The organism is Pantoea sp. S62 (assembly GCF_016658625.1).
Taxonomy (GTDB): domain Bacteria; phylum Pseudomonadota; class Gammaproteobacteria; order Enterobacterales; family Enterobacteriaceae; genus Pantoea; species Pantoea vagans.
This window is the reverse complement of sequence record NZ_JACVVI010000016.1, coordinates 1-55,727: the sequence shown is the minus strand read 5'-3', so window position 1 is coordinate 55,727 and position 55,727 is coordinate 1. Positions and strand designations below refer to the sequence as shown.

Here is a 55,727-nt window from a genome sequence, read left to right as displayed (position 1 = left end):
GCTGCGGTCAAGCCGCGCCGTCGTGGTGGTGTCCATCCCGCGATGCGGAAAGCTTATCGCACCGCAGATATGCCCGGCGCGATAAGCCTCCGGCGCACGGGCATCGATCACCACTATTTCTGGTGCCTGACGGGCCAGATCTTCCGCCAGATCCCAGGCGTCGGTGTAATAAGCGAGTTTTGCCTGCAGATAGTCGAGGCTTTGCTGCGGCGTGGCGGCCGGAATCTGTAAAACCGATGACATAGCGATTCTCCTGTTGTGGTGAAGTCGCAGTTTACGGCAAAGTGGACTGCTTACTGATACCTATTATCCAGCAGGGTTAAGACCCATATGCCTTCACCACTGTTACAACTTTTCCAGCACCAGGCCAGTGGCGGCGTGCGTGAGCGGCTCTGCTCTACCCTGCGGCTGGCGATCAACCGGCACCATCTGCACGCCGGTCAGCAATTACCCTCCAGCCGGCAGCTGGCGCAGGATCTGCAGGTGTCTCGTGTGACGGTAGAAGCGGCCTACGGCCAGCTGGAGAGTGAGGGCTACCTGCGACGCGAAACCGGCCGAGGAACTTTTGTCGCTATCGTTATCCCTGCCAGTCCCCTATCCGCACCGGTACGGCCTCAGCCCGCCCGCTTTTCGGCGCGGGGCCAGCAGGTGCTGGCAACCGGCGGCTGTCAGGATCCCCCTTTTCCGCACGCATTCGCCGCCGGTTCACCGGAGTTACGCGCTTTTCCTCACGATACCTGGCGGCGCCTGAGCAACAGCGTGCAGCGTTCACTGGGCAGCGCGGCAATGGGATATGGCGATCCCTGCGGCTATCTGCCGTTGCGCAGCGCACTCGCTGATTATCTGGCGCTCTCACGAGGCGTAACGTGCCAGCCGGGGCAGGTCATCATTCTGACCAGTTCACAACAGGCGCTGCAGTTGCTGGCGATGATGTTCGTCGATCCTGGTGATGAGGTATGGATGGAGGAACCAGGCTATCCCGGAGCACGTAATGCCTTTATGGCCGCAGGTGCACAGGTGCACGGGATTGCGGTCGATGCCGAAGGTGCTATCCCTGCCAGCGGCAATCCGAAGCTGATGTATCTGACGCCCTCGCATCATTATCCAACCGGCGTCACGCTCAGCCTGCCCCGGCGTCTGGCATGGCTCGACTGGGCGCAGCGCAACCAGTGCTGGTTAATCGAAGATGACTACGACAGTGAGTTTCATTACGACGAACGGCCTGTTCCTGCGCTGCAGGGACTGGATCGCCAACAGCGGGTGATCACGCTGGGCACCTTCTCGAAGTCGCTTTTTCCCTCTCTGCGTCTGGCATGGATGGTGGTGCCGCCTGCGCTGATTACGCCCGTTGGTCAGGCACGCAGCGTGCTCGATGGGCATAGCGCCCTGCTGCCACAGGCCGTCACTGCCGCCTTCCTGCAGCAGGGACATTTCGCCAGCCATCTGCGGCTGATGCGTCAGCTCTATCGCAGCCGTCGCGATCGGTTACTTGAGCAGATTGAGCAGCGGCTCTCGCCATGGCTCACGCCGATAGCCAGCGGCGGTGGATTACAGCTGACGGTGAAATTGCAGAAGGATGAAGCGCGCTTAACCGCGCTGGCGGCACAAGAGGGTTTGCTGCTGCCGCGTCTCAGTCCGCTCTATGCCGGATCAGTGTCGCAGCAAGGCTGGATACTGGGCTTTGCCGCGCTGACGCCTGACGAGATTGTGGCAGGATGCGATACCTTGCTGCGGCTGCTGCTGCGGGAGGCTTAATACCGAGGGGTAAACGAGGTCACGCAGAGGAGCTGAAAAACAAAAAGGGCCGGCAAGCCGGCCCTTCAGCGTACTGACGTAATGATTATGCCTGATATTTACGCATGGTCAGGGTGGCGTTGGTGCCGCCGAAACCAAAGCTGTTAGACATCACGGTGGTCAGCTCTTTTTCCATCGGCGCAGTGACGATGTTCATACCGGTTGCAGCCGCGTCCAGCGAGGTGATGTTGATGCTTGGCGCAATAAAACCATGCTCCAGCATCAGCAGCGAGTAGATCGCTTCCTGCACACCAGCGGCACCCAGTGAGTGGCCGGTCATCGCTTTAGTCGCTGAAATGTAAGGCGTGTTATCGCCAAACACTTCACGAATCGCACCCAGCTCTTTCACATCACCTACCGGAGTAGAGGTTCCGTGGCTGTTCAGATAGTCGATTGGCGTATCGACACCGTTCATCGCCATCTTCATGCAGCGCACTGCGCCTTCACCTGATGGGGCAACCATATCTGCACCGTCTGACGTCGCACCGTAACCAACGATTTCGGCATAGATGTGCGCACCACGTGCCAGCGCATGCTCCAGCTCTTCAACCACCACCATGCCGCCGCCACCGGCGATAACAAAGCCGTCGCGCTCATTGTCATAAGTACGTGACGCTTTCTCTGGCGTGTCGTTGTAACGGGTAGAGAGCGCGCCCATGGCGTCGAACTCACAGGCCATTTCCCAGCACAGCTCTTCGCCGCCGCCCGCAAAAACGATATCCTGTTTGCCGAGCTGAATCTGCTCAACGGCATTACCGATACAGTGCGCAGAGGTGGCACAGGCGGAGCTAATCGAGTAGTTTACGCCATGAATTTTGAATGGCGTGGCGAGGCAGGCAGAAACGCCAGAGGCCATCGCTTTGGTGACCACATAGGGGCCAACCGCTTTCAGGCCGCGTGGGCTGCGCATCGCATCCGCGCCAAACACCTGGAAGCGTGGAGAACCGCCGCCTGAACCCGCAATCAGACCCACGCGTGGGTTGCTCTGATACATTTCAGTGGTGAGGCCGGAATCTTTAATCGCTTCTTCCATGGAAAGATAAGCATAGATGGACGCATCACTCATAAAACGCACAACTTTGCGATCGATGAGGCCGGTGGTATCTAATTTAACGTTACCCCAGACGTGACTACGCATGCCGGAATCTTTCATCTCTTCAGAAAAGGTGATGCCAGAGCGTCCTTCACGCAGAGATGACAGCACCTCTTGCTGGTTATTACCAATACTGGAAACGATCCCTAAGCCAGTAATCACAGCACGTTTCATTCAATCTTCCTCATCCACTTCTTCTTAATTGGCATGCACTCTAGCGTACACTTGTACGCCGAACAAGTCCGATCAGCTATTTCCTTTTGTAAATTTGCGTCATGTCACGTGGGTCGCTAGAATCGCGCCACTGCCTGAAAAACGAGCCTTTACCATGAAATTAACCCCGGTTGAACATGCACAGCTAAACTGGAATGAACAGGGTACACCTGTTTCCCGAGCGTTTGGTGACGTCTATTTCTCTAATGACAATGGTCTGGAAGAGACACGCTATGTCTTCCTTGGGGGCAACGGTTTTCCCGGGCGTTTTGCAGCGCATCCGCGCGATCTGCTGATCGTGGCGGAAAGCGGATTTGGCACCGGCCTCAACTTTCTGACGCTGTGGCAGGCGTTCGATGCGTTTCAGCGTGAACGGCCCGATGCCACGTTAAAACGTCTGCACTTCATCAGCTTTGAGAAGTTTCCGTTAACCCGTGAAGACCTGGCTGCTGCGCAGCAGCACTGGCCGGAACTGGCTCCCTGGGCCGAAGCGCTGCAGGCGCAGTGGCCTGCGGCCCTGCCCGGCTGTCAGCGCCTGCTGTTTGACGGCGGACGCATCACGCTCGACCTGTGGCTCGGCGATATTAACCAGCTGATGGGAGAGCTGGATGAGAGCCTGCATCGTCAGGTGGATGCCTGGTTCCTGGATGGCTTCGCGCCGTCGAAGAACCCGGATATGTGGACGCCGGAACTGTTCGGCATGATGGCAAAGCTGGCGCGTCCACAAGGGACCTTCGCAACCTTTACCGCCGCAGGCATCGTCCGGCGCGGCCTGCAGGAGGCAGGCTTTACCGTCATCCGCCGCAAGGGATTTGGCCCGAAGCGCGAAATGCTGTGCGGACCATTGCAGGATGCGCCTCCGTTACCCAGCCCGCAGCCCTGGTATCATCGTCAATCTGCGGAGCAGCGTGATATTGCCCTGATTGGCGGCGGCGTCGCCAGTGCCACTTTAGCGCTGGCGCTGCTACGTCGCGGCTGGCGGGTCACCCTTTACTGTGCCGACGAAGCCCCCGCGCTGGGCGCGTCCGGTAATCGTCAGGGCGCGCTCTATCCGCTGCTCAACCAGCACGACCCGGCGCTCGCCACCTTTTTCCCGGCGGCCTTCAGCTTCGCCCGGCGGCTCTACGATCAGTTGACCGTCACCTATGAGCATCACTGGAGCGGCGTGCTTCAACTGGGCTGGGATGAGAAAAGCCGTAAGAAGATTGATCAGATGCTGGCGATGGGTTTGCCCGAATCCATCGCTCGTGGCGTGGATGTCGCAGAGGCGGAGAAACTGGCAAATGTTGACCATGGCTGTAGCGGCATTTTCTACCCTGAAGGTGGCTGGCTCTCACCGGCCGAGCTGACCAGCGCGATGCTGGCTTATGGCGAAACCCAGGGCTTACGCATTCACTGGTTGCACAGGGTGAGCAGCCTTTCACGGGATGATGATCACTGGACGCTGACGTTCAGCGATCGCCCGGCGGTCCGTCATCCGACGGTGGTGCTGGCTAACGGACATGCGATGGCCGACGTTGCGCAGAGCGCCCCGCTGCCGACCTATCCGGTGGCCGGTCAGGTGAGCCATGTTCCGTCAACCCCGGGCCTCGACGCGCTGCAGACCGTGCTCTGTTACGACGGCTATCTGACGCCCGTCAGCCCGCAGTTCGGCACCCACTGTATTGGTGCCAGCTATCATCGTGGCGAAACCGCAATGGATTACCGGGAAGAGGATCAGCAGGAGAACCGCAGCCGACTGCTGGATTGCCTGCCTGACCGTCGCTGGGCAGAGAGCGTGGATGTCAGTAGCGGCGAGGCGAGAATGGGTGTGCGCTGCGCCACGCGGGATCACCTGCCGATGGTGGGCGGCGTGCCGGATTATGACGCTACGCTTCTGCAGTACGCTGATTTACCGGCTCAGCTGGCCGCAAGTCACGATATCGCTGATGCGCCCGATCTGGCGGGCCTGTATCTGTTTGGTGCGCTGGGATCGCGCGGCCTGTGCAGTGCGCCGCTGGCAGCCGAAGTGCTGGCAGCCCAGCTGACGGGCGAGCCGCAGCCGCTGGACGCGAGTACGCTGGCAGCGCTTAATCCGAATCGTTACTGGGTGAGGAAATTACTGAAGGGAAAAGCAGTTTAGCCGATGCTGAGGGCGGCACGCCGCCCTGCAACGTTATGCGGAGAGCTGGCGTGCCTGAACAAACAAATTGTCCCACATTCCGACCACTAATGCCTCGTCGCGCGGTGAAAGTTCTCCGGCAGCAATGGCATTTTGCAGGCTGCGGGAGACCTGAATCTGCAGCGCTTCTGGCGTATGTTCGCCCAGTTGCTCCACTTCGGCCACAGCCAGTGTCAGATGCCCGCGCAGATAACCGCTGGCGAACAGCTCATCGTCACTGGCATGCTCGACCATGTCGTCAATCAGGGCCAGAATACGCGCTTCAAATTCTGCGATCATCTCAATTCCTCTATTAATAATGCCTTCCTGCATCACAGATCGTCCGGCCAGGGAAACTGCGACGCGGTGAGTGAAGGCCTGCCATAAAATTCCGCCAGAGCGGTAATAAAACGCGCGGGACGGTCGGGAATGCCCGACGTCAGATAGCTCATGACCTGAGCATGCACTTTACGCTGGAACGCAATGCGATCCGGCTCACAATCTCCGTCGAGATTGTCACAACTCACGTTGAAGGGAAAGCCTGCCGCCATACAAAACATCCACTCCAGTGCCTGCGGCTTCACTTCAACCGCTTCAAACTGACTCTGGGTCAGCGCATCGCGGCCATCCGGGCAGTACCAGTAGCCAAAATCGACCAGTTTGCGGCGTGCTTCACCGGCAATGCACCAGTGAGAGATCTCATGCAGGGCGCTGGCGTAAAAGCCGTGGGCAAAGACCACACGGTTCCACGGCGACTCCGCATCAGCAGGAAGATAGATCGGTTCATCGTCGCCTTTAATCAGGCGGGTCTGAAATTCATCGCTGAAGCAGCGATCAAACAGCGTGATCAGCTGTTCATAATGATGGGTCGGGTTCATGACGGTATCGCGTTTCAGGTTACGAATGCAGCGTGGCAAGCCAGGCCATAACTTCGCTGCCGTGGCTATCCCACAATAATTTAATGCTCATGACGGCAGAAACAATCACCACCATCGGGCGGATCAGTTTCTGTCCGCGGCTCAGCACCAGCCGTGCGCCCAGACGCGCACCACAGAAGGCACCGAGCATCATGATCAGACCGGTTCCCCACACCACTTTGCCGCCGAACATAAAGAACAGCAGGCTGCCCATGTTTGAGGTGAAGTTGAGTACCTTGGCATGCGCGGTCGCTTTGGCCAGGTTGTAGCCGCAGAGGGTAACGAAAGCCAGCGCATAAAACGAGCCTGCGCCCGGCCCGAAAAATCCGTCATAAAATCCTACTGCCCCGCCGCCCACCAGCGCATAAGGCAGGCCATGAAGGCGGCGCGCCTGATCGACTTCGCCCAGTTTTGGCATCAGCAGGAACCACAGGCCAATCGCGATCAAAAACAGCGGCAGCATCTGGCGCAGGAAGTCAGCCTGCAGGCGCTGAATCAGTATCGCGCCCAGAATGGACCCCAGCAGCGTCATGGCGATGTTCAGCCACTGCTCATTCAGATTGACCGCACCGCGCCGCACAAAGTAGAGGCTTGCGGAAAACGAGCCGCCGACCGATTGCAGTTTATTGGTCGCCAGCGCCTGCGCCGGAGAGAGGCCCGCTGCCAGCAGTGAAGGTACCGTCAGTAACCCCCCGCCACCGGCGATGGAGTCAATAAAACCAGCCAGCATGGCGATTAAAAACAGCAGCCCGACCAGTAGCGGGCTGACAACAAACCACTCCATGGAATCCCTTACAGTAGATGTTTATCCAGCAGAGCCTGACAGGCAGGCGGTAATGGCGGCGGCTCACGTTTCACCGGTGCGCCTGACCCAGGCTGTTTCGGCAGGAACCAGCTCTGCAACTCGGCGCCACAACCATCGCCAGCCGGCGGTGCGGGCTGATCTTCACAGCCGATACTGCCCGCCGGGCAGCGCAACCGAACATGCATGTGGGCACGATGCGCGAACCACGGGCGCACTTTCCGCAGCCAGTCGCGATCGTTACCCGCGTCTGCACAAAGCTGCTTTTTAATCGCCGGATTGACGAAGATACGCGTAACATCGTCGTCTTTTGCGGCCAGTTTAATCAGGCTGTCGATTTCCGGCTGCCAGTGACGCGCAATCACATTCTTATCGCCCGGCCCGACCAGATCCAGCGGCTGCGGCTTCAGCAGCTGCTGCGCGCTCCAGCGTGTTTTTGGCAGTTGCAGCCAGATATCGACATCCAGCCCGGTCTGATGACTGGCGTGACCGCTGCTGAAGCGCCCACCTGCGGCCATGCCCATATCGCCAATCAGCACGTTACCCAGTTGCAGATTATGCACCTGGGTGCTGAGCCGCTGAATAAACTGAATCAGATCGGGATGGCCAAAGAAGCGCCGCTGATCCTGACGCATCACCTGATAGTGCGGTGAATTCAGCGGCAGTGCCTGCGCGCCGACAATACAGCCGTTGGCAAAGCCACCAATTGACTGCGGTGCGCCGCTGATCGGCTGCTGAATCTGTTGCCACGGCGTTGCGGCCAGGCTGGAGGCGCTGATCAGCAGCGCACTCAGCGTAAGCAAAATAGCCTTCATGCCATCACCAGCGCGGTACAGAGCTGTTGACGTCACCGTTCTGCGCCCGCTGGCGCAGCAGATGATCCATCAGGACGATCGCCATCATCGCTTCGGCGATCGGCACAGCGCGGATCCCGACGCAGGGATCGTGGCGACCTTTGGTGATCATCTCCACCTCTTCGCCGTCGCGGGTAATGGTTTTACCTGGCACGGTGATGCTGGAGGTCGGTTTCATCGCCAGATTAGCGCTGATGGTCTGCCCGCTGCTGATGCCGCCCAGAATGCCGCCGGCGTGGTTGCTCTGGAAACCATCGTGGCGGATCTCGTCACGGTGCTGACTGCCGCGCTGGTTAACCACCGCAAAGCCGTCGCCAATTTCGACGCCTTTCACCGCATTGATACTCATCAGCGCGTGCGCCAGATCGGCATCCAGTCGGTCAAAGACCGGCTCGCCCAGGCCTGGCGGCACGTTGTCTGCCATAACCGTGACTTTGGCACCGATGGAGTCGCCCTCTTTTTTCAGGCCGCGCATCAGTTCATCCAGCGCCTCGAGCTTGTCGGCATCCGGGCAGAAGAACGGGTTCTCTTCCACGATGCTCCAGTCTTTTAGCTCACAGGCGACATCACCAATCTGTGACAGATAGCCACGTACCACGACACCGTGTTTCATCTGCAGATATTTCTTGGCAATCGCACCAGCCGCCACGCGCATCGCGGTTTCACGCGCCGATGAGCGACCACCGCCACGATAGTCGCGCTGACCATATTTCTGCTCGTAGGTGTAATCAGCATGGCCCGGACGGAAGAGATCTTTGATGGCACCGTAATCCTGCGAGCGCTGATCGGTGTTCTCAATCAGCAGGCCGATCGAGGTGCCGGTGGTCACACCCTCAAAGACACCGGACAAAATTTTCACCTGATCCGGCTCACGGCGCTGCGTGGTATAGCGCGACGTGCCCGGACGGCGGCGATCGAGGTCATGCTGAATATCTGCTTCAGTCAGCGGGATGCCTGGCGGCACACCGTCAACGATACAGCCCAGTGCCAGACCGTGGGACTCGCCAAAGGTCGTTACTCGAAAAAATTGCCCGATGCTGTTTCCGGCCATGCTGTTTCCTTGTCAGAGTTCGGCGGGCGAGGCTTCGCCCCACTTTTAGTCTTTGTAAAAAGAGAAATGGTGTTGTGCGTCGACAATCTGCTGGCGCGTCAGCGTGAAAACGCCGTCGCCGCCGTTGTCGAATTCCAGCCAGGTAAAGGGCACATCGGGATACTGCTCGATCATGTGCACCATGCTGTTGCCCACTTCGCAGACCAGTACGCCCTGCTCGCTAAGATAGTCGGGCGCGCAGGCCAGAATGCGGCGCACCAGCTTCAGGCCGTCGCTGCCCGCCGCCAGACCCAGCTCCGGTTCGTGGCGATATTCGTTCGGCAGATCGTCCATATCTTCCGCATCAACGTACGGCGGATTGGTGACGATCAGATCATATTTCAGCTGTGGCAGTTCGCGGAACAGGTCAGCACGAATCGGCGTCACCTGGTGGATGAGTCCATGCTCTTCAATGTTCTGTTCGGCTACCGCCAGCGCACCGGTGGAGATATCCACGGCGTCCACTTCGGCTTCCGGGAAGGCATAAGCGCAGGCAATCGCGATACAGCCGCTACCGGTACACATATCCAGAATATGACGCGGTGGTGTGCTGACCAGACCGGCAAAGCGGTTCTCAATCAGCTCGCCAATCGGTGAACGCGGTACCAGCACGCGCTCATCGACAAAGAATTCGTGCCCGCAGAACCAGGCTTTATTGGTCAGATAGGCGACAGGAATACGCTCGTTAACGCGACGGATGACACGCTCAACAATCAGCAGACGTTCGCTGGCGGTGAGACGCGCACTGCGCATATCTTCAGGAATATCCAGCGGCAGCCAGAGTGACGGCAGGACCAGTTGAACGGCTTCGTCCCAGGGATTGTCTGTGCCATGTCCGTACCAGATTCCGGCAGCGGAAAAGCGGCTTACCGCCCAGCGCAGCATGTCCTGAATGGTGTGCAGTTCGTTCACTGCCTCATCGACGAAAATTTTGTCCACGTAGCCCTCCGCAGGCCTTTTGCTAAATCGGCCAGTAGTGTGCCATGAAGCCGGGGAGAATTCAGCGCAGCAAGGTGAAAAAGCTGACATTTAATGACATTAATCGGTAAGGTATCGCCTATGCTGTGTAGCAGACTTTTCTTAGATAACTGACCCGTCATGAGTAAAAAAACACCCTTAAGCCCGGATGACCAGGCGCTGTTCCGACAGTTAATGACTGGCACACGTCAGTTGAAACAAGATACTTTCGTGCACAAATTACCGGTTAAAACCCGCGAACTGCCGGTAAAACGTCTGCTTTCAGAGCAGGCGGACAACAGCCATTACTTTTCGGATGAGTTTCAGCCGCTGCTCTCCACCGAAGGGGCCACCCGTTATGTGCGCGCCGATGTCAGCCACTTTGAGCTGAAAAAACTGCGTCGTGGCGACTATACGCCGGAGATTTTCCTCGATCTGCATGGCTTAACGCAGCAGCAGGCCAAGCAGGAATTGGGCGCACTGATCGCCGCCTGCCGCCGTGAACATCTGTTCTGCGCCAGCGTCATGACCGGTCATGGAAAGCATATTCTGAAGCAGCAGACGCCGCTGTGGCTGGCCCAGCACCCGTGGGTGATGGCTTTTCACCAGGCACCGAAGCTGTTTGGCGGTGATGCTGCACTGCTGGTTTTGATTGAGATTGAGGAGTGGCAACCGCCTGAGTTGCCCTGAAAGGGGCCGGAGGATCGGCCCACAGACGTCAGATCGCTTTCGCCAGCTTTTTGGGACTGACCTGCCACAGGAGTTTACCGGCATGCTGTGCCGGATCGAATTCCACGCAGGCAATAGCGGAAGTGGCAAACATAGGGGGGGCTTCCTGCGGGCACAGTTCAGAGACTAAATACCCCACCAGCGGTAAGTGAGAGATCACCAGCGCCGATTTCACGCCTTCATTTGCCAGGGTCTGCAGATAGCACCCGACCATTTCCGGATCGCCGCCCGGCGTTAACTCCGGCAGAACATCCTGGTTTTCCGGCAGTGGAAAAGCTTCACGCACGGTCGCGAGGGTTTGCTGCGCGCGTAAATAGGGACTCACCAGGACACGCTCTATGTCCGGCGTCTGGCTGTTGAGCCAGTTGGCCATCTGGCGTGATTCATTGCAGCCACATAAGGTTAAAGGCCTGACTGAATCACTGGCTGCTTCCAGAGCCGCATCGCCGTGACGCATGATAAAAACTTGCATAAAGCACCGCTGTTGTTTGTCGACATCGCCCGACGCCTGGCGCCTGACTCTTCACTCTGCGAATGAACGCTGTGTTTTACCCTAATGGCTTCAGTATAGTCAACCGGTTGTTTATTAAATAAGCGCTTCTCAGAATCATGCTGCGCCGCACACTCTGGCGGCGCTTTTCTAACCCGCTGAATCGGATTGGTTATTTCATTTACAGCAGAAATGTAAAATTTCGTCTACTTTCTGGTCGCTTCAATCAGCGCTTCGCAGGGCGTAAATCGCTCGCCATGCTGCTGCGTGAGGCGGGTTAATCGGTTGACCACCTCCGCCGCACCCAGTTTGTCCATATAGTGGAACGGCCCCCCCAGGAAAGGCGGAAAGCCGATACCAAACACTGCACCGATATCGCCATCGCGGGCACAGCGAATGACCTGCTCATCAAGGCAGCGGGCCGCCTCATTCAGCATCATCATCATGCAGCGTTCCGCAATCTGCGCTTCGCTCTGTCTGGCCTGCGGCGTGACCTTCAGCAACGTATACAGTGAGGTGTCCGGCTTTTTACGCTGCCAGCGCGGCTGGTCATAGCGATAGAAGCCTTTGCTATTTTTACGACCCTTGCGGCCATCTTTCAGCACTGCATCAAAAGCAGCGGGCGCGGCAAAGCGTTCACCATAAGCCTGATGCAGGATGGGACTAATTTTGCTGCCGACGTCGATGCCTACCTCATCCAGCAGCTGAATCGGACCGACCGGAAAACCAGCCTTCATCAGCGCCCGATCGATATGGTCAATCGGCTCGCCCTCCAGCAGGCAACGCATCGCTTCATTTATATAAGGTGTCAGGATGCGGTTAACATAGAAGCCAGGCTTGTCCGCCACCACTATCGGCGTTTTGCCCTGGCTGCGTGCCAGCGCCACAATCGTTACTACCGTTGCGGCGGAGGTGTTCAGATGGGGAATCACTTCCACCAGTGGCATTTTATCGACCGGGCTGAAGTAGTGCAGCCCGATGACGTTCTGCGGACGCTGTGCTTTGGCGGCAATCTCTTCAATCGGCAGCGAAGAGGTGTTAGAAGCAAACAGCGTATGCGGCTGACAGTGGGCTTCCACTTCACTGACCATCTGCTGCTTGAGTGCTAAATCTTCGAACACGGCTTCGATCACCACATCGCGCTGTGAGAAACCCTGATAATCGATGCCGCCCGTGATCCGGGCCATCTGCTGCTGACGCTGTGCCGGAGTGAGCTGGCGCCGCTTGACTTTTTTGCTCAGCAGTTCCCAGCTGGTTTTCAGCGCATGGTTAACCCCTTGCAGGCTGATATCTTTGATGCGCACCGGCAACCCGGCATTGATTGCGGTGACGCTGGCGATGCCACCGCCCATCAGACCGCCGCCGAGAATTGCGACACGCTTCACCGCAGCGGGTTCCGCCTCACCACCCCGCTCCTTCTTCATGGCGGTGGTCGCGAAAAAGATCCCGCGCAAAGCAACAGATTCCGGCGTCATCGCCAGTTCACCGAAGGCACGCGCTTCAGCATCATGTCCGGCCCGGCTGCCCTGCTCCAGCCCGATGCGCACCACCTCAATAATGCGGTTTGCTGCCGGATAGTTACCCTGAGTTTTGGCTGCAGTCTGCCGGGTCGCAAGCGCAAACAGCGCCTGACGGCCCACCGGACCGTGCAGCAGACGGTCGCGCAGCGGCAGCGTTCGACCGCTGACTTTGCCCTTTTTCACCCGTGCGATAGCCGTCTCCAGCAAAATCGCCTGAGGTACCGCGTCATCGACCACTCCCAGCTTACGAGCCTGTTTCGCCCGCAGCGTTTTGCCGGTCAGAATCAGCGGCAGCGCCTGCTGCACGCCAATTAACCGCGGCAGTCGCTGAGTGCCACCGGAGCCGGGCAGTAAGCCGAGTTGCACTTCCGGTAATCCGAGACGGGTTTTATCATCAAGCGAGCAGATGCGCGCATCGCAAGCCAGCGCCAGTTCCAGCCCGCCGCCCAGACAGGCACCATGGATTGCGGCCACTACCGGGAATGGCAGCGCATCAAGCGCAGCCATCACTTCCTGCCCCTGTTTTGCCAGCGCTTCGGCTTCCTGCGCGCTCTGACAACGATCAATCATGCTGATGTCGGCGCCCGCGATAAAGTTGTCCGCTTTGCCAGAAATCAGCACCAGTCCTGCCAGCTGAGGATCGCGTCGCGCCTCCGCAATGATGGCGGTAATCTGCCCGGCAAATTCTGCTTTCAGGGTGTTCATCTTCTCGCCAGGGACATCGATTGTAATGATGCCAACGTGATCCAGTCGCATCTTCAGGTGAAACGCATTCTGCTCCATTATTCGGCCTCCAGAACCATTGCCGCACCCAGACCGCCCGCCGCACACGCTATGACCAGTCCTAACCCGCCACCGCGACGGCGTAATTCATTCAGCGTCTGGGTGATCATACGCGCGCCCGTGGCAGCAAAAGGATGACCATAGGCGATTGAACCACCCAGCACGTTAAAGCGCTCTTCATTCACTTCGCCCAGCGCATGCGGACGATTGAGCACCTCACGGGCAAAGCGCTCGTCGCGAAACAGTTGCAGATTGCTCAGCGTCTGGGCCGCAAACGCTTCGTGCATATCGATTAGCGTCAGATCGGACAGCGTAATCCCGGCGCGATCCAGCGCCAGCGGGGAGGAGTACGCCGGGCCCAGCAGCATATCCTGCTGTACACCAATCGCGGTAAACGCGTAGCTGCGCAGATAGCCCAGCGGCGTGACACCGAGTTCACGGGCGCGGCCTTCGCGCATCAGAATCACGGCGGCCGCACCGTCGGTGAGTGGCGTGCTGTTGGCCGCCGTGACGCTGCCGTGCTGACGATCAAACGCCGGGCGTAAGCGGGCATAATCCTCTGCTCTGGCGTTCATGCGGACGTTATTGTCCTGGTCGATAGCGGTTTTCCACGGCGGCACAAAGGCTGCCATCACTTCCTGATTGAGTACCCCGGATTGCCAGGCGCGGGCGGCATGCTGATGAGATCGCAGCGCCAGCGCATCCTGTGCCTCACGGGTGATGCCATGACTCTTTGCCATCTGCTCGGCGGTGTCACCCATGCGCAGGCCGGTTGAATACTCGGCCACCGCGGGCGGCACCGGCAGCAGATCGCGCGGACGCAGACGTTTAAGGATGTGCAGTTTTTGCCCAAGGCTGCGGGCTTTATTGAGATCCACCAGCGCGCGGGCCAGTGTTTTACTGACGCCGATTGGCAGCACTGACGAGGAGTCGGCGCCTCCTGCAATGCCCGCAGAAATCGTGCCAGCCAGCAGACTTTCTGCCACATTCGCCACTGCCTGGAAACTGGTGGCGCAGGCACGGCTGACGCTATAGGCATCGGTGTGCACATCAAGGCCGCTGCTCAGTACAATCTCACGCGCAATGTTCGGCGCTTCCGGCATCTGCACCACCTGACCAAAGACCAGTTGCTCGATCACCTCAGCCGGCAGTTCACTGCGCGCCATTAATTCGCTGACCACCATCCGCCCCAGCTCAATGGCGGGAATGCCATGAAAGCCGGTCGCCTGGCGCAAAAAAGGGGTGCGTAACCCGTGGGTTATTGCGATGCGTTCACCATCACGCGTCAGCAGCGGCTGCGCTTTGCTCATTGTTCTCACCTGTGGCTGGGACTGGGGCATCATTGCCTGAAGAGGTCTGACCTGATCAGTGTTAACCACAAGCGGGTGAGCCGCCAATACCGGAAAGGAAAAATTGCGAAGGGAAACACGAAAATGAAAAACGCCGCATTAACGCGGCGTTATGAGACTTAACGCAAACCGAGCTGAAAAATCATCGTTTCAGCCTGGCAGCTGAAAGTAAAATCGATATCCAGCTGCACACCCTGATCCACTTCACTGAAGCGCGACTCAATCACACAGGGTTCCGATTCAACTTCACGTGCACGTTCGGTGAGGAGCGCTAATTTGGCTTCCGCATCGGCACGCTGAGCAAACCACTCCGACCAGCTGGCGGTGCAATCGGTATTATCCATTACCGTGCCCACATCAACACAACAGCAGGCTGCTGTTTCGGTCGCACTGCATTTTTTAATGGCATCAGTCATTTCATTCTCCTGACCAGCGATCTGGTGGGTTGAGCGATTTTATGACCGAAATTTTACCTGCTCGCGTAAAGATGCGCCATGTACACGGCGCTAAGTGACGAATATCACAATAAAAATTGATCCAGAACAAACTGGAATCGGTATGCTGTGCAGAATCAGGGCAGTTTTGTTATGCAGATCGAATTTTAAGCGATCAACCCTGAAATATTTTAAAAACAATATTGCAACATGCACACAGGTCGGACCTATACTCTCCGCACTGGTCTGATATGTGCGTTTTACATCAGTCCCTACAATCCGCCGTCCTTTGTTACGCGACGTTATAGCGTTAAATAATAATTCACATGAGGTTGTGGTCATGAACCATAAAAACCTGTTTGCAAAGTCAGCCGTGGCGGCTGCAGTGGCGCTTGTCTCTTCACACGTTTACGCAGCTGGATTTCAGTTAAATGAGTTTTCTACGATTGGTTTAGGTCGCGCATATTCAGGCGAAGGGGCAATGGGTGATACGGCGGCATCAGCCAGCCGTAACCCGGCGACGATGGCGTTGATGGATCGTCCGGAATTTTCTATCGGTGCGGTTTATATTGCGCCAGACGTCAATATCAGTGGTCGCAGTCCCAGCGGACGCAGCCTGGATGCTAATAATATTGCACCGAATCAGTGGGTCCCCAATATTCATTATGTTCAGCCCATCAACGATCAGTGGTGGATCGGCGCGTCTGCAACCTCTAACTATGGCTTAGCAACAGAGTTTAATAATGGTTACACCGCGGGGGGTTACGGCGGTAAAACCGATCTGGTAACCGGCAATTTTAATCTCAGCACCGCGTACCGCTTAAATGAACATTTTAGTTTTGGCGTCGGTTTTGATGCGGTTTATGCGAAAGCTAAAATTGAACGCTATGCCGGTGAGTCAGGCGCAAGACTGGGCGTTCCGGCTGATACGCAGGTTGCCCATCTGAAAGGCGATGAGTGGGGATATGGCTGGAACGCCGGTATTCTTTATGAAGTAGATGAGAATAACCGCTTCGGCTTTACCTATCGTTCCGAAGTGAAAGTCGACTTTGATGGCGATTACAAGAGCAGCCTTTCATCCCGGCTGAATGCGGTGAATAACCCGGAAGTATCAGGCGTGCCGTTTGGCACCAACGGCACCACCGTTCCAGGTGCATTAACCCTGAATCTGCCAGAGATGTGGGAAGTATCGGGCTGGCATAAAGTGGCTCCGCAGTGGGCGGTTCACTACAGCATGGCGTATACCAGTTGGAGCCAGTTCCAGGAGCTGAAAGCCACGGGTTCAAATGGCCAGACGCTATTCTATAAAGATGAAAGCTTCCGCGATGCTTATCGCATTGCCCTGGGCACCACCTATTCCTACGACAAGAACTGGACTTTCCGCACCGGTATAGCGTTTGATGATAGCCCGGTACCGGCTGACAAGCGTTCTATCTCTATTCCGGACCAGGATCGTTTATGGCTGAGTGCCGGTACATCCTATGCCTTTAACGATGATGCCTCGGTCGATTTGGGCATCTCTTATATGCATGGCCAGAAAGTGACGGTGAAAGAAGGTCCTTATACCTTTACCTCTGAAGGTAAGGCCTGGCTTTACGGCGCGAACTTTAACTACAAGTTCTGATTGTCGGGCGGGATCAAAAAGGGCGACTATGATAAGTCGCCCTTTTTGTCACTGCGGATCGCTTACTGCGAATCGATATCCTTCAGGTCATCCTGAATCGCGGCTGCGTTAGGATTGTCTTCCGGCTTGAGCTTACCGCCACGCGCCAGGAAGTCGTGACGCTGGAAGTAGGCGTTACGGATAAAGGCGTATGGATCGCTCTGCTGTTTCAGGATGGCATCAGAATCCAGCAACTGAGCGCGGGTCTCGATACCTTCCAGCGTCCATTTACCAATCGACATTGGCCAGGTCAGCCAGCCGAGGAGCGGATAGAGCGTATCAACATAGTCGCCGCCATCCTGACGAACCGTGAAGCTGCCGTAAGCAGGCAGTTCAACATAAGGCCCGTAGCCGACGCCATAGTGACCCAGCGTGGTACCGAAACGATGCGGCTCTTCACGCGCCAGTTCCGGGTTGGCTTTACCGGCAACGTCGATGAAACCGCCCAGTCCCAGCACGCTGTTCAGGAAGAAACGGGTAAAGTGAATGCCCGCATCACGTCCGTTACCGACCAGAATGGCGTTGACCATACTGGCTGGCTCTTCCAGGTTGCCGAGGAAATTGCTCAGGCCGGTACGTGCCGGGACCGGCACATAATCACGCCATGCGACAGCGACCGGACGAAGCACGTACGGATCCAGCACGTTGTAGTTAAAGTTAAACATCGTGCGGTTAAAGCCTTCGAATGGATCGCTGCGCTGCGCAGGATCGCTATTCGCCGGCTTTGAACTGGCACAACCCACCAGAAGGACGCTGGCCATAGCCAGGCTGGTCAGGCGATAATTCATTCCAATCTCCCTGTGCGGATGAAAAAGGTCAGCCCATCGTTCAGGTCACAGCCCTGTCGTATCGGCTTATCCGATGAGCATAGCTGACTTTGTGCCAGAGGCAGCAGGCAATGGCATGCATCATTTTAACGTTATCAATTTTGACGTTCAGGGTAGCTGCTTATTGATCTCCACCGCGATCGGCTGATGGCCATCCCAGGGCGTCACCGCGCTCAGACCCAGCCAGTCACCCGGCTGCGGATTGGCGCTGCCATCGCGGGAAATCCGCACCCGAACCTCAACCTGATGCTGCGCCGAAAGCAGGCGATCCGGCATCATGGCATTGCTGTCATCCAGCGTCAGCGACAGCGGGAAGTGGCTGAGCGGTATACGCTTAACCGCCACCGGTACCGGTGAATCCCCGTCAGAAACCGAAATATACAACACTCCGTCCTGAGGTAACATTTTTTCTGCCTCTGGCGTCAGCGTCACTGTCAGCGCCAGCTGACGACTCTGCTGCCCCGCATCACTTCGGGCCTTTTCAATGCTGCGGGCGATCATCGCGTGTCGCGAATCACCGGCAGGCAACAGACCCAGCAGGGTCTGCCATGCGTTGATAGCCTGATCGTAGTGCTGCTGTCCGTAAGCGTTATACGCCAGCAGGCTCAGCGTCCGCAGGTTTTGCGGATCCACTTTAAGCAATGACTGCAGCAACAGTGATGCCTGACGGTTATCCTGCGGATCGGAGGATCTTGTCAGCACCTCTGCATAATCCTGCTTCAGCGCCAGATCGTTGGGCGACAGCTGAAGTGCACGCTCAAAGGCCTGGCTGGCGATCTCCGCATTATTCAGGACCATGCCGAGCCGTCCCAGCATCGTCCAGTCGGCCAGATTATCCGGTTCGGTTTGCAACGCGGTACGCAATCCGAGCTGTAAACGCGCCAGCTCCTCCATACTCAGCGGTTTTGCGCCGGGATCCATCAGGCGGGCACGTAGCTCAGGATACGCCTGCTGCACCTGCATCCAGCCGGTGAATTGTGCCAGGCCGCCGGTTTTCAGATAAGTGCCCAGCGAAACCGCAACCAGCACAATCAGGCCTGGCAGCAGAATCCAGCGGCGGCTGCTGTGTGACTGCAGCGTCTGTGCCGGCGGGATATCTGCCAGCAGCGTCTGCTGTAGTTCCCGTTCCATCAGCGGACGCTCAGCAACGACGCCCTGCGCTTCATCCTGCGCCAGCTCATCTATCCGCTGATGGTAGAAACGCTGATTAAGGCGATCGCGATCGCCTGCGCTGGCCTGACGCTGCCGCCAGCCCGCCGCTAGGAACAGCGTGCAGGCCGCCAGCAGTAACAGAAAAAGGGTGATCCAGAATGCACTCATTACGGCTTCCTGTCTGAATTCAGTAGCGCATTAAGACGCTGTTGCTCATCTTCATCCAGCTCACTGCGGGTTTTGCGCTGACGGCTACGCAGGATGATCACCACGCCACCCAGCAGCGCAAACAGCGCCGGACCCGCCCACAGAATAAGGGTTGAAGGCGTGACCGGTGGCGAATAGCTGACGAAGTTGCCGTAGCGCGCCACCATATAGTCGATAATCTGCTGGCGACTCTGGCCCTGCTTCATCAGTTGATAGACTTTCAGCCGCATATCGGCGGCAATCATCGCATTTGAATCGGCAATGCTGTTGTTCTGGCATTTCGGACAACGCAGTGACGCGGTCAGGTCGCGGTATTGCTCTTCCTGGGCCTCCGAGTCAAATTGCAGCGTGTCGATGCTTGCCCACAGGTTAATGCTGATCAGCAGGCCGCAGAGCAGTAACAGCATTCTCATGATCCCGCCTCCGCACTGTATTTCATCCACAAGGGTTTCACTTCCTGCTCCCAGACGCGCGCATTCAGATCGCCCGCATGGCGATAACGGATGATTCCTTTACCGTCGATCAGGAAGGTTTCCGGCGCGCCATAAACGCCGAGATCCAGTCCCAGCATGCCGTTGCCATCGTAGAGACTCAGCGCATACGGATTACCCAGCGTATTCAGCCAGTTAACCGCCTTTTGACGATCGTCTTTGTAGTTCAGCCCGACGACACGAATGCCCTGCTCTGCCAGCGTATTCAGATAGTGATGCTCAGCGCGGCAGGTCGGACACCAGGTCGCCCAGACGTTGAGCAATATCGGTTTGCCATCGGTCAGCACGCGCTGATCATAAGTTTTGCCCGGCTGATCCAGTGCTTCCAGCCGGAACAGCGGCACCGGTTTGCCAATCAGGGCCGATTCGAGGCGGGTCGGATCGTCGCCATCGGCATTGCGCGTCAGCTGCCACAGCAGCGCCGCCGCCAGCAGCAGAAACAGCATCAGGGGAATAAACAGAATTTTCTTGTTCATGTCCGCACCTCCGTTTCTGCTTTTTTGCGCGAACGGTAACGGGGATCAAACAGGCAGAACAGCCCGCCCACCGCCATCAGCGCGCCACCGAACCAGATCCAGCGGACAAAGGGTTTGTAGTAGATGCGCACGGCCCAGCCGCCATCCTCCAGCTCTTCGCCCAGCGCCGCGTAGAGATCGCGGCTGAAACCGCCATCGATCGCCGCTTCGGTCATCATGGTACGGGCGGCGGTATAAAAGCGTTTTTCCGCCTGCAGCGTCGCTTCATGTTTGCCATTGCGCGTGACATCAATGATACCCATGCCGCCGCTGTAGTTTGGCCCCTGCAGATTCTGCACGCCACGGAAGACAAAGTGATAATGATGAATATCGACGCTATCGCCCGCCTTCATCCGTACATCGCGTTCCACGCTGTACTGCGTGCTGAACGCAATGCCAATCACCGTGACACCGACACCCAGATGGCCCAGCACCATGCCCCAGTGGCTGCGTGACAGATGACGTAAACCCGCAAAAAACGGATGACGATGGGTGGCGCGCTCATGCAGTTCCAGCAGCGTCAGCACGATAATCCAGAGTGACATCAGCAGACCAACCACCGTCATCGCTTCAATACGATCCTGCAGCCACCACGGAACGATCACGGAACAGGCCAGTGTCACCATCAGCGCCAGCGCCAGCCGTTTAGCCAGCTTCTGCGGTTCATCGCGACGCCAGCGCACCAGCGGCCCGATCCCCATCAGCAACGCAAACGGTGCCATCAGCCAGCTGAACATGGTGTTGAAGAAGGGTTCACCGACCGAAATGCTGCCCAGCTCCAGCTGCTTGTGTACCAGCGGCAATAGCGTGCCGAGCAGCACCACCAGCATCGCGGCAATCAGCAGCACGTTATTACCCAGCAGGAACGATTCCCGCGACCAGGTTTCATTCTGAACCCGGCCACGCACCTGCCCGCCTTTAATGGCGTAGAGCAGCAGTGAACTGCCGATGACAATCACCAGAAATGCGAGGATAAACATGCCGCGCGCCGGATCGGAGGCGAAGGAGTGCACCGACACCAGCACGCCGGATCGCACCAGGAACGTCCCGAGCAGGCTCAGCGAAAACGCCGTAATCGCCAGCAGCACGGTCCAGGCCTTAAAGGTGCCACGCTTTTCGGTGACCGCCAGCGAGTGCATCAGGGCGGTACCCGCCAGCCATGGCATAAACGACGCATTTTCAACCGGGTCCCAGAACCACCAGCCGCCCCAGCCCAGTTCGTAATAGGCCCAGGCAGATCCAAGGACAATCCCGATGGTCAGAAAGACCCAGGCCGCCGTCGTCCAGGGACGCGACCAGCGGGCCCAGGCGGTATCGAGCCGTCCGGCCATTAATGAGGCGATGGCGAAGGCAAACGCCACCGAAAAGCCGACATAGCCCATATAGAGCAGCGGCGGATGGAAAATCAGGCCGATATCCTGCAGCATCGGATTCAGGTCGTGCCCGTCTATCGGGAAGTCCGGCAGCGTGCGGCCAAACGGATTGGAGGTCAGCAGGATAAACAGCAGGAAGCCGAGGTTGATCATTCCCATGACGGCCAGCACGCGGGCCAGCGCATCCTGCGGCATCCCGCGGCTGAAGATCGCTACCGCCAGTGTCCATGTGCTGAGCAGCAGCACCCACAGCAGCAGTGAACCTTCGTGTGCGCCCCAGGTGGCAGCGATGCGATAGTAGACCGGCAGCAGACTGTTGGAGTTCGTGACGACATAAGCAACGGTAAAGTCGTTGCTGATAAAAGCCCAGACCAGCAGCGCAAACGCCGCCGCGATGCAGACAAATAAGCCGCAGGCCAGCGGACGCGCCATCGCCATCAGACGGGCATCCTGACGTACTGCGCCCCACAGCGGATAACTGCTCAGCAACAGGGAAAGCCCTAGCGCCAGGCAGAGCAGAAAGGTACCGATTTCGGGCATCATGATGATTTATTTCCCGCCTGATAGAGCGACTGCGGGCCGGTGTGATTACTCTTCATCGCGTCTTCAATCTCCGGCGGCGTGTATTTCTCATCATGTTTCGCCAGCACTTCTTTGGCGATAACCTGGTTGCCCGTCGTCAGCACGCCCTGCGCGACAACGCCCTGCCCTTCCCGGAACAGATCCGGCAGGATGCCTTCAAAACTGACGCTGACCACGCCGCGTGCATCATAAAGTTTGAACGATACCGCCAGCGTATTGGGATCGCGCCGGACGCTGCCGGGCATCACCATGCCACCGACGCGCAGTCGCTGGCCCGCCTCAGGCTTCTCGTGCGCCTCGCCTTTGCCGTAGAGGATTTCACCCGGGGTATAGAACAGATCGATGTTTGAGCGCAGCGCATACATCACCAGCGCAGTCGCCAGGCCAAGGCCGAGCAGGATCGCCACTGCCGCATAGAGGCGGTTGCGTCGACGGATATTCACAGTGTCTCTCCTGCCGCTTCAGCCGCGGCTTTTTTCGTTTTCGCCGCCCGGATGCGACGTTCCCGTGCATCACGCTGGCGGATCTCAGCCAGCAGGCGTCGGCGCAGCAACAGGGTATGCAGCGTCAGACCGATAAGCGGAAGCAGCGTGCAGGCAACCGCCAGCCAGACGTAAAAGGCGTAACCGCCCATCGCAAAGAAGGCGTGCCAGGAGGTAAATGCCGGGGTCATGCCTGCTCTCCCTGCTTCGCCACATCTATCGCCCAGGGACGATGACGTTCAGTTAACAGGATCAGGTTGCGCAGCCGCATCAGGGTCAGCGTAATAAACAGCAGCAGATAACCGAGGATCGACCAGCGTAGCGGCGTGCGCATGACCGGCGCAATCGCCTGCTGAAGAATGCCTGACGAACCCTGATGGAGGGTATTCCACCACTGCACCGAGAAGTGAATGATGGGCAGATTGACCACACCAACCAGAATCAGAATACCGGCGGCCCGGCCTGCGGTGCGGCGGTCATCAAAAGCGTGATAAAGCGCGATCACGCCCATATAGAGGAACAGCAGCACCAGTTCCGATGTCAGACGCGCATCCCAGATCCACCAGGTGCCCCACATCGGCTTGCCCCATGCGGAACCGGTGACCAGCGCAATAAAGGTAAAAACCGCGCCCACCGGAGCCATCGCAGCGGAAACCAGATCGGCCATCTTCATCTGCCACACCAGACCAGTAAAGGCGGCGATAGCCATGGAGGCATAGATGCCCATCGACCACATCGCGGCGGGTACATGGATATACATGATGCGAAAACTGTCGCCCTGCTGGTAATCAGCAGGGGCAAATCCGAATCCCCAGACCCAGCCCAGCAGCAACGACGCCAGCCCTGCAACGGCAAACCAAGGCACCAGTCGCCCCGAAAATTGATAAAGCCGTTCGGGCCTGGCCAGCTGATGTAACGCTTTCCACATATCAGATGCTCACATTAACGATAAAAGAGTATTGCCGCGTCTTTTACGCGCGGTGGATACAAGCCGGTTACTGCAAAGTAATGCGTAGCGCCGCTGCCGTGGCAAAGGGCGCGAGCGTGGCGCTGCCCAGCAGCATCGCGCCGAGAATCGCCAGATAGCCACCAATCGGCAATCCCTGACTGGCCGCCTCCATCGCCGCACTGGCGAAGATCAATACCGGAATCGCCAGCGGCAGCACCAGCAGGCTCAGCAGCACACCACCGCGTCGCAACCCCACCGTCAGACCCACGCCAATCGCACCAAGGAAACTCAGCGTTGGCGTGCCGAGCAGCAGCGTCAGGGCCATCGCCCGCCAGCCATTAAAATCCAGCGACAGCAGTAGCGCGGCCAGTGGCGACAGAATGATCAATGGCACGCCGGTGACCAGCCAGTGCGCCACCACTTTTCCTATGACCGTTACCGGTAGTGGCGTCGGCAACAGAACCAGCTGCTCCAGCGAGCCATCACTGAAGTCATCGCGAAACAGCCGCTCAAGCGCCAGCAGCGACGCCAGCAGCGCAGCAACCCAGGCCACGCCCGGCGCAATGCTCGCCAGCTGTTGCGGGTCCGGTCCGATTCCCAATGGAAACAGAGTGATGACAATCAGGAAAAACCAGAGCGGATTAACCACATCCGCACCGCCGCGAAAGGCAATGCGCAATTCACGCTGGATGAGGCGAAACAGCATCACTCTGTCTCCACGTCGCCAAGGCGAATTTTACGCACCCGCGCCGCATCCGCAGGTAAATCCTGATGAGTTGTCAGGATCACTGCACCGCCGTTATCGGCATGACGGGCGAATTGCGCCATTAATTTTTCAATTCCCGCTTTGTCGATGGCGGTCAGTGGCTCGTCGAGAATCCAGATGCGGGCCTGACTGAGCCACAGCCGCGCCAGCGCCACCCGACGCTGCTGACCTGCCGACAAGCGGCTGACTGGTACCTCTTCATCGCCCGTGAGATCGACACTTTCGAGTGCTGCAAAGATCTGCGCATCAGTGCAATCGGGATGGTAGAAGCGCAGATTTTCCAGCGGCGTGAGCACGCCTTTGATACCGGGACAGTGGCCCAGATAGAGCATCGCCTGATGCCAGGTTTCACGCTGTCGCAGGATCGGCTGCTGCTGCCAGCGTATTTCACCCTCTTCCGGACGGCTCAGACCCGCCAGCAGACGCAATAACGAGGTCTTTCCGGCACCGTTGGGGCCTTCAATCTGCACAATGTCACCAGCAGAGACGCGAAAAGAGAGCCGCCGAAATAGCGATCGTTCGTCGTATGCACAAGTAAGCGTAATGATTTCCAGCATCGAGGGGGGAATCGCACCAGCTAAAAGTGGCCGGGATATTACCACAATGTTGCTGTGGGCCGAAGTGTGAGCCAACGCTCAGTTTCGCTGTCAGTAGCTTATTCGTGCGGTATCGACGGAAGTCTGAATAAAAATGCAGTTCCGAAAAACGTTGTTACGCTTATTCGCACTGGTCGTTACATTATCAGCAAATAAAAAACGGCTACGCTTATTACGCTACAGCACTATCACCAGGAGAAAATATGAAGCCTTCATCAGGTAATGAACAGGGTCCTAACGACGTAGAGAGCGAAGAGAAGGACAAGGGCACTGACATCGAAGTCGATGAGGAGGCATTACCCTCACGCGCTGCGGCGATCCATGAAGAGATTCGTCAGGATGGTGAAAAGGAGCTGGAGCGCGACGGGATGGCGCTGCTCTGGTCAGCCATTGCGGCGGGCCTGTCCATGGGTGCGTCGCTGATGGCTAAGGGAATATTCCAGGTGCATCTTGATGGCGTACCGGGGGCGTTTCTGCTGGAAAACCTCGGTTATACCTTTGGTTTTGTTATCGTCATTATGGCGCGCCAGCAGCTCTTTACCGAAAACACCGTTACCGCCGTCTTACCGGTGATGCACAAACCAACCTGGAGTAATGCGGGTCTGCTGTTACGTCTGTGGGGCATTGTGTTGCTGGGTAACCTGATCGGTACCGCGCTGGGTGCGCTGGCGTTTAATGAGATGCCGATATTTGATGATGCCACCCGTCAGGCCTTTACCCATATCAGTATGAAGGTGATGGAACATACCCCTGGCGAGATGTTTGCCAATGCGGTGATTTCCGGCTGGATTATCGCCACCATGGTCTGGATGTTCCCGTCTGCGGGCGGCGCTAAACTGCTGGTCATTGTGATGATGACCTGGCTGGTTGCGCTGGGCGATCTGGCGCATATCGTGGTGGGCTCGGTCGAAGTGCTCTATCTGGTGTTTAACGGCAGTATCAGCTGGCATGAATTTTTGTGGCCGTTTGCCCTGCCGACGCTGCTCGGCAACATTACCGGCGGCACCCTGATTTTTGCATTGATCAGCCATGCGCAGATTCGCAATGACATGAGTGAAGCGGCGGTAGCGAAAGCGAAAGCTGAAAAGCGCAAGCAGGAGAAACGCCGCCAGCGCGAAGAGCAGGAAGGCACGGAGTAGATGGCAAGGCAGATAATTAACTCTGTCTGCCTTTCAGGTCTGTTGGCTAAAGGCAATATGCTATGCGGGCGGCTGAAAAACGTTTACCGGAGTGTCTGCTGTAACCGGAAGTGAAGATTCAGAGCCGGGGTGCCGCTTCAGTCTGGGTGACATCCTGGACTTCAGAACAGCTGCTTTCCGCTTTCTGTACGTAATGTTCGCGCGTGCAGAAAGCCGGATTGCTGACGGAATGAGCAAACAGACGGCGATGTAGTGAATCTCATAGCCTGTTTGCGCTATACTGCGCGCCGCAGTCCTCTTAGTTAAATGGATATAACGAGCCCCTCCTAAGGGCTAGTTGCAGGTTCGATTCCTGCAGGGGACACCAAATATTAGTCTCTCAAAGTCTGCTTTATCTATTACATCCAGTCATTTAACTTAGTTTCATAACTCACCTGAGTCTCCAGCAGGCTCACAAAATCCATAGCGTCATGCTGGTACAATTGTTGGTATGTTTGGTTCGATAATGCAGGGATATTTACATATATACTTCTGTAAAATTGATACAGACGTTACCATGCCATAACATGGAGAAAAGCACACTATAGCTAAATTCAAATTCACTAAAAATCATGGTAACTGGAAAGTGTCACCTTAATTAAGTCCAATAATTAACACGCTAAGTTTTCATCGAAATTTCAAAGTTCATACTTTGAGCTCAAGTATTAGCGTAAGGGAAGCATTTCTAAAAAATAAAAAAACAAGGCGCCTTTCATAGGCCTGTCCGGTTTGTATAGGGCTGAGGTAATGAGTTACAATCAGTCTATCTTAAGACAAATGAATGACGCTTATTATGAACAAAATGCAAATCGAAGAAATGCTTGTAAAAGAGGGATTTACACCAAAAGAAGTCTCTGTGATACGTCAGCATGCTGAGAAAGACGGTTATCCTTATCCCTGGCTCCTTTCACAGTTAAAGAAAAGATTCATAGTTGCAATGATATTAGTAGCAATCCTTCTCGCAGGACTCATCTATACCATTCGCAGTGGTACACAAGAAAACCTTGTTTCGTATTCAATCACGCTTGTAGCAGGTTTCGTTATTTTATATATATTTGTACCTTTGAAACCTGCATTTAAAGCTTACAGATTCATGAAAAAACATGGTCACTCTTTGTAAGTATCAGAGATTGATTTAATGGCTGAAGCGTCATTATAGACTTCTATGAATAGCTCTTTTCTGCTCATTTCCTTAATACCGCGAACGTAGTCGGTATTAAGAAAATAGTAGAGCCGCCAGGCCTCAGGTTTTTGTACCAGACGCACGATGCCATAGAGAGACAGTGCCAGGTCCATTGAACTGTATGCTAACTGCCCAACCCTCTGATCGAACCCCAAAAACTCAGCTGTTGCTACATAACCCTGTTTGAGTAACCCAACACTATCAGTTTTGCCATACACCAGGTTCTCAACAGACTCCTGAAAGCCGTTGAGTCCATGCAGAACCAACATTCCTCCAAAGGCAGAACCTATGATTGTCCCTGACGCAAGGGAAGCACCGATCACTGATACACCGGCTATTACCTGCATACCGCTCAGCACTACCCCAACGCCATTAATCACATAGCCCCAAAAATCTCCATTCCTGACCAACTGTACCGAAGCGTGAACCGCAGCTGTCCCTGCTCTGAGCATTCTGTCCTGAATCGTAAGGTACTCGTTTTCCTTTTTGAGATTTTGGATGCACTCCTGGCACTGATCATCAGTTGAGTCAGAACGTATGACGTTAAGCTGAGCGTTAACAAAAGCTTTAACGTTATCCTGGAACTGTAACCTATTAAATCCGTCTTTAAGGTAGATGTGAGAAAGGTGATTAGCATTGCTTAGCAGCTGATTAGCCTCAGCATTAGCCATAGTCAGAAAGTAATCCTTGAATCGGTCTGGTTTCCAGTAGTCCATGACTGTGCCTTTATGTCATTATAAGTATCATTAAGTTTATTTAATCAGATTACCCTTCTCAGGGAAAGCAAAAGGACCAGCTATGAGTACAGATCTCTTCTTAAAAATCGATGGCATTACAGGCGAATCACAGGACAGCAACCATAAAGGCTGGATTGCTATTGAATCTTTCACGTGGGGTGCAAACCAGCCAGGGAACATGTCGGTTGGGGGTGGTGGCGGTGCAGGAAAGGTTCAGTATCGCGACCTATCAGTTCAGGCACTCATTGACAAAGCTACTCCAGCAATTATGCGCTATGTATCCAACGGCAAGCATGTAGGCAAGGTTGAGCTTTCGGTATGTAAAGCCGGAGGAAGCCAAATTGAGTACTGTCGCATTACGCTTGAAGACGTCCTCATCACCAATGTGGTTTTCAATGGCACTACAAATCGTGATCTGATCGGAGTCTCATATCAGTTCCAGGCATCAAAAGTCAGGACACAGTATTGGGAACAGTCAGCGAGTGGCGGCAAAGGCGCTGAAACTCAGTCAGGGTGGGATATTAAAGGTAACAAAGAACTGTAATATCTCAGGAACGCTGGGTATTTTAGCTCATGCTAAATCTTGTTATTTATTTAAGGTGTCATTAAAAAAATGGCACCTTCGTATTTTATCAGGCAGTAATTACGTCTCTAAAATTATAATTATTAATACGATAAGACAGTCTTAAAGAAATTTATTAATAATTATAAAAGTTAAAAATAACATATTAAGACAAAGTTAGAATAAATTTTTATGCTCTGAAAAAGTCATTGAAAAATGGTTCAATGTTAATTCAAAAATCAGATAGTTTATTCGGCTTAATATCAGTATTTATAACGGCAAGTTCAGAAATTTCATCGACTCCCTCGCCGACATGCCGAAGCCGTCATGCCATAAACCTGCCGAAAACGATGGCTGAAATGCGCAGAAGAGTGAAAACCACACTGAAGCGCTATCTCAGTTAGCGTCAGGTCGGGCCGAGCAAGCAATGTTCGCGCACGATCCATACGACGACGCATCACAAACTGGTGCGGCGCTTCGCCAGTGGTATGACGGAACATACGGGCAAAATGAAACTCACTCAGCGCCGCTTCCTGCGCCAGCACAGACAGGGTTAATGGCTGGTCGAGATGGGTTTCAATAAATTCCAGAACACGCCGTAACACCACGGGAGCCAGTCCGCCCCGCATCTGTGGTAGTTGCCATTTAACCTCACTGTAGTGCTGCAACAGATGGGTCAGAAGCAGGGTTGATGCGCTGCTCAGCGTCAGCTGACTGGCAGGCTGTTGCCAGTCGCTGCTCAGCAGAAAGTGCCGATAAAGCTGGGTAATTCGGTCATCAGCGGAAAAGACTTTCTCATGCAGATTTAACTGCGCCGGGCTGCGGTCCCAGACCTGTTCGGCCAGATGCCGCAGCTGATCCTCGCTGCAATAGAGATGAACAAAAGCGAGGTCGGCACGCAAATCCCAGGTTGATTCCGTGCCTGCGGGCATCAGACAGAAGCGATCCGGTGCGCCACCGTTACGCCAGCCGTGCACTGTTTTATGCCAGGTATCGTAGCCGCCCGCCACATAAAGACTCAGCGTGTGATGATCGCTCAGGTTGGTAACGCGATCGCCACTATTAAACCAGGCGGCCAGCTGAATGCCATTATTGAGTTGTACCTGATCGCGCAGTTGTGCTTTGTGGCTTTGCAGCATTTCAAAGGTCTGATAGGTACGCATCGGATATATCAGTTCAGATAAACAGAGGGCCAGTTTACGGATTGTGGGGGACAGAAAACAGGTCACATCGGGACGGAGGATAAAAATGCGCAAGATTTTGCAAACCCGGCGCAATCCGCAGCAAGACCCATGCGCGTTACCAGTGCAGACTCGGCGTTTTGTGGTGGAGAACCTGGCAATGAACCTGTTTTTGTATCTCTCTGTCGTGCTCATCTGGGGCACAACCTGGATTGCGATCTATGCACAACAGACTGCTGGCATGGGGGCCGTGACTGTTGCCGTGTTCTGGCGATTTTTACTGGCTTCACTGGTCATGTTATTGCTGCTTAAGCTGATAAAACGACTGCACAGGCTGACGCTGCGCGATCATCTTTTCTGCATGCTGCAAGGCTGCTGCGTCTTTGGCTTCAATTTTGTCTGTTTCTATTACGCTTCAGGCTATATCAGCAGCGGGCTGGAGTCGGTCATTTTCTCTATGGCGGTGATGTACAATGCGATAAACAGCTGGATCTTTTTCCATCAGCGCCCTTCCCCGCGTCTGATTCCGGCGATCGTGCTGGGCATGGCAGGCATCGTTGCGCTGTTCTGGCACGATCTGCGCAGCACGCAGGCCTCTGCCGGGCTGATGTGGGGCATTGGTTTAAGTGCGCTGGGCACGCTGGGATTTTCATTTGGCAATATGATCAGTCAGCGGCATCAGCGTCTGCAACGCGACGTACTGACAACCAACAGCTACGGCATGTTGTATGGCGCGCTGATAATGGGATTGGTCTCACTGCTACAGGGTGTTTCACTACAACCAATATGGAATGCCCAATGGATTGGCGCATTAACCTATCTGGCTATCGTTGGATCGGTGATGGGTTTCGGTGCCTACTTTACGCTGGTGGGACGTATCGGCGCCAGTCGGGCTGCCTATACAACGGTTCTGTTTCCACTGGTTGCGCTGGCACTCTCGACCCGTTTTGAGGGGTATGAGTGGCATGTCAGCGCCATCCCTGGCCTTGTCATGATTCTGCTGGGCAATATCGTCATGTTTGCCCGCTTGCCGGCAAGCCGTCGCCGGATAATCATCTGACGCGGAGGCGGGCTCCGGCCCGCGTCCGAACAGGCATTATGCCCACTGCTGCTGAAGAAGTTTTTGTGGTTGATTGATCGCTTTACGCGCAATCCAGTAGAGCAGAACACGCTCATCGTCACTATCACGATCGGCCATCGACAGCAGTTTTAATGCCAGCGTCGATTTGGTCACAGGCTGTTGTTCTGTACTGAGTTCAATCACCGCCTGACCGATGATGCAGCAAACTTCGTCCTCACTGGTGGTGGATTCATATGTCCGGTCTTTCATATTTCCTCCTGATAAGTGAACTATCAGCCTGGCAAAAGATCCGGAAGGCTGCTCACATAACCGGCTCGCTGAAACATTCTATTACGGGTGGTTACGCTTATTTATTAAGCTGCCGCTTTGGTTACTTTTAACGCAACGCTGCGTTATCGCTGCAGACCTGCGTTGTGTCATTCATACCGCCTGAATGGCATTTCATTCCCTGAGACGTTCCGTTCATACCTTTGTTGCTCACGCGCGCGAACCACTGCTTTATTCTGACCGCAGTTTCCAGATTCCCGGACGGGAGAGATAAATTATGAACCAGACTCAACAGGCGTCTTACCAGCGTTCCCGCTGGCTTACATTGTTCGGAACGGTAATCACTCAGTTTGCGCTGGGGTCAGTTTATACATGGAGTTTGTTCAACGGCCAGCTGTCACAGAAGCTGGATGCACCGATCAGTCAGGTCGCATTTTCCTTTGGCCTGCTGAGTTTAGGTCTGGCTATCGCCTCTTCACTGGCCGGAAAATTACAGGAACGTTTTGGCGTACGCCGCGTCACTATTGGTGCGGGTGTACTGATGGCTTTGGGCTTCTGGCTCACCGCGCACGCAAATAACCTGATGATGCTCTACTTCAGTGCCGGACTGCTGGTCGGTCTGGCCGATGGTGCCGGTTACCTGATGACACTGTCAAACTGCGTGAAATGGTTCCCTGAGCGTAAGGGGATGATCTCAGCCTGTGCGATTGGCGCTTACGGCCTTGGCAGTCTGGGATTCAAGTTTATCTGCGGAGCACTGCTGGCAACGGTCGGTCTGGAGCAGACCTTTATGATCTGGGGCGTGCTGGCCATGTCGATGATTATTCTCGGTGCGCTGCTGATGCGTGAAGCGCCACTGCAGCAGACCGGGACCACCGCCCAAGGTCAGCAACATGCGCGGGATTACACGCTGGCACAGTCAGTGCGTCTGCAGCAGTACTGGATGCTGGCGCTGATGTTCCTGACCGCCTGTATGAGCGGCCTCTATGTGATAGGGGTTGCCAAAGATATCGGCGAAGGTCTGGTGCATCTCTCCACGCAGACTGCTGCCAGCGCGGTAACGGTGATTGCGATTGCCAATCTGAGTGGTCGTCTGGTGCTGGGTGTGCTCTCCGACAAAATGCTGCGTATCCGGGTCATTTCGCTGGCGCAAATTGTGTCGCTGATCGGGATGAGTGTGCTGCTGTTTACCCGGATGAATGAGGTCACCTTCTTCCTGTCACTCGCCTGTGTGGCCTTTAGCTTTGGCGGGACCATCACGGTGTTCCCATCACTGGTCAGTGACTTTTTCGGCCTCAACAACCTGACAAAAAACTATGGCCTGCTCTACCTGGGCTTTGGTATCGGCAGCGTGCTGGGTTCGCTGGTCGCCTCACTGTTTGGTGGTTTCACTGTCACCTTCAGCCTGATTATGACATTGCTGGTCATCTCCCTGTTCCTGTCGCTCACCATCCGACTGCCACAGAGTTCCGTCACAGCAGAGCCGGTGTTGCAGCGCCACTAACTTCATGGACAACGACCACGGGCCGCCATTGCGCGGCCCGTTAACATTCAGCCGCGGAATAGCGGCTCTGCTATTCCCGCCACCGCGACGTCCACGGCAAAGATATCGCCTGACTGCGGATAGCGTGCCAGTTCCTCTTCCGTGCGATCTTCCCGTGAACTGGTGATAAACAACGTTTTAAGATCGGCACCGCCAAAGGCCACCATGGTTGGCCACTTCACCGGCAGCAGGATCTCATCAACGATTTCGCTGCTCTGCGGATCGATACGTACCACGCGTCCGCCATCAAACTGTGCTGACCAGTAAAAACCTTCGCTATCCACCGCGGCACCATCCGGTAAACCCCCTTTCGCGTCAAAACGACGGAACAGCGTGCGCTCACCCGGTTCGCCCTGCTCGCTTAACGGATAACGATAGAGCGCCTCATTCGGCGTATCGCTGTGATACATCCATTGCCGGTCCGGAGAGAATGCCAGTCCGTTGGAAATTTTAATGTCCTGCGCCTTCACTTCCAGCTTCAGGTCAGGCGTCACGCGGCATAACAGACCGCCATTTTTATCCTGCGGTTCCCACAGACTGCCGCACCAGAAGTTACCCCACGGATCCACACGGCCATCATTAAAGCGACTTTGCGCGGCTACACCGGGATTTTCTGCGACCTTTTTCTCTGGTTTACCCTGCGCATCCAGCAGCCAGACACCATTGCGCAATGCGGCTATCAGCCCGCCCTGCTCACGCAGACCGATGCACCCTACCTCTTCCGCCTGCGGGAAGGTCTGCAATTCACCGCTGACCGGATCAAAACGGTGAATGGCCGGAGCCAGAATATCGACGCAATAGAGCACCTGTTCTTCTGATGACCAGAGCGGGCATTCCCCCAGTTCAGCCTGTAACGCCAGAATATTTTTTACGTTATGCGCCATGTTTCTCTCCCATTGAAATGACATGCTAATAATGTAGTGGTAAAAACTTTCAAATGAGAATTATTTTCTCTTGATTTTAAGACTATTCTCTTTGATAGTATTTATTATTCAGCTCATTCCGATTTTCTTATTTCCTGCCGCAGAAAAATACAGCGCGCTGAAATATTCCGTCATATCTTCTTAAATAACTCTACAAAGCCTGCATCTTCACTCCACTTTTCCAGCGTAATGTCGTAGTCATTGAAAAAGAGGAGAGGCTTCCGATGAAGAGATTAATTAAAGTCGCTTCGGTGGTTGCGCTGATGACATTACTAAGCGGTTGTATCATCAGCCCCAGACACGACAATGGCTGGCACCGCGGGGGTGGCGGCGGATATCATGGAGGCTACTATGGAGGTTATCACGGTGGGTATCATGGCGGTCACCATCGCCACTAATGGGCAAAGATGTCACACAGCATAAAATAAAAGCAGTAAACTTTAAGGGCGGGATAATTATCCCGCCCGTTTCATTTAGCTTTTCAGCGCATAATTACACTGGAACCAGACTTTCTTCAGCCCCGGAATATGACTTTCCTGGGCAGGCAGCGCCTCAACTTTATCAAATCCTTTATTACTGCAGTAATTCGCCAGATCGATATCCATTGCATCCCGATTGACCTTTGCCGGGTCAAAACGGTACTGCACGGTATTCGAGCTGGGATCTTCATCAACGCGTTCAAATGCCCCGGGTTTGCTGGCAGTACATCCACTCAGCAGAATCAGCGCCAGTGCGCCGGTAATTAATTTTTTCATTTAGTTATCCTCACGTTGCCGCGCAGTGTATGACGCAGCATGCCACGCATCCATAGGATTAATGCGCGAAAAAACAAAACTTGAGAAGCTTTTACCAATTAATGTAATACGATTAAACGGCTATCACTATCATGTAGGAAGTGACAGGATGTAATCAGACTAAACGAAGACTGCACCACACCAGGAAATGCCAAAAATAAAAATCTGTTCCTCTCTCTTCCCTGCCCGCGCTTAGCGGGCTTTTTTTCGCCCGCTAAACAGGAGTTTACTGACCGGTCAGTGCCACCATTCTACGTAACAGGTTAGCGGCGCGCTTGTCAGGTAATGCCAGAATGGCACTGTAGAGATCTATCGACATGGCACACAGCGAAGAGCGATCCACCGCCGTGTCGGCAGGCATATTCAGCTGCTGTAGTTTGTCGCCCCACTTCAGATAAAGCCGGCCGACAATCTTTTGCAGATCATCCTGCGCCTGCGTCTTATCAAGGGGCTGTTCGGGCGGCGGGCTATTGAGCAGCAGCAGCTCCATAGCATCGGCCTCTTTCTGATTCAGCGACGCTGGGAGTGTGGTCTGCAAATTGATGCCACCACTCACCTGCGGATAGAGATAACGGAAGCAGAGGCCAGGGTCGATGTGGTTCAGCGCCCGCATCTCTTCCACCGAGACGCTGATATAGTTAACGACCGCCGCATCGGTTCCGCGCATCAGTCGCTGATTGATCACCTCAATCAGCCAGCCACGCAGTTCACCTGTCGCCCTGTCAGGCTGCTCGCCCGCACGGATCCGCCGGGTCAGCTCCTGAGTCAGCAACAGCCATAACGCCGGTTCCTGCGTCTGCAATACCCGATAGCCAGGCATCTTTGCCAGCTGATTCACCGCCTGCTCATGCTGAGCAGTCTGCTGCTGCTGCGGCGCGACCCAGCTGAACCAGAGCAGATTTGCCAGTATCAGTGGCAGCAGAAAGAGGATCAGCCCCTGCCACAAACGCAGCCGCGTGGTTTTGATCAGCACAATGACGATCAGCGCCAGCAGCGCAAACGCGGCCAGTGTAATAAAAAGCAGAGAGTTCATGCTGCGGGATCAATCCTTACGCACATCGATCAGCACAGGGCAGTGAGCACGCTCAATAACTGATGCGCTAACCGAGCCTTTTAATAGCCGATTAAAAGAGGAGAGATGGCGACGTCCCATGATAATCATACTGGCCTTAAGCTGTTGCGACTGGGCAACGATGGTGTCTGCTGCGTCCCCCGCCAGGATCATGCCACGCGCATTAATGCCCGCACGCAATAACGGTGCCAGCGCATGGCGCACCACCATTTCCGCCGTATTCTGCTCATCCTGCGCCGCCACAAAATCGGCCGGATCTTCACCCGCATCGATTTCCATCGGCTGATTACACGAGGAGTAGGCAGGATCCACGCAGCACAGCACCACTACATCAGCGCGATGCGCCAGCGCTTCTTCAATAGTTAAGGCAACCACTTTCTCCGCCACCGGAGAGTGATCAATGGCCATCAGCAGGGTTTTCATCAGATGCTTATCCTTCTATCGCGGCGACTTTGCCGATTTCACGCACCAGCGCCTCTTTGCACTTCAGCATCTCGTCACGAAAACGGGCTTCGTGACGCAGAAAACGTGCAGAGGGCACCAGCAAAGAGACAGAAAAGCGACCAAACAGCGTATCCAGCGCAAACGCCATGGTAGAGATACCTTCCAGCGTTTCACCGCGATCCACAGCGATACCGGTTTCGCGCACTTCCCTGATAAGTTGCAGCAACTGCGGCAGGGTTTTCACCGTCATATCGGTTAACTCCTGCCAGGCGTCTCCGACGATCGTCCGCACATCTTTTTCACACTCCAGCGCCAGCAGTGCCCGTCCACCTGAGGTGCTGTAGAGCGGCAAATTGAGTCCCATATGTGGAACGACCCGCAGCTCCCGCGACGCCACCACGTGGTGAATAATCGCCAGCTGGCTGCCGCTGGCGCGCGCCAGTGAAACCGTCTCATTGGTGTCGGAAGAGAGTTTTTCCAGCAGCGGACTGACCAGATCGACCACATCGGTATGCACGCTGGAAATCAGTTTTAACAGTGCCGGCCCCAGGCGCAGTCCGCCTGCCCCGCTGCTGCGCACCAGCTCGGCGCTGTCGAGCGCGGCAACGATGCGCTGCACCGTTGAACGGGGCAGTTCTACTGCCTGAGCTATCTCGCCGAGGCTCATGCCGCCCGGCTGTTCGCCCAGCGCGTTAAGAATTTTTGCCGCACGGGCGATGACCTGAATGCCGCCCGTTTTTTCATCCTCACGGCTGGAGGGTTGATGTGCCATAGCGTCGTCCTGTTTGAGCTGCCTTACTGTAGCGCGAAAGCCGCACTTTTTACAGTCTGTACCACATTGCAATACAGCATACCGGGATGTAATATTACGCCCTGTATCACATCGCAGTACACTGCATCATAATAACGAGATCGCCTGCAATGAACGCTAAGCCTGCCGCCGCGCCGGCCCCTCATCCTTTTACACTGCGACTGGCGCTTGGGCTGGTCGGCGTGCTCATTGCTGCCCTGACCTCCGGGCTGAACGATCGCGTCAGTGATATCGCGCTGGCAGATATCCGGGCTGCTATCGGCATCGGTTACGATCAGGGTAGCTGGATTATTTCCGGTTATCAGGCGGCAGAAGTCGCTGCCATGATGATCGCGCCCTGGTTTGCCGTCACTCTGTCGCTGCGGCGCTTTACACTGGGCGTATCGGCAGGATTTATGCTGACCGGCATTCTGTTGCCGCTGGTGCCGGATCCGACGCTTTTTATCAGCCTGCGCGTGCTGCAGGGGCTGTTCGGTGGCGCACTGCCGCCAATGCTGATGACCGTCGCCCTGCGCTTTCTGCCGCCGCCTTTTAAGCTGTTTGGCCTGGCGGGCTATGCCCTGACCGCGACGTTTGGCCCCAATATGGCGGCCTCGCTGGCGTCGTTATGGACCGACCACGTCAGCTGGATGATGGTGTTCTGGCAGGTCGTGCCATTCATGCTCATTGCTATGGTGCTGATTAGCTGGGGGATACCGCAGGACCCGCTGCGTCCGGAACGCTTTCAGCAGATCGATCTGTTTGGCATGGTGACCGGCAGCAGCGCGGTTGCGCTGCTGGTTCTGGTGCTGACTCAGGGTGAGCGTCTCGACTGGCTGAACTCGCCATTGATCGCCGGTATGCTGCTGACCGCGCTGCCGCTGCTGCTGGTTTTCCTGATTAATGAGTGGTTTCACCCGCTGCCCCTGTTTAAATTGCAGATGCTGCGGCGGCCCAATCTGGCGCACGGCTTGCTGGGACTGGCCTGCGTGCTCATCCTTGGTCTGTCAGGCTCCGCCCTGCCGTCGGCCTATTTTGCTCAGGTCAGCGGCTTTCGCACCCTGGAGTTTGCCCCACTGGCGCTGACGGTCGGCCTGCCGCAACTGCTGATCGCACCGCTGATTGCGGCCCTGCTGAATATTCGCTGGATTGACTGCCGCTGGATGCTGACGGCGGGCGTCGGCCTGCTGGTAACGTCCTGTCTGCTGGGCTCGCAAATCACCAGTGAGTGGGCGCGCCAGAACTTCTGGCTGCTGCAGATTCTTCAGGCGTTCGGGCAACCGATGATTATTCTGCCGATACTGATGAGCGCCACCAGCGTGGTGGCCCCGCCAGAAGGCCCGTTTGCCTCGGCGATGTTTAATACGGTGCGCGGCTTCTCCAGCATTACCGCCTCCACGCTGGTTGAGGTTTTCCTCTCCCATCGTGAGCAGTTTCACTCCAGTGTTCTGATTGATCAGGCCGCCAGCCGCAGCTGGCTGATGACCGCGCCAGAGGCCGATCAGGCCAGTCGCAGCCTGCCGCTGTTGCCGGATGGCAGCATCAGCGCCAGCGATAATCTCAGCGGATTTGCCACGCTGGTTCGTCATCAGGCTACGGTTCTGAGTCTGAGCGACAGCTGGCTGATGCTGACCGGTTTTGCCGCCTGCCTGTTATTGCTTACCGCCATCCTGCCAAAACGGGTCTGGCCGCCTCAAACTTTGCTTCAAAACCCCTCCCGGAATAACTGAATATGCGTGCTTTCGAAATGAAAAGAACTCTGGTGCTCACACTGCTGCTGCTGGTGTTACTGGCCATCGCTTTTGCAGTCTGGTCACTGATGAGCGGCAACGATCACCGCACCAACGACGCTTACGTCAATGCGGATTACACTCTGGTCGCGCCAAAAGTCTCCGGCTACATCAGCAATGTGCAGGTGCAGGATAATCAGCAGGTCAAAGCCGGTCAGCTGCTGGCAACGCTGGACGACCGTGACTATCGTGTGGCACTGGAGAGTGCCGAGGCTGACCTGCAGGTGAGTCAGGCGAAACTGCTGAGCAGCCAGGCCCAGCTGGAACAGCAGCAGTCGGTGATTGATCAGCAGAAAGCCAGCGTCGCGGCCAGCCAGGCGTCCGCGCAGTATGCCGGTCAGAGCGCCGATCGCTACAACCGACTTTATAAAAGCGGCACCGTAGCCGCCGACGATCAGCAGAAATCCAGCGCTAACCAGCGCTCGGCGCTGGCAGCGGTGCATCAGAGTCAGGCTGCGCTGGCGTCGGCAGTGAAACAGGTCGGCGTATTACAGGCTGCGGTACGTTCAGCGGAAGCGGATGTCGCAGCGGCTAAAGCCAGCGTCGATCAGGCCAGGCTGAACCTCTCCTACACGCGAATCACGGCGCCCGTTGACGGCATGGTCGGTCAGCGCTCAGTGCGGATCGGCGCTTATGTGTCAGCCGGAACCCGCCTGCTGGCGGTGGTGCCGCTGCAGCAGACCTACATTACGGCTAACTACCTTGAGACGCAGTTAAGCGATGTGCGCCCGGGTCAGCGGGTGCAAATCCGTGTCGATGCCCTGCCAGGCAAGACCTTTACCGGCCATGTGGACAGTATCGCACCGGCCACCGGCGCAACTTTTTCCGCGATTGCTCCCGATAACGCCACCGGCAACTACACTAAAGTCGTTCAACGTTTGCCGGTTAAAATTGTGCTGGATAGTGACCAACAGCATCTGGCTCAGTTACGTGTCGGCATGTCGGCGATCCCGGAAATTCAGGTGCCGTAAAATTGTGAGCAATATCTCAGAACGGACCTATTTCATTTAGGCAGGATTACGCGTAAATTAGCGCCTGATCCTGTTCTGAGTTATTCAGATCGACCCGGAAATGAGCAGACCATTACTGAAATGGCGATCTCTTTTCCACAGCTGTTCGCGTTGCACTGGTTTGGGATCGCCATCATCGTAACCGCTCAGAGGAGTTGCTTTGTGAAATATGCCTTGATGGGAATATCTTTTTTCGCGTTACTTTGGTTCGGAACCTTTGTTCTGCTGCTGAAGTAATGGCGTGACAGTGCCGCTAAGGGGCGACCATTGCGTCGCCCCTGCTGGCTGTCAGTGCTCTTCTTCTGTTTTCATGCTGCCTGGCAAAACGCCATCGGCACGAAACATCGCTTTAATTCCCCGTACTGCCTGACGAATGCGATCGCTGTTTTCAATCAGTGCAAAACGCACGTGCGTATCACCATAGTCGCCAAACCCGATACCGGGCGAAACACATACTTTCGCCTCCTGCAGCATATGTTTGGCAAACTCCAGCGACCCCAGATGCGCATAGTGGTCCGGAATTTTTGCCCAGACGTACATCGAGGCTTTGGGGTTATCCACCATCCAGCCCGCTTCATGCAATCCCTTGACCAGCACATCACGACGTCGTTTGTACTGCTCTGCAATGTCGCGAACACACTGTTGATCCCCTTCCAGCGCGGCAATAGCTGCCACCTGCAGCGGCGTAAAGGTGCCATAGTCATGGTAACTTTTGATCCGTGCCAGCGCGGCGACCAGCTCTTTGTTGCCCACCATAAAACCGATGCGCCAGCCCGCCATGTTGTAGCTTTTTGACAGGGTAAAGAACTCGACAGCAACATCACGCGCACCTGGCACCTGCATAATCGACGGCGCTTTCCAGCCATCGTAGACGATGTCGGCATAGGCCAGATCGTGGATCACCAGCACGTTGTATTGTTTTGCCAGCGCAATCACCCGCTTGAAAAAGTCGAGTTCCACACACTGTGCGGTGGGATTGGACGGGAAGCCAAGGATCATCATTTTTGGCTTGGGGTAGCTCTCACGAATGGCGCGTTCCAGCTCATTGAAGAAGTCGACACCTGCCACCAGCGGCACCGAGCGTACCTGCGCTCCGGCAATCACCGCACCGTAGATATGAATCGGATAGCTGGGGTTCGGTACCAGCACGGTATCACCATGATCCAGCGTCGCCAGCATCAGGTGCGCCAGCCCCTCTTTGGAGCCGATAGTCACAATCGCCTCAGATTCAGGATCGATCTCCACCTGGTAACGATCGGCGTACCAGCGCGAGATCGCCCGGCGCAGACGCGGAATGCCGCGTGAGGTGGAATAACCGTGGGTGTCGTCGCGCTGCGCTACCTGGCATAACTTTTCGACGATGTGCGGCGGAGTCGGGCCATCAGGGTTGCCCATTGAAAAGTCGATGATATCTTCGCCGCGCCGGCGCGCAGCCATCTTCAGTTCAGCAGTGATGTTGAAAACGTAAGGGGGTAAACGTTCAATACGTGAGAAACGACGGGGTGTGCTGTTATCAGCCATGATGTCCTCTGGATTACGTAAGCGCCCGGACCGTCCGAGCGACGCGGGTCACTGCGGTGACCCGTTACGAACATAACGCGGTGAGGATCATTTTGTCGAGGGGGCAGAAAATATTTTTATTTTTGCGGATTCAGTCGTCCCAGCAGCCAATCGTTCACCCAGCAGCCGTTCAGCAGATAATTATCCCGTAGCGTGCCCTCCAGCTGGAAGCCGTTTTTCTCCAGAATCCGGCGTGACGCCCAGTTACCTTCAACCACCATCGCCTTGAGTTTATGGAAATCGGCTTCGAGCAGAAACTGACACAGCGCCGCCAGCGCCTCGCTGCCATAGCCCTGTCCGCAGTGGCGATGCAGCAGCATATAACCCACCTCGGCCTGACGGTGTGGCTCCCATTCCGGGCTGCAGCCAAACAGGCCAATCGGCTCACCGCTGTCGCGTCGTCGTGCCACCAGGCAGAGCATATGAAAACTGCCTGGCTGCCACGGAGCCAGACGCTCGGTGAAGCGCTGGCGAATATCCGCTTCATCGGGAATTTCGCTCACCCAGGTCATGGTGTCACGATCTTCATGGACGGCACGAAACAGTTGCCAGTCTTCTGGCTGTAATTTATTCAGGGTTAATCTGGCGGTGACAAGTTGCATCTGCTGCTCCCGATGGGCGCGGTTTTCCAGCGGTCGCTGGCGCGCGTCATCGCGCAACATAGCAAAACGGCATCACAGCGACCAGCACAGGCAGGATGAAAAGTGTTCCCCTTTATTGCACTCAACCTTTCCTCTTTTTATGCCCAGGCCATAAAAATTGATCTTAAACACGAAGTCCCGGCGTGATTGTGCGGGGCGCTAGCGGTTCGCGATCACATTTTTTATCATAGGGACACTTTCCATTGCCGACGAGCCGCCTGTGTCCTCCCACTTCACGATGTTACTGGCAGTATTTGACCGCGCCGCCCTGATGTTGATCTGCCTGTTCTTCCTGACGCGCACCCGCCCGTTTCGTCAGCTGCTGCAAAAAGATGAACATACCCGCGCGGAGAAAGTGGCGGTAACGGCCATCTTTTCTCTGTTTGCGCTGTTCAGTACCTGGTCTGGCGTTAATGTCGACGGTTCGCTGCTGAATGTGCGGGTGATTGCCGTGATGGCGGGCGGCATTCTGTTTGGTCCCTGGGTTGGCATCGCCACCGGTGTGATTGCGGGGCTGCACCGTTTTCTGATCGATATTCACGGCGTGACTTCGGTGCCCTGTCTGATTACCAGCATCATCGCCGGTATCGTCGCGGGCGGCATTAATCGCCGGGTGCTGAAAGAGCATCGCTGGCGTGCCGGTATCGTCGGCGGCATGCTGTGTGAAGCCCTGACGATGGTGCTGATCGTCCTGTGGGCGCGCCCAACTTCACTCGGGCTGGCGATTGTGTCGGAGATTGCGCTGCCGATGATCCTCGGTGCCTCCAGCATCGGTATCATTGTGTTGCTGGTGCAGAGCGTCGAGGGAGAGAAAGAGGCAATTGCCGCCCGTCAGGCCAAGCTGGCGCTGGAGATCGCCAACAAAACCCTGCCGCTGTTTCGTCAGGTAAACAGCGACTCGCTGCGCAACATCTGTGACATTATCCGGCGGGAGATCAAAGCCGATGCGGTGGCGATGACCGACAAAAAACAGATTCTGGCCTACGTCGGCTATGGCGAACATAACTATCAACATGGGGATGATGGCATCAGCCCCACCACGGCGCAGTCGATCGCCAGCGGTAAAATTATAATTAAAAACAACGACGAAGCGCACCGCACCAAAGATATCCATTCGATGATCGTCATCCCGCTGTGGGAAAAAGGCAAAGTCACCGGCACGCTGAAAATCTACTATCGCCGCGCGCACCGTATCACCGGCTCGCTGAAGGAGATGGCCATCGGCCTGTCGCAAATCATCTCTACCCAGCTTGAAGTGTCGCGCGCCGAGCAGCTACGTGAGATGGCCAATAAAGCGGAACTGCGCGCGCTGCAAAGTAAAATAAATCCTCATTTTCTGTTCAATGCCCTGAATGCCATTTCCTCTTCTATCCGGCTTAATCCCGATACCGCCCGCCAGCTGGTGATTAACCTGTCACGCTACCTGCGCTACAACCTGGAGCTAAACGATGATGAGCTAATCGATATCCGTAAGGAGCTATGGCAGGTCAAAGATTACATCGCTATTGAGCAGGCGCGGTTTGGCGATAAGCTGACGATGATCTATGACGTCGACGAAGATCTGCATTTTCTGCTGCCAAGTCTGCTGATCCAGCCGCTGGTGGAGAATGCGATTGTGCATGGCATCCAGCCCTGTAAAGGTAAAGGCGTGGTGACGCTGAGCGTGCGGGATCTGGGCGATCGGGTGCGGGTTTCAGTTCGGGATACCGGCCAGGGCATCAGTGACCAGGTGATGGAGCGAGTAGCACGCAATGAGATGCCCGGTAACAAAATTGGCCTGCTCAATGTGCATCATCGGGTAAAACTTCTGTCGGGTCAGGGACTGAACATCGTGCGGCACCAGCCGGGCACCGAGATCTCCTTTACGCTGAGTAAGAATGGCCAGCGCCTGGCGGAGAATCTGTTATGAAAGCCATTATTGTGGAAGATGAATTCCTGGCGCAGCAGGAGCTGAGCTGGATGATTCAGCATCACAGCAAAATCGAGATTGAAGCCTGCTTTGACGATGGCCTCGACGTACTGAAGTATCTGCAACAGCATCGGGTCGATGTAATTTTTCTCGACATCAACATTCCTTCGCTGGATGGCATGCTGCTGGCACAGAATATCCATCAGTTTGCGCACAAGCCGCTGATTGTCTTTATCACCGCGTGGAAAGAGCATGCGGTGGAGGCGTTTGAGCTGGAGGCGTTTGACTACATTCTCAAGCCTTATCAGGAGTCGCGGATTGTCACCATGCTGAACAAGCTGGAAGCCACTGCGCAGGCGCAACAGGCGGTCAGCCATCTCAGCGCCACGCCAGCCCCGCAGACGGTCAACCTGATTAAAGATGAGCGCATTCTCGTCACGGACGTGAATGACATTTACTACGTAGAAGCCCATGAAAAGCTGACGTTTGTGTACACGCGGCGCGAGTCTTACGTGATGTCGATGAATATTACCGAATTCTGTTCACGTCTGCCGGAGCAGCAGTTCTTCCGCTGCCACCGCTCTTACTGCGTCAGCCTCAGCAAGATCCGCGAAATTGAGCCGTGGTTTAACAACACCTATCTGCTGAAGCTGCGCGATCTGGAGTTTCAGGTGCCGGTGAGCCGCAGCAAGGTGAAGCAGTTTCGGCAACTGATGCGCCTGTAGCGCTGGAGTGGTGAATGTTTCAGGAGAACGTGTGGTGAAGCCGAGGATGATTTCCCGAACCTGCCCAGCTGAAGCAGGCAGGCCAGGAAAATCATAACGCGCGCAAAGTGGACGTGCGCGCGAGGTGTAACTGAATCAGATAATGCGACCCAGCGTCTGACGCAGATGCGCGCCCGCGCCCAGCAGGCCAGGCTGATCGTGCGTGATCATATAGACCGGTATGCTGGCAACATAGTCACGAAAGCGGCCTTTGTCTTCGAAAGCGGCACGGAAACCTGACGCCTTAAAGAACTCCAGGAAACGTGGCACGATGCCACCCGCAATGTAGACGCCACCAAAGGTGCCGAGGTTCAATGCCAGATTGCCACCGAAACGGCCCATGATGACGCAGAACATCGACAGCGCACGACGGCAGTCGATGCAGCTATCATCCAGCGCACGTTGGCTGACATCTTTTGGCTTCAGGTTTTCCGGCACACGATTATCGACTTTAACAATCGCACGATAGAGGTTAACCAGACCGGCACCGGACAGGATACGTTCTGCTGAAACATGGCCCAGCTCCTCACGCAGCACTTCCAGAATCTGATCTTCTTCTTCGCTGTTAGCGGCGAAATCGACATGACCGCCCTCACCAGGCAGGCTGACCCAGCGTTTGTCCACGTGCACCAGATGGCTGACGCCTAATCCGGTACCGGCACCATAAATCGCGATAGGCTTGTCTTTCACCGGGGCTGTGCCGCCAAACTGAATCACGTTGTCGGCGGTCAGCATCGGAATCGCCATGGATACCGCAGTGAAGTCGTTAATGATTTCCAGGTGTTCAAAACCGATGTTCTCTTTGAGCTTGCGCGTAGAAAACGCCCAGTCATGGTTGGTCATTTCAACCCAGTCATCGGTAATCGGGCAGGCGATAGCGATACAGCCATCTTTAACATCCTGCTGTTGTTCATCAAGATAGTGGCGGATGACGGCTTCGAGGCTGTCGTATTCTGATGTTGAGAATGTTTTGGCCTGGGTGATGCTGCCGCTTTCCACCTCACACAGGGCGAGGCGTGCGTTAGTACCGCCGACATCGCCGACCAAGGCATAGGTTGTCATTCTTCTGTTGCTCCGCTTGGGGTCTTAAGAGTTGGAGGACACTATAAATTTCTGCCCATAAAACAACAACGCTCACCGGTGCGATTGGTGAGCGTCTTACTCAGGTGTGCTACAGCCTAACCGCGATAGTCCACCCTGCACAGCGGCAACTATCTGAATCTTAGCCGCCGTTGCGTTGATTCAGGCAGGCGGTGACTTTTCGTAACAGTGGCGGCAAATCCTCTTTCTGCATGACCACCTCAACCAGCGACAGCCATTGAGGTGCGGAAAGTCGCGCCATCACCTCGTCTAACTGCACCGTTTCACTGATGCGCCAGCTCTGCGCCTGGCCCTGCAGACTCAGTGCGTGCGGTAAGGCCGTCCAGTTCCACTGAGCAATATCATTATAACGCTGTGTTGCGCCATGAATGGCCCGTTCGACGGTATAGCCTTCATTATTCAGCAAAAAGATAATCAGTCGCTGCTCATCCCGCAGCATTGAACCCAGTTCCTGAATCGTCAGCTGTGCCGAACCGTCGCCGATAATCAGGATAACCCGGCGATCGGGGTCAGCGGTCTGTGCGCCAAACGCTGCCGGAAGAGTATAGCCGATTGATCCCCATAATGGCTGAACCACCAGCTGCGCCTGCGAGGGCAGTCGCAACGCAGCGGCACCAAAAGCGGCTGTCCCCTGCTCCGCCAGAATCAGGTCACCGGGTTGCAGAAAAGCCTGCATCGCCTGCCAGAAAGCCTGCTGACTGATCACGGCGGCCGGTGCAGCCGGTTGCACGGCAGACGGTGCTATGGCGGGCTGCCACTGCTGGCCGTAGTGTTCAAACAGCGGTTGCAGCTCGCTCAGCGCATCCGCCATCGACAGCGGTGCAAAATGCTCACCGCCCACGCTGGCGCTGAAGGGTTGCAGATCGATCAGTCGCTCAGGCGCAAACTGCTGCGTAAATCCTGCTGTAATCGTGTCAGTGAAACGCACCCCGACGCAGATCGCCACATCCACCAGCTCAATCTGTCCGCACACCTGACTCGCACTGGCTTCACCGGCATAAGTCCCCACATAACCCGGCTGCTGCTCGTCCAGTACGCCTTTGCCCATCAGCAGGCTGGCGCAGGGAATCGCACTCTTTTCACGCAGCGCGGCCAGGGCAGATTGCTGCTGCCAGCGCAGCGCCAGAAAATCGGCCAGCAGTGAAACGCGCTCTGCCGGTGCCAGCAATTGCTCCGCCGCGTCGCGGAAAGCGCGGCGCGCAGCGGGCGAAGAGGATTGATGACGGTTCAGGGGCTGAATAGGTGGCTGTACCTCAATGGCTGCCACGTCAACGGCCAGCGACAGATAGCCGGGACGACGGGCCTGTAACGCGTGCTCTATTACTCTGTCAATTTCAGCAGTGGCATTGTCGGCAGTAAGTTGCGCTGTTGCGGCACTGACTTCGGCGGCCATGCGTATGAAATGCCGGAAATCGCCATCGCCCAGCGAATGATGAACACAGTCACCCTGTAATTGCGCAGAAGTCGCTGGCGCGCCAACGATATGGATCACCGGCAGATACTCAGCATAACTGCCTGCGACGCCGTTAATCGCGCTGAGTTCGCCAACACCGAAGGTGGTTAACAGCGCGCCAGCACCGTTGCAGCGTGCATAGCCGTCCGCCGCATAGGCGGCATTAAGCTCATTGGCACAGCCCACCCAGCTGATTTCCGGATGGTCGATAACGCAGTCAAGAAACTGCAGGTTATAGTCGCCCGGCACGCCAAACAGATGCTTTATACCCATCTCCTGCAGACGGGTCAGCAGGTAGTCTCCAACAGTGAATGTGGACATTGCGCAATCCTTTCAGGGAAGAGTTGGGTTAAGTATCTGACAGCCGATGAAATTAGCGAGGAGTGCCACGCTTTCCGCCAGCCACAATGGCTGGAAAGCCGGCGTTACGCTGGCGGAATATTCTGTAAAAACGCGAACTGCTACGCGCTGTCACTGAGTGTAACCGTATACACTGATAGACTTTTGGCACATATCCCCGTTTTTACTCAGGAGCGCTGAATGTCCTCTTTCCCCCATCCCGATCGCTATCAACAGATGGAATACCGCCGCAGCGGCCGCAGCGGCATTAAACTGCCCGCCATTTCGCTGGGACTGTGGCACAACTTTGGTGACAGTACCCGGGTCGATAACAGTCGTGAGCTGCTGCGTCATGCGTTTGACCTCGGCATCACCCACTTCGACTTAGCGAATAACTACGGCCCGCCTCCTGGCTCAGCGGAGGAGAATTTCGGGCGTATTCTGCGGGAAGATTTTCGTGCCCATCGTGATGAGCTGATTATCTCCACTAAAGCGGGCTATACCATGTGGCAGGGGCCGTATGGCGACTGGGGTTCGCGTAAGTATCTGGTCGCCAGCCTGGATCAGAGCCTGAAGCGCATGGGGCTGGAGTATGTGGATATTTTCTATCATCACCGCCCCGATCCGGAAACACCGCTGGAAGAAACCATGCGCGCGCTGGATCATGTGGTGCGCCAGGGCAAAGCGCTTTACGCTGCCCTTTCTAACTATCCGGCCGATCTTGCTGCCAGGGCGATTGCTATCCTGCGCGATCTCGGCACGCCTTGTCTGATCCACCAGCCGCGCTATTCGATGTTTGAACGAACGCCTGAGCAGGGATTGATTCAGACGCTGGGTAATGAGGGCGTCGGCTGTATTGCCTTCTCACCGCTGGCGGGCGGCGTGCTCACCGATCGCTATCTGCAGGGCATCCCGGAAGATTCGCGTGCGGCCAGCGGCAGCAAATTCCTGACGGAGAATCAGTTGACGGATGAGAAGATGGAGAAGGTCCGTAAGCTGAACGTGATTGCCCAGCAGCGCGAGCAGAAGCTGGCGCAGATGGCGCTGGCGTGGGTGCTGCGCGATGATCGCGTCACCTCCGTGCTGATAGGGGCCAGTAAAACGGCCCAGATCGATGACGCGGTGGCCATGCTCGCCCGACGTCAGTTCAGCGACACGGAGTTAGCGGCGATTGACGCGGCCCTGCTGTAATTTTCCCCCGCCCGGCGCAGGCCGGGTGTTTTCTCGCCAGAATAGTCTCAATCCCCTTTCTCTCCCCAATTTCCTCACAATCTTCCGACACAATGATGCGGTAACGACAGCATTACGCAGGCATAATCACTGCGCCGCAACAGCATCAGACTGTTGATGAGGAGAATATAATGAAAAGAGCTCTTATTTTTGCTGCCCTGCTGGCGGTGTTGTCGCCGCTGGCAAACCACACAGCTGAGGCCTCCAGTGCCTCTATTACTCTGGCCCCCGGCGTTACGCTGAATCTGGGTGATCGCGACAATCGTGGTTATTACTGGGATGGCGGTCGCTGGCGTGAACCGCGCTGGTGGAATGATCGTTATTCCTATAACGAACGCCGCTGGTGGCGACACGAAGAGTGGCGTCGTCAGCAGCAGTGGGAGCGTGAACGTCGCTGGCATGAGCGCGACCGTGAGCGCCGCTGGGAACATCAGCATCGCCGCGATCGTGACTGGGATCGTCATGACCGTCGCGGGCCAGGCCCGCGTGGTTTTGGGCCTGGTGGTCCCGATCATCACGGACACGATCGCCACTAACAAAAAACGCCCGGCAAATGCCGGGCGTTTTTTTGTTTCCAGGACCCTTACAGCCCCAGCGCTTCGCCCACCAGCAGATAAAGATTCAGCGCAATCACCAGCAACACGATCAGTCGTCCGGTGTTCTGCATCAGGCGCGAGTTCACCATATCATCGCCCATCAGCTCGCGGTTGCCGGTAAAGGAGAGCAGCGGAATCAGCGCCAGCGCAATACCGAAGCTCAGCAGCACCTGACTCATCACCAGCACCTTTGTTGGATCCCATCCTGCCCAGATAACAATAAAGGAAGGCAGCATGGTGACAGTTCGCCGCACCCAGAGCGGAATATGGAAACGGATAAAGCCCTGCATCACCACCTGTCCCGCCAGCGTGCCGACCACCGTTGAGGAGAGTCCGGCAGCCACCAGGCTCAGACCAAATACCGTCGCCGCCGCCTGACCTAACAACGGCTGCAGCGTCAGATAGGCCTGGTCAAGCTCAGCGATTTTGCTGTGGCCGCTGAAGTGGAAGGCCGCCGCCGCGGTAGCCATCATCGCCAGGTTAACGAATCCGGCGATGGTCATGGCAATCGCCACATCCAGTTTGGTTGAAGAGTAACGCTGGCCTTTGCTGTCCTCACTTTTGCCCTGCGTCAGTGCGGAGTGCAGATAGATTACGTGCGGCATAATGGTCGCGCCCAGCACACCGGCTGCCAGGAAAACGGCATCCGACGTCGGTAGCGCGGGCAGCGCCATGCCGACCACCAGCTCTTTGACATTGGGCTGAGAAAAGAAGAGTTCGACGATATAGGCCGCCGCCACAAACAGTAGCAGTCCGCCAATTACCAGCTCCAGCGGTTTCTGACCGCGGCTCTGTAACATCAATATCAGGAACGTGGCGATGCCGGTCAGTACCGCGCCCTGCATCAGTGAGATACCGAGCAACAGCTTGAAGCCCAGCGCCGCGCCGATAAACTCCGCAAGGTCGGTGGCCATCGCAATAATTTCTGCCTGCACCCAGTAAAACCAGACGGCGGGACGAGGAAAGCGATCGCGGATATGCTCGGCGAGATTTTTGCCGGTGGCGATACCCAGCTTAGCGGACATCAGCTGGATCAGCATGGCCATGATGTTGGCCCACACCACCACCCACAGCAATTTGTAGCCGTAAGCAGCGCCCGCCTGAATGTTGGTCGCAAAGTTGCCCGGATCGATATAGCCGATAGCGGCAATAAAGGCGGGGCCCAGCAGTGCGAGTTTGACTTTTCTGACTCCGCGAGCGGCGCGCTCGGCGGTACGACTTTCAAACATATCCGGTACCCTGTCTGAACATTTGCCTGCCCCGCCAGCTTAGGGGTTAGCATGTGCAAGTGAAATTCGTTTATTGTTATCGGTGTAATAGATGCTGCTATAAAGTATAGCCATTGCTATATCTTACAGTAAAGGAGGTGATTGCTAAAAATGTGAGCAATAGTGTCACTCTACGCCCCGTGTAAAATATAGACAATAATTATGTGGTTATCTGGCGTGAATAATTTGTAAACAGGACGTGATCTCTGGAACTTTTCTGGAAAATATAGCGATAGCGAATACTTATATTGTGGTTCAGATCTCGTTTTTAAGTAACGCGTTACATAGAATACGCAACAAAATACAACCCTCCTCAAATTTGGAGCAACCATGTCCCATATTTTGCAATTTCTTTTAGCACTGGTGGTGGTCGGGATACTCTCCTTGCTGGTCAGTCACGATCGTAAAAGCATTCGCATTCGCTACATTATACAGCTACTGGTGATTGAAATTGTGCTCGCCTGGTTCTTCCTGAACTCAGAAGCGGGACTGGGTTTCGTCAAAGGCTTCGCGGGCTTCTTCGATCATCTGTTGAAGTATGCGGCTCAGGGAACCAACTTTGTCTTCGGCAACATGAGCGACAAAGGTCTGGCCTTCTTCTTCCTCAACGTACTGTGCCCAATCGTCTTTATCTCTGCCCTGATCGGTATTCTGCAGCACTTCCGTATCCTGCCGTGGGTGATCCGCGGTATCGGTACCGTGCTGTCGAAAGTGAATGGCATGGGAAAACTGGAATCTTTCAACGCCGTGAGTTCTCTGATACTGGGGCAGTCAGAAAACTTCATCGCCTATAAAGATATCCTGGGCAAGATGTCACAGCGCCGCATGTACACCATGGCCGCTACCGCAATGTCCACCGTTTCGATGTCTATCGTCGGCGCCTACATGACGATGCTGCAGCCAAAATATGTGGTCGCTGCACTGGTGCTCAACATGTTCAGTACCTTTATCGTGCTGTCGCTGATCAACCCGTACCGCGTTGAGAACGAAGAAGATCTGCAGCTGCAGGATCTGCATAAAGGTCAGAGCTTCTTCGAGATGCTGGGCGAATATATCCTGGCCGGTTTCCGCGTCGCGATTATCGTCGCCGCCATGCTGATTGGCTTTATCGCGCTGATTTCAGGCCTGAATGCGCTGTTTGATCTGATCTTCGGCATCAGCTTCCAGGGCGTTCTCGGCTTTGTCTTCTATCCGTTTGCCTGGATGATGGGTGTGCCTTCTGGCGAAGCGCTGCAGGTCGGCAGCATTATGGCGACCAAGCTGGTATCGAATGAGTTTGTAGCCATGATGGATCTGCAGAAAATCGCGGGTCAGTTGTCGCCAAATTCAGAAGGTATTCTGTCCGTGTTCCTGGTGTCATTCGCCAACTTCTCTTCAATCGGCATCGTGGCCGGTGCGATTAAAGGTCTGAACGAAGAACAGGGTAACGTGGTTTCCCGCTTTGGCCTGAAGCTGCTGTACGGCTCTACGCTGGTCAGCGTGCTCTCCGCCGCTATCGCCGGTCTGGTTCTGGCGTTCTGATACGGTTGTGAACATCAAAGGGCGAGCCTGGCTCGCCCTTTTCATTTTGCGCCATCCCTGCTCAGCTTCCGCTGATTCGTCCTTTCCGTTTTAGCGTTTCTTTCCTCTCTCTGCTTCCATTGCATACCCCGGTCACGTGTGGAGTTAAACCGTGCGCAACGGACAGCACAATGTCCCGCCAGGGGCGCTGGAGGCGTCACAGAAAGTATTTACAGTAAATAGCGTACGCAGCAGCGTAATGTAAATCGCAATGAAGATAGAGTCGCAGGAAAAGGCGAATGAAAGATAAATCGGAAAGGAGTTTGACAGCAACGTGTCAGAAAATGGTGGAGATAAGCGGGATCGAACCGCTGACCTCTTGCATGCCATGCAAGCGCTCTCCCAGCTGAGCTATACCCCCACATCTGGAATCGTTTTTCAGTGCCAAACTTCTGGGAAGAAGTTTGGTGGAGCTAAGCGGGATCGAACCGCTGACCTCCTGCATGCCATGCAGGCGCTCTCCCAGCTGAGCTATAGCCCCGAACCGAAAAACTGTCGCGTTAAGCGACGGACGGCATAATATGAAACCGCCTCCAGGGTGTCAACGGCAAAATGACATTCTCTGTTTGATCGCTGAAAAAGGCGGCAACCTGCGAAGTTTCAGCAGCATGCCACAGCTGAAAATCATGTCTGTTCCGGCAGGGCCGTTTTTTAACTGTTATTCAGTCTGCCGTCAGGTTAATTCCCGGTTAAATATGTTATAGGAATTTTCTTGTCTTCGTCTTTTTCGCGTGCAAAACTTAGCCCGCTAATTTAGTGGTCACCGGGACCCTCTCCCGCACACCACGCGTCCACCAGGCGTTATCGTCCCATTAATCATAAAAAAACTATTGAGATACTATGTCGCTGCATACACCTAAAGAAATCGCACAACTGGCGATCCAGTCAGGCGTGGCAAAAAGCCGTGCGCCTGTCAGCATCCTTCTGATTCTCGGCTTCATGGCGGGCGCATTTATTGCGACTGGCTTCCTGCTGGATCTTCACGTCATCAACACCCTGCCGGCTGAATGGGGCTCATTTGGTGGCCTGTTAGGTGCCGCTGTCTTCCCGGTAGGTATCATCATGACCGTGCTGGCAGGGGGTGAGCTGCTGACCGGTAATATGATGACCCTGCCGGTAGCCTGGTTCGCCCGCCGCATCAGCTTTATGAGCGTGGCGCGGAACTGGTTCTGGGTGACTCTGGCGAACTTCCTCGGCAGCGTGGCTGTCGCCTGGTTCTTTGGCCATATGCTGGGCATGACCGAAGGCGATTACCTGAAAAAGACCGTTGCGATTGCCTCTGCAAAAGTCCATGCCGATTTCCTGCACGCCTTTATTTCAGGCATTGGCTGTAACTGGCTGGTGTGTCTGGCGGTGTGGCTGGCGTTTGCCAGTAAAGATGTGGTCGGCAAGATCTTCGGCATGTGGTTCCCGGTGATGGCGTTTGTTGCCATTGGCTTCCAGCACGTTGTCGCCAACATGTTTATCATCCCGGCCGCCATTTTTGCCGGTCAGATGAGCTGGGCAGAGTATCTGCCTAACTTTGTTGCCGTCTTCCTGGGCAATGCCGTGGGCGGTGCCGTCTTCGTTGGCCTGGCTTACTTCCTTGCCTTCCGCCCAGCCGCAGAACCTGCCAGCAACCCGCAGTAATCCTGTTTTGCCTTTTGTCAAAAGACAAAAGGCAATTTCAGCCTCAGTTACTTTCCCCCGTTACGTTTTGCTGTAATATGTACCGCTAATGTATTTAACAGGGATAGCATCGTGAAAAAGGAATGGCTTACTCCCGAAGAGCTGGCTGCAGAAACGGGTTACAGTCGGCAAACGGTGAATAAATGGATTAAGCGAGAGAACTGGACAACTACGCCAAAGCCCGGTGTACAAGGCGGTAAGGCGCGTCTGATTCATATTGATGAACGCGTAAAAAGTTTTATTCAGTCGACACGCAATCTCAACGAACCCGCAGCGACCTATGGTGCAGTGGCGAATTCTTTACCTGCGTTATTGATAAGTTCCATCCAGCAAATGAGTCAGGATGAACAGGATCAGTTCACCGCGTTAATCTTACGTGAAGGGATTAAGGGCGTCATGCAGCGTCTGGGAATTGGTGAAGAGTAAAGAAACCGGAAGCGTGACGCTTCCGGCTAAGTTTATTAAGCCTGTGCTTCCCGCTCACTGATAAAGGCCAGAGCCTGCTCAATACGTGCCACACTTCGGCTGCGGCCAATCGCTTCAACAGTGACATCCAGACCCGGTGACTGACCGGCACCGGTCACCGCCACACGCAGCGGCATGCCGACTTTACCCATCCCCACTTCCAGCTCATCGGCGGTGCTCTGAATCGCCTGATGGACGTTTTCAGCGTTCCACTCAGTGATTGCGGCCAGCTTATCGCGCACCACTTCCAGCGGCTGACGCGCCACCGGACGAAGATGTTTCTTCGCGGCATCAGCATCAAACTCTGCAAAATCTTCATAGAAGTAGCGACAGGACGCCGCCATCTCTTTCAGCGTTTTGCAGCGCTCGCCCAGCAGGCTAACCAGTTTCGCCAGTTCAGGCCCGGTGCGGGTATCAATTTTCTGCTCTTCAATATGCCACTGCAGATGCGTCGCCACATATTCTGGCGGCAGCGTATTGATGTAGTGATGATTCAGCCACTGCAGCTTCTCGGTGTTGAACGCACTGGCAGACTTGCTGACAGCGTCCAGAGTAAACAGCTCAGTCATTTCAGGCACGCTGAAAATTTCCTGATCGCCATGTGACCAGCCCAGACGAACCAGGTAGTTGAGCAACGCTTCTGGCAAATAGCCATCATCACGATACTGCATCACCCCTACCGCACCATGACGCTTGGAGAGCTTTTTGCCATCATCGCCCAGGATCATTGAGACGTGGGCATAGACCGGAACCTGCGCGCCAATGGCTTTGAGAATGTTGATCTGACGTGGTGTGTTGTTGATGTGATCTTCACCGCGAATAACGTGCGTGATGCCCATATCCCAGTCATCCACCACGACGCAGAAGTTATAGGTTGGCGAACCATCGGTACGGCGGATAATCAGATCATCCAGTTCCTGGTTGCTGAACTCAATCGGGCCACGAATCTGGTCGTCAAAGATGACCGATCCTTCCTGCGGGTTGCGGAAGCGCACCACACACGGCTCGTCATCGGCATGATGTTCATGGCTGTCACGGCAGCGGCCGTCGTAACGCGGCTTTTCGTTGTTGGCCATCTGCTCTTCACGCAGCGCTTCCAGACGCTCTTTAGAGCAGTAGCATTTGTAAGCCGTGCCTGCTTCCAGCATTTCATCAATGACCGCGTTGTAGCGATCAAAACGTTTAGTCTGGTAGTAAGGGCCTTCGTTCCAGTCCAGACTGAGCCAGTTCATGCCATCCATGATGGCTTCGATAGCTTCCGGCGTGGAGCGTTCCAGATCGGTATCTTCAATACGCAGCACAAACTCGCCCTGGTTATGACGGGCAAAGAGCCAGGAGTAAAGTGCGGTACGGGCGCCACCGACATGCAGATAGCCGGTCGGGCTGGGCGCGAAGCGTGTTTTGATTTTCATTGAGTATTGCCTTAGATGCGCGGGTTCTCTGTCTGGATGACAAAAAACAGGTTAGACGCGAAAAAACAGTGGGCACATTCTAGCATCTGACGGTGAATCCTCAATGCATGCCCGCCGGTTGCCCTCCGGGAAAAGGGGCTTTTCTGTCAGTAAAACCAGCACATTGACTAAAAGCGCGACAGGATGTTTAAAAATAAACCGAACGCACATTTATGTTTTAAAAAGCGTTGACTCAAAATCAACTATCCCTATAATGCGACTCCACACAGCGGGGGTGATTAGCTCAGTTGGTAGAGCATCTCCCTTACAAGGAGGGGGTCGGCGGTTCGAACCCGTCATCACCCACCACTCTTAACAGGGTGCCCGCAGTGAACAGGTATGAAGATATGGGTGATTAGCTCAGTTGGTAGAGCATCTCCCTTACAAGGAGGGGGTCGG

Annotated in this window: 55 protein-coding genes and 4 tRNA genes (1 of these 59 running past the window's edge); 21 read left to right on the top strand and 38 right to left on the bottom strand. The window is 55.5% G+C overall.

All coding sequences use genetic code 11. The features are described from left to right. On the bottom strand, window positions 1–243 hold the 5' portion of the coding sequence (locus tag IBT54_RS19700) for a rhodanese-like domain-containing protein (RefSeq protein ID WP_013358601.1). Its footprint begins 201 nt before the window's first position; 243 of the gene's 444 nt are visible here — the first part of the coding sequence; its start codon is at window positions 241–243; its stop codon lies beyond the left edge, outside the window. 87 nt (window positions 244–330) lie between these two features. Here IBT54_RS19700 and IBT54_RS19695 point away from each other — a divergent pair, with 87 nt between their 5' ends. Then, on the top strand, window positions 331–1,755 hold the full coding sequence (locus IBT54_RS19695) for a PLP-dependent aminotransferase family protein (protein ID WP_201252791.1): 1,425 nt from the start codon (window positions 331–333) through the stop codon (window positions 1,753–1,755). Window positions 1,756–1,840: 85 nt separating this feature from the next. Here IBT54_RS19695 and fabB read toward each other — a convergent pair whose 3' ends face one another. Beyond that, window positions 1,841–3,061, bottom strand: coding sequence for a beta-ketoacyl-ACP synthase I (gene fabB, locus IBT54_RS19690; RefSeq protein WP_033783746.1), 1,221 nt, complete (start codon window positions 3,059–3,061; stop codon window positions 1,841–1,843). Window positions 3,062–3,215: 154 nt separating this feature from the next. Between fabB and mnmC the strand changes: the two genes are divergently transcribed. Next, on the top strand, window positions 3,216–5,222 hold the full coding sequence (mnmC, locus tag IBT54_RS19685; protein WP_195857816.1) for a bifunctional tRNA (5-methylaminomethyl-2-thiouridine)(34)-methyltransferase MnmD/FAD-dependent 5-carboxymethylaminomethyl-2-thiouridine(34) oxidoreductase MnmC: 2,007 nt from the start codon (window positions 3,216–3,218) through the stop codon (window positions 5,220–5,222). A gap of 33 nt (window positions 5,223–5,255) precedes the next feature. Here mnmC and IBT54_RS19680 read toward each other — a convergent pair whose 3' ends face one another. Genes IBT54_RS19680 through prmB form a run of 6 tightly spaced genes read right to left on the bottom strand, consistent with a single transcriptional unit; the run spans window position 5,256 to window position 9,842 of the window. Further along, on the bottom strand, window positions 5,256–5,540 hold the full coding sequence (locus tag IBT54_RS19680; RefSeq protein WP_201252790.1) for a YfcL family protein: 285 nt from the start codon (window positions 5,538–5,540) through the stop codon (window positions 5,256–5,258). Between the two features lie 32 nt (window positions 5,541–5,572). Further along, a complete protein-coding gene (locus tag IBT54_RS19675; protein WP_041457001.1) occupies window positions 5,573–6,118 on the bottom strand; it encodes an elongation factor P hydroxylase in 546 nt (181 codons plus the stop codon). 19 nt (window positions 6,119–6,137) lie between these two features. Beyond that, a complete protein-coding gene (locus IBT54_RS19670; protein WP_013358606.1) occupies window positions 6,138–6,941 on the bottom strand; it encodes a sulfite exporter TauE/SafE family protein in 804 nt (267 codons plus the stop codon). Window positions 6,942–6,949: 8 nt separating this feature from the next. After that, window positions 6,950–7,774, bottom strand: a complete 825-nt coding sequence (gene mepA, locus IBT54_RS19665) for a penicillin-insensitive murein endopeptidase (RefSeq protein WP_098052724.1) — start codon at window positions 7,772–7,774, stop codon at window positions 6,950–6,952. Window positions 7,775–7,778: 4 nt separating this feature from the next. Then, window positions 7,779–8,864: a chorismate synthase gene (aroC, locus tag IBT54_RS19660; RefSeq protein WP_013358608.1), complete on the bottom strand. Its 1,086-nt coding sequence runs from the start codon at window positions 8,862–8,864 to the stop codon at window positions 7,779–7,781. 45 nt (window positions 8,865–8,909) lie between these two features. Continuing rightward, window positions 8,910–9,842: a 50S ribosomal protein L3 N(5)-glutamine methyltransferase gene (gene prmB / locus IBT54_RS19655; protein WP_033783751.1), complete on the bottom strand. Its 933-nt coding sequence runs from the start codon at window positions 9,840–9,842 to the stop codon at window positions 8,910–8,912. A gap of 159 nt (window positions 9,843–10,001) precedes the next feature. Here prmB and smrB point away from each other — a divergent pair, with 159 nt between their 5' ends. Then, on the top strand, window positions 10,002–10,550 hold the full coding sequence (smrB, locus tag IBT54_RS19650; protein ID WP_013358610.1) for an endonuclease SmrB: 549 nt from the start codon (window positions 10,002–10,004) through the stop codon (window positions 10,548–10,550). 28 nt (window positions 10,551–10,578) lie between these two features. Here smrB and sixA read toward each other — a convergent pair whose 3' ends face one another. From sixA to IBT54_RS19630, 4 genes are all read right to left on the bottom strand, one after another. Continuing rightward, entirely contained in the window at window positions 10,579–11,061 is a 483-nt protein-coding gene (sixA, locus tag IBT54_RS19645; protein ID WP_013358611.1) for a phosphohistidine phosphatase SixA, read from the bottom strand. Window positions 11,062–11,285: 224 nt separating this feature from the next. Beyond that, the gene (gene fadJ / locus IBT54_RS19640) at window positions 11,286–13,382 is read right to left on the bottom strand and encodes a fatty acid oxidation complex subunit alpha FadJ (RefSeq protein ID WP_201252789.1); all 2,097 of its coding nucleotides are present in this window, start codon (window positions 13,380–13,382) and stop codon (window positions 11,286–11,288) included. Then, complete coding sequence (gene fadI / locus IBT54_RS19635; RefSeq protein WP_201252788.1) at window positions 13,382–14,692, bottom strand: acetyl-CoA C-acyltransferase FadI; 1,311 nt, start codon at window positions 14,690–14,692, stop codon at window positions 13,382–13,384. The genes fadJ and fadI overlap by 1 nt, the downstream gene beginning before the upstream one ends. Before the next feature lie 158 nt (window positions 14,693–14,850). Beyond that, window positions 14,851–15,147, bottom strand: coding sequence for a YfcZ/YiiS family protein (locus tag IBT54_RS19630; protein ID WP_081093852.1), 297 nt, complete (start codon window positions 15,145–15,147; stop codon window positions 14,851–14,853). Window positions 15,148–15,505: 358 nt separating this feature from the next. Between IBT54_RS19630 and fadL the strand changes: the two genes are divergently transcribed. Then, window positions 15,506–16,789, top strand: coding sequence for a long-chain fatty acid transporter FadL (gene fadL / locus IBT54_RS19625; RefSeq protein ID WP_013358616.1), 1,284 nt, complete (start codon window positions 15,506–15,508; stop codon window positions 16,787–16,789). A 62-nt stretch (window positions 16,790–16,851) separates the two neighbouring features. Here fadL and mlaA read toward each other — a convergent pair whose 3' ends face one another. The 10 genes from mlaA to ccmA all read right to left on the bottom strand — a co-directional run bounded on the left by mlaA (window position 16,852) and on the right by ccmA (window position 24,729). After that, complete coding sequence (gene mlaA / locus IBT54_RS19620; RefSeq protein WP_201252787.1) at window positions 16,852–17,616, bottom strand: phospholipid-binding lipoprotein MlaA; 765 nt, start codon at window positions 17,614–17,616, stop codon at window positions 16,852–16,854. A 147-nt stretch (window positions 17,617–17,763) separates the two neighbouring features. Continuing rightward, window positions 17,764–18,975 carry a c-type cytochrome biogenesis protein CcmI gene (ccmI, locus tag IBT54_RS19615; RefSeq protein ID WP_201252786.1) on the bottom strand — a complete coding sequence of 404 codons (1,212 nt, stop codon included), beginning with the start codon at window positions 18,973–18,975 and terminating at the stop codon, window positions 17,764–17,766. Next, complete coding sequence (locus tag IBT54_RS19610; protein ID WP_201252785.1) at window positions 18,975–19,427, bottom strand: cytochrome c-type biogenesis protein; 453 nt, start codon at window positions 19,425–19,427, stop codon at window positions 18,975–18,977. Before IBT54_RS19610 ends, ccmI begins: the two co-directional genes overlap by 1 nt. Next, entirely contained in the window at window positions 19,424–19,981 is a 558-nt protein-coding gene (locus tag IBT54_RS19605; protein WP_013358620.1) for a DsbE family thiol:disulfide interchange protein, read from the bottom strand. The genes IBT54_RS19610 and IBT54_RS19605 overlap by 4 nt, the downstream gene beginning before the upstream one ends. Then, the gene (locus IBT54_RS19600; RefSeq protein WP_201252784.1) at window positions 19,978–21,936 is read right to left on the bottom strand and encodes a heme lyase CcmF/NrfE family subunit; all 1,959 of its coding nucleotides are present in this window, start codon (window positions 21,934–21,936) and stop codon (window positions 19,978–19,980) included. Before IBT54_RS19600 ends, IBT54_RS19605 begins: the two co-directional genes overlap by 4 nt. Continuing rightward, window positions 21,933–22,418: a cytochrome c maturation protein CcmE gene (gene ccmE / locus IBT54_RS19595; protein WP_013358622.1), complete on the bottom strand. Its 486-nt coding sequence runs from the start codon at window positions 22,416–22,418 to the stop codon at window positions 21,933–21,935. The genes IBT54_RS19600 and ccmE overlap by 4 nt, the downstream gene beginning before the upstream one ends. Further along, window positions 22,415–22,648, bottom strand: a complete 234-nt coding sequence (gene ccmD / locus IBT54_RS19590) for a heme exporter protein CcmD (protein WP_013358623.1) — start codon at window positions 22,646–22,648, stop codon at window positions 22,415–22,417. The genes ccmE and ccmD overlap by 4 nt, the downstream gene beginning before the upstream one ends. Then, on the bottom strand, window positions 22,645–23,385 hold the full coding sequence (locus IBT54_RS19585; protein ID WP_013358624.1) for a heme ABC transporter permease: 741 nt from the start codon (window positions 23,383–23,385) through the stop codon (window positions 22,645–22,647). Before IBT54_RS19585 ends, ccmD begins: the two co-directional genes overlap by 4 nt. A 67-nt stretch (window positions 23,386–23,452) precedes the next feature. Beyond that, window positions 23,453–24,112, bottom strand: a complete 660-nt coding sequence (gene ccmB, locus IBT54_RS19580; RefSeq protein WP_195857808.1) for a heme exporter protein CcmB — start codon at window positions 24,110–24,112, stop codon at window positions 23,453–23,455. Next, window positions 24,112–24,729 (bottom strand): cytochrome c biogenesis heme-transporting ATPase CcmA, encoded by a 618-nt coding sequence (gene ccmA, locus IBT54_RS19575; RefSeq protein WP_110330692.1) that lies wholly within the window; start codon window positions 24,727–24,729, stop codon window positions 24,112–24,114. The genes ccmB and ccmA overlap by 1 nt, the downstream gene beginning before the upstream one ends. A gap of 242 nt (window positions 24,730–24,971) precedes the next feature. On the opposite strand from ccmA, the gene IBT54_RS19570 reads away from it, so the two are divergent. From IBT54_RS19570 to IBT54_RS19560, 3 genes are all read left to right on the top strand, one after another. Further along, window positions 24,972–25,907, top strand: a complete 936-nt coding sequence (locus IBT54_RS19570; protein WP_013358627.1) for a formate/nitrite transporter family protein — start codon at window positions 24,972–24,974, stop codon at window positions 25,905–25,907. A 292-nt stretch (window positions 25,908–26,199) separates the two neighbouring features. After that, window positions 26,200–26,274, top strand: a tRNA-Arg gene (locus tag IBT54_RS19565). A gap of 465 nt (window positions 26,275–26,739) precedes the next feature. After that, window positions 26,740–27,066 (top strand): hypothetical protein, encoded by a 327-nt coding sequence (locus tag IBT54_RS19560; RefSeq protein ID WP_201252783.1) that lies wholly within the window; start codon window positions 26,740–26,742, stop codon window positions 27,064–27,066. Here IBT54_RS19560 and IBT54_RS19555 read toward each other — a convergent pair. Then, window positions 27,054–27,845 carry a DUF4225 domain-containing protein gene (locus IBT54_RS19555; RefSeq protein WP_041457005.1) on the bottom strand — a complete coding sequence of 264 codons (792 nt, stop codon included), beginning with the start codon at window positions 27,843–27,845 and terminating at the stop codon, window positions 27,054–27,056. The genes IBT54_RS19560 and IBT54_RS19555 overlap by 13 nt on opposite strands. Before the next feature lie 82 nt (window positions 27,846–27,927). Between IBT54_RS19555 and IBT54_RS19550 the strand changes: the two genes are divergently transcribed. Next, window positions 27,928–28,410, top strand: a complete 483-nt coding sequence (locus tag IBT54_RS19550) for a type VI secretion system tube protein Hcp (RefSeq protein ID WP_041457006.1) — start codon at window positions 27,928–27,930, stop codon at window positions 28,408–28,410. Between the two features lie 311 nt (window positions 28,411–28,721). On the opposite strand, the gene IBT54_RS19545 is transcribed toward IBT54_RS19550, so the two are convergent. Further along, a complete protein-coding gene (locus tag IBT54_RS19545) occupies window positions 28,722–29,591 on the bottom strand; it encodes a helix-turn-helix domain-containing protein (RefSeq protein WP_201252782.1) in 870 nt (289 codons plus the stop codon). Window positions 29,592–29,769: 178 nt separating this feature from the next. On the opposite strand from IBT54_RS19545, the gene IBT54_RS19540 reads away from it, so the two are divergent. After that, window positions 29,770–30,669: a DMT family transporter gene (locus IBT54_RS19540; protein ID WP_201252781.1), complete on the top strand. Its 900-nt coding sequence runs from the start codon at window positions 29,770–29,772 to the stop codon at window positions 30,667–30,669. Between the two features lie 36 nt (window positions 30,670–30,705). Here the strand turns inward: IBT54_RS19540 and IBT54_RS19535 are convergent, their stop codons facing one another. Next, window positions 30,706–30,939: a hypothetical protein gene (locus IBT54_RS19535; RefSeq protein ID WP_033733431.1), complete on the bottom strand. Its 234-nt coding sequence runs from the start codon at window positions 30,937–30,939 to the stop codon at window positions 30,706–30,708. A gap of 295 nt (window positions 30,940–31,234) precedes the next feature. Here IBT54_RS19535 and IBT54_RS19530 point away from each other — a divergent pair, with 295 nt between their 5' ends. Continuing rightward, window positions 31,235–32,461, top strand: a complete 1,227-nt coding sequence (locus tag IBT54_RS19530; RefSeq protein ID WP_201252780.1) for an MFS transporter — start codon at window positions 31,235–31,237, stop codon at window positions 32,459–32,461. A gap of 47 nt (window positions 32,462–32,508) precedes the next feature. On the opposite strand, the gene IBT54_RS19525 is transcribed toward IBT54_RS19530, so the two are convergent. The 5 genes from IBT54_RS19525 to IBT54_RS19505 form a co-directional block, all read right to left on the bottom strand. Beyond that, window positions 32,509–33,384, bottom strand: coding sequence for an SMP-30/gluconolactonase/LRE family protein (locus IBT54_RS19525; RefSeq protein WP_013358632.1), 876 nt, complete (start codon window positions 33,382–33,384; stop codon window positions 32,509–32,511). A gap of 512 nt (window positions 33,385–33,896) precedes the next feature. Next, complete coding sequence (locus IBT54_RS19520) at window positions 33,897–34,178, bottom strand: lipoprotein (protein WP_013358633.1); 282 nt, start codon at window positions 34,176–34,178, stop codon at window positions 33,897–33,899. A 265-nt stretch (window positions 34,179–34,443) separates the two neighbouring features. After that, window positions 34,444–35,250: a hypothetical protein gene (locus IBT54_RS19515; RefSeq protein ID WP_201252779.1), complete on the bottom strand. Its 807-nt coding sequence runs from the start codon at window positions 35,248–35,250 to the stop codon at window positions 34,444–34,446. Window positions 35,251–35,259: 9 nt separating this feature from the next. Next, entirely contained in the window at window positions 35,260–35,712 is a 453-nt protein-coding gene (locus IBT54_RS19510) for a universal stress protein (protein WP_013358635.1), read from the bottom strand. 7 nt (window positions 35,713–35,719) lie between these two features. Then, window positions 35,720–36,505: an IclR family transcriptional regulator gene (locus IBT54_RS19505; protein WP_010257875.1), complete on the bottom strand. Its 786-nt coding sequence runs from the start codon at window positions 36,503–36,505 to the stop codon at window positions 35,720–35,722. 149 nt (window positions 36,506–36,654) lie between these two features. Between IBT54_RS19505 and IBT54_RS19500 the strand changes: the two genes are divergently transcribed. The 3 genes from IBT54_RS19500 to ypdK all read left to right on the top strand — a co-directional run bounded on the left by IBT54_RS19500 (window position 36,655) and on the right by ypdK (window position 39,560). Next, the gene (locus IBT54_RS19500; protein WP_201252778.1) at window positions 36,655–38,253 is read left to right on the top strand and encodes an MFS transporter; all 1,599 of its coding nucleotides are present in this window, start codon (window positions 36,655–36,657) and stop codon (window positions 38,251–38,253) included. A gap of 2 nt (window positions 38,254–38,255) precedes the next feature. Continuing rightward, entirely contained in the window at window positions 38,256–39,284 is a 1,029-nt protein-coding gene (locus IBT54_RS19495) for an HlyD family secretion protein (protein ID WP_013358637.1), read from the top strand. A gap of 201 nt (window positions 39,285–39,485) precedes the next feature. Then, a complete protein-coding gene (ypdK, locus tag IBT54_RS25510) occupies window positions 39,486–39,560 on the top strand; it encodes a membrane protein YpdK (protein WP_099257831.1) in 75 nt (24 codons plus the stop codon). Window positions 39,561–39,611: 51 nt separating this feature from the next. On the opposite strand, the gene alaC is transcribed toward ypdK, so the two are convergent. Both alaC and IBT54_RS19480 read right to left on the bottom strand, forming a co-directional pair. After that, window positions 39,612–40,844: an alanine transaminase gene (gene alaC, locus IBT54_RS19485; protein ID WP_201252777.1), complete on the bottom strand. Its 1,233-nt coding sequence runs from the start codon at window positions 40,842–40,844 to the stop codon at window positions 39,612–39,614. Window positions 40,845–40,960: 116 nt separating this feature from the next. Then, the gene (locus tag IBT54_RS19480; RefSeq protein WP_033733799.1) at window positions 40,961–41,485 is read right to left on the bottom strand and encodes a GNAT family N-acetyltransferase; all 525 of its coding nucleotides are present in this window, start codon (window positions 41,483–41,485) and stop codon (window positions 40,961–40,963) included. Between the two features lie 277 nt (window positions 41,486–41,762). Here IBT54_RS19480 and IBT54_RS19475 point away from each other — a divergent pair, with 277 nt between their 5' ends. Both IBT54_RS19475 and IBT54_RS19470 read left to right on the top strand, forming a co-directional pair. After that, a complete protein-coding gene (locus IBT54_RS19475; RefSeq protein WP_013358640.1) occupies window positions 41,763–43,433 on the top strand; it encodes a sensor histidine kinase in 1,671 nt (556 codons plus the stop codon). Beyond that, window positions 43,430–44,158, top strand: coding sequence for a LytTR family DNA-binding domain-containing protein (locus tag IBT54_RS19470; protein WP_095706828.1), 729 nt, complete (start codon window positions 43,430–43,432; stop codon window positions 44,156–44,158). The genes IBT54_RS19475 and IBT54_RS19470 overlap by 4 nt, the downstream gene beginning before the upstream one ends. Before the next feature lie 135 nt (window positions 44,159–44,293). Here IBT54_RS19470 and glk read toward each other — a convergent pair whose 3' ends face one another. Both glk and ipdC read right to left on the bottom strand, forming a co-directional pair. After that, complete coding sequence (gene glk, locus IBT54_RS19465) at window positions 44,294–45,259, bottom strand: glucokinase (protein WP_013358641.1); 966 nt, start codon at window positions 45,257–45,259, stop codon at window positions 44,294–44,296. Between the two features lie 160 nt (window positions 45,260–45,419). Then, complete coding sequence (gene ipdC / locus IBT54_RS19460; protein ID WP_201252776.1) at window positions 45,420–47,072, bottom strand: indolepyruvate decarboxylase; 1,653 nt, start codon at window positions 47,070–47,072, stop codon at window positions 45,420–45,422. Window positions 47,073–47,291: 219 nt separating this feature from the next. On the opposite strand from ipdC, the gene mgrA reads away from it, so the two are divergent. After that, entirely contained in the window at window positions 47,292–48,281 is a 990-nt protein-coding gene (gene mgrA, locus IBT54_RS19455; RefSeq protein ID WP_201252775.1) for an L-glyceraldehyde 3-phosphate reductase, read from the top strand. Window positions 48,282–48,451: 170 nt separating this feature from the next. After that, window positions 48,452–48,856: a DUF2502 domain-containing protein gene (locus tag IBT54_RS19450; protein WP_033783810.1), complete on the top strand. Its 405-nt coding sequence runs from the start codon at window positions 48,452–48,454 to the stop codon at window positions 48,854–48,856. 47 nt (window positions 48,857–48,903) lie between these two features. On the opposite strand, the gene IBT54_RS19445 is transcribed toward IBT54_RS19450, so the two are convergent. Continuing rightward, the gene (locus IBT54_RS19445; RefSeq protein WP_013358645.1) at window positions 48,904–50,145 is read right to left on the bottom strand and encodes an Nramp family divalent metal transporter; all 1,242 of its coding nucleotides are present in this window, start codon (window positions 50,143–50,145) and stop codon (window positions 48,904–48,906) included. Window positions 50,146–50,514: 369 nt separating this feature from the next. Here IBT54_RS19445 and IBT54_RS19440 point away from each other — a divergent pair, with 369 nt between their 5' ends. Then, window positions 50,515–51,705, top strand: a complete 1,191-nt coding sequence (locus IBT54_RS19440) for a NupC/NupG family nucleoside CNT transporter (protein WP_013358646.1) — start codon at window positions 50,515–50,517, stop codon at window positions 51,703–51,705. Between the two features lie 324 nt (window positions 51,706–52,029). Here the strand turns inward: IBT54_RS19440 and IBT54_RS19435 are convergent. Together IBT54_RS19435 and IBT54_RS19430 are read right to left on the bottom strand one after the other, a co-directional pair. Continuing rightward, window positions 52,030–52,105 (bottom strand) — tRNA-Ala (locus IBT54_RS19435). Between the two features lie 44 nt (window positions 52,106–52,149). Next, a tRNA-Ala gene (locus IBT54_RS19430) sits at window positions 52,150–52,225 on the bottom strand. Window positions 52,226–52,584: 359 nt separating this feature from the next. Between IBT54_RS19430 and IBT54_RS19425 the strand changes: the two genes are divergently transcribed. Next, the gene (locus IBT54_RS19425; RefSeq protein WP_013358647.1) at window positions 52,585–53,373 is read left to right on the top strand and encodes a formate/nitrite transporter family protein; all 789 of its coding nucleotides are present in this window, start codon (window positions 52,585–52,587) and stop codon (window positions 53,371–53,373) included. A gap of 111 nt (window positions 53,374–53,484) precedes the next feature. Next, complete coding sequence (locus IBT54_RS19420) at window positions 53,485–53,838, top strand: YfeC-like transcriptional regulator (RefSeq protein ID WP_013358648.1); 354 nt, start codon at window positions 53,485–53,487, stop codon at window positions 53,836–53,838. A 35-nt stretch (window positions 53,839–53,873) separates the two neighbouring features. On the opposite strand, the gene gltX is transcribed toward IBT54_RS19420, so the two are convergent. Beyond that, complete coding sequence (gltX, locus tag IBT54_RS19415) at window positions 53,874–55,289, bottom strand: glutamate--tRNA ligase (RefSeq protein WP_013358649.1); 1,416 nt, start codon at window positions 55,287–55,289, stop codon at window positions 53,874–53,876. Between the two features lie 272 nt (window positions 55,290–55,561). Between gltX and IBT54_RS19410 the strand changes: the two genes are divergently transcribed. Continuing rightward, window positions 55,562–55,637, top strand: a tRNA-Val gene (locus IBT54_RS19410). Window positions 55,638–55,727 lie beyond the last annotated feature (90 nt).

What these genes read in the sequence shown, in the direction of transcription:
- IBT54_RS19695 (WP_201252791.1), top strand. Translation starts at nt 331, where the DNA reads ATGCCTTCACCACTGTTACAACTTTTCCAGCACCAGGCCAGTGGCGGC.
- fabB (WP_033783746.1), bottom strand. Translation starts at nt 3,061, where the DNA reads ATGAAACGTGCTGTGATTACTGGCTTAGGGATCGTTTCCAGTATTGGT.
- mnmC (WP_195857816.1), top strand. Translation starts at nt 3,216, where the DNA reads ATGAAATTAACCCCGGTTGAACATGCACAGCTAAACTGGAATGAACAG.
- IBT54_RS19680 (WP_201252790.1), bottom strand. Translation starts at nt 5,540, where the DNA reads ATGATCGCAGAATTTGAAGCGCGTATTCTGGCCCTGATTGACGACATG.
- IBT54_RS19675 (WP_041457001.1), bottom strand. Translation starts at nt 6,118, where the DNA reads ATGAACCCGACCCATCATTATGAACAGCTGATCACGCTGTTTGATCGC.
- IBT54_RS19670 (WP_013358606.1), bottom strand. Translation starts at nt 6,941, where the DNA reads ATGGAGTGGTTTGTTGTCAGCCCGCTACTGGTCGGGCTGCTGTTTTTA.
- mepA (WP_098052724.1), bottom strand. Translation starts at nt 7,774, where the DNA reads ATGAAGGCTATTTTGCTTACGCTGAGTGCGCTGCTGATCAGCGCCTCC.
- aroC (WP_013358608.1), bottom strand. Translation starts at nt 8,864, where the DNA reads ATGGCCGGAAACAGCATCGGGCAATTTTTTCGAGTAACGACCTTTGGC.
- smrB (WP_013358610.1), top strand. Translation starts at nt 10,002, where the DNA reads ATGAGTAAAAAAACACCCTTAAGCCCGGATGACCAGGCGCTGTTCCGA.
- sixA (WP_013358611.1), bottom strand. Translation starts at nt 11,061, where the DNA reads ATGCAAGTTTTTATCATGCGTCACGGCGATGCGGCTCTGGAAGCAGCC.
- fadJ (WP_201252789.1), bottom strand. Translation starts at nt 13,382, where the DNA reads ATGGAGCAGAATGCGTTTCACCTGAAGATGCGACTGGATCACGTTGGC.
- fadI (WP_201252788.1), bottom strand. Translation starts at nt 14,692, where the DNA reads ATGAGCAAAGCGCAGCCGCTGCTGACGCGTGATGGTGAACGCATCGCA.
- IBT54_RS19630 (WP_081093852.1), bottom strand. Translation starts at nt 15,147, where the DNA reads ATGACTGATGCCATTAAAAAATGCAGTGCGACCGAAACAGCAGCCTGC.
- fadL (WP_013358616.1), top strand. Translation starts at nt 15,506, where the DNA reads ATGAACCATAAAAACCTGTTTGCAAAGTCAGCCGTGGCGGCTGCAGTG.
- mlaA (WP_201252787.1), bottom strand. Translation starts at nt 17,616, where the DNA reads ATGAATTATCGCCTGACCAGCCTGGCTATGGCCAGCGTCCTTCTGGTG.
- ccmI (WP_201252786.1), bottom strand. Translation starts at nt 18,975, where the DNA reads ATGAGTGCATTCTGGATCACCCTTTTTCTGTTACTGCTGGCGGCCTGC.
- IBT54_RS19610 (WP_201252785.1), bottom strand. Translation starts at nt 19,427, where the DNA reads ATGAGAATGCTGTTACTGCTCTGCGGCCTGCTGATCAGCATTAACCTG.
- IBT54_RS19605 (WP_013358620.1), bottom strand. Translation starts at nt 19,981, where the DNA reads ATGAACAAGAAAATTCTGTTTATTCCCCTGATGCTGTTTCTGCTGCTG.
- IBT54_RS19600 (WP_201252784.1), bottom strand. Translation starts at nt 21,936, where the DNA reads ATGATGCCCGAAATCGGTACCTTTCTGCTCTGCCTGGCGCTAGGGCTT.
- ccmD (WP_013358623.1), bottom strand. Translation starts at nt 22,648, where the DNA reads ATGACCCCGGCATTTACCTCCTGGCACGCCTTCTTTGCGATGGGCGGT.
- IBT54_RS19585 (WP_013358624.1), bottom strand. Translation starts at nt 23,385, where the DNA reads ATGTGGAAAGCGTTACATCAGCTGGCCAGGCCCGAACGGCTTTATCAA.
- ccmB (WP_195857808.1), bottom strand. Translation starts at nt 24,112, where the DNA reads ATGCTGTTTCGCCTCATCCAGCGTGAATTGCGCATTGCCTTTCGCGGC.
- ccmA (WP_110330692.1), bottom strand. Translation starts at nt 24,729, where the DNA reads ATGCTGGAAATCATTACGCTTACTTGTGCATACGACGAACGATCGCTA.
- IBT54_RS19570 (WP_013358627.1), top strand. Translation starts at nt 24,972, where the DNA reads ATGAAGCCTTCATCAGGTAATGAACAGGGTCCTAACGACGTAGAGAGC.
- IBT54_RS19560 (WP_201252783.1), top strand. Translation starts at nt 26,740, where the DNA reads ATGAACAAAATGCAAATCGAAGAAATGCTTGTAAAAGAGGGATTTACA.
- IBT54_RS19555 (WP_041457005.1), bottom strand. Translation starts at nt 27,845, where the DNA reads ATGGACTACTGGAAACCAGACCGATTCAAGGATTACTTTCTGACTATG.
- IBT54_RS19550 (WP_041457006.1), top strand. Translation starts at nt 27,928, where the DNA reads ATGAGTACAGATCTCTTCTTAAAAATCGATGGCATTACAGGCGAATCA.
- IBT54_RS19545 (WP_201252782.1), bottom strand. Translation starts at nt 29,591, where the DNA reads ATGCGTACCTATCAGACCTTTGAAATGCTGCAAAGCCACAAAGCACAA.
- IBT54_RS19540 (WP_201252781.1), top strand. Translation starts at nt 29,770, where the DNA reads ATGAACCTGTTTTTGTATCTCTCTGTCGTGCTCATCTGGGGCACAACC.
- IBT54_RS19535 (WP_033733431.1), bottom strand. Translation starts at nt 30,939, where the DNA reads ATGAAAGACCGGACATATGAATCCACCACCAGTGAGGACGAAGTTTGC.
- IBT54_RS19530 (WP_201252780.1), top strand. Translation starts at nt 31,235, where the DNA reads ATGAACCAGACTCAACAGGCGTCTTACCAGCGTTCCCGCTGGCTTACA.
- IBT54_RS19525 (WP_013358632.1), bottom strand. Translation starts at nt 33,384, where the DNA reads ATGGCGCATAACGTAAAAAATATTCTGGCGTTACAGGCTGAACTGGGG.
- IBT54_RS19520 (WP_013358633.1), bottom strand. Translation starts at nt 34,178, where the DNA reads ATGAAAAAATTAATTACCGGCGCACTGGCGCTGATTCTGCTGAGTGGA.
- IBT54_RS19515 (WP_201252779.1), bottom strand. Translation starts at nt 35,250, where the DNA reads ATGAACTCTCTGCTTTTTATTACACTGGCCGCGTTTGCGCTGCTGGCG.
- IBT54_RS19510 (WP_013358635.1), bottom strand. Translation starts at nt 35,712, where the DNA reads ATGAAAACCCTGCTGATGGCCATTGATCACTCTCCGGTGGCGGAGAAA.
- IBT54_RS19505 (WP_010257875.1), bottom strand. Translation starts at nt 36,505, where the DNA reads ATGGCACATCAACCCTCCAGCCGTGAGGATGAAAAAACGGGCGGCATT.
- IBT54_RS19500 (WP_201252778.1), top strand. Translation starts at nt 36,655, where the DNA reads ATGAACGCTAAGCCTGCCGCCGCGCCGGCCCCTCATCCTTTTACACTG.
- IBT54_RS19495 (WP_013358637.1), top strand. Translation starts at nt 38,256, where the DNA reads ATGCGTGCTTTCGAAATGAAAAGAACTCTGGTGCTCACACTGCTGCTG.
- alaC (WP_201252777.1), bottom strand. Translation starts at nt 40,844, where the DNA reads ATGGCTGATAACAGCACACCCCGTCGTTTCTCACGTATTGAACGTTTA.
- IBT54_RS19480 (WP_033733799.1), bottom strand. Translation starts at nt 41,485, where the DNA reads ATGCAACTTGTCACCGCCAGATTAACCCTGAATAAATTACAGCCAGAA.
- IBT54_RS19475 (WP_013358640.1), top strand. Translation starts at nt 41,763, where the DNA reads ATGTTACTGGCAGTATTTGACCGCGCCGCCCTGATGTTGATCTGCCTG.
- IBT54_RS19470 (WP_095706828.1), top strand. Translation starts at nt 43,430, where the DNA reads ATGAAAGCCATTATTGTGGAAGATGAATTCCTGGCGCAGCAGGAGCTG.
- glk (WP_013358641.1), bottom strand. Translation starts at nt 45,259, where the DNA reads ATGACAACCTATGCCTTGGTCGGCGATGTCGGCGGTACTAACGCACGC.
- ipdC (WP_201252776.1), bottom strand. Translation starts at nt 47,072, where the DNA reads ATGTCCACATTCACTGTTGGAGACTACCTGCTGACCCGTCTGCAGGAG.
- mgrA (WP_201252775.1), top strand. Translation starts at nt 47,292, where the DNA reads ATGTCCTCTTTCCCCCATCCCGATCGCTATCAACAGATGGAATACCGC.
- IBT54_RS19450 (WP_033783810.1), top strand. Translation starts at nt 48,452, where the DNA reads ATGAAAAGAGCTCTTATTTTTGCTGCCCTGCTGGCGGTGTTGTCGCCG.
- IBT54_RS19445 (WP_013358645.1), bottom strand. Translation starts at nt 50,145, where the DNA reads ATGTTTGAAAGTCGTACCGCCGAGCGCGCCGCTCGCGGAGTCAGAAAA.
- IBT54_RS19440 (WP_013358646.1), top strand. Translation starts at nt 50,515, where the DNA reads ATGTCCCATATTTTGCAATTTCTTTTAGCACTGGTGGTGGTCGGGATA.
- IBT54_RS19425 (WP_013358647.1), top strand. Translation starts at nt 52,585, where the DNA reads ATGTCGCTGCATACACCTAAAGAAATCGCACAACTGGCGATCCAGTCA.
- gltX (WP_013358649.1), bottom strand. Translation starts at nt 55,289, where the DNA reads ATGAAAATCAAAACACGCTTCGCGCCCAGCCCGACCGGCTATCTGCAT.